At 49.5% G+C, this 57,671-nt stretch carries 46 protein-coding genes and 8 tRNA genes (1 of these 54 only partly in view); 28 read left to right on the forward strand and 26 right to left on the reverse strand.

The genetic code is table 11. The features are described from left to right. The 5 genes in view from JSQ97_RS02580 to JSQ97_RS02600 are tightly spaced (at most 19 nt apart) and all read right to left on the reverse strand, a layout consistent with a single transcriptional unit that may run on beyond the window. On the reverse strand, positions 1–1,178 hold the 5' portion of the coding sequence (locus JSQ97_RS02580; protein WP_205074619.1) for a peptidase domain-containing ABC transporter. The gene continues 1,006 nt to the left of window position 1, outside the view; only the first 1,178 of its 2,184 coding nucleotides appear in the window; it begins with the start codon at positions 1,176–1,178; its stop codon lies off the left edge, out of view. Positions 1,179–1,192: 14 nt separating this feature from the next. Beyond that, the gene (locus JSQ97_RS02585) at positions 1,193–2,578 is read right to left on the reverse strand and encodes a hypothetical protein (protein WP_205074620.1); all 1,386 of its coding nucleotides are present in this window, start codon (positions 2,576–2,578) and stop codon (positions 1,193–1,195) included. Continuing rightward, the gene (locus JSQ97_RS02590; RefSeq protein ID WP_205074621.1) at positions 2,572–3,726 is read right to left on the reverse strand and encodes a beta-barrel domain-containing protein; all 1,155 of its coding nucleotides are present in this window, start codon (positions 3,724–3,726) and stop codon (positions 2,572–2,574) included. Before JSQ97_RS02590 ends, JSQ97_RS02585 begins: the two co-directional genes overlap by 7 nt. A gap of 19 nt (positions 3,727–3,745) precedes the next feature. Further along, complete coding sequence (locus JSQ97_RS02595; protein WP_205074622.1) at positions 3,746–4,879, reverse strand: SUMF1/EgtB/PvdO family nonheme iron enzyme; 1,134 nt, start codon at positions 4,877–4,879, stop codon at positions 3,746–3,748. Positions 4,880–4,881: 2 nt separating this feature from the next. After that, complete coding sequence (locus tag JSQ97_RS02600) at positions 4,882–6,105, reverse strand: LysM peptidoglycan-binding domain-containing protein (protein WP_205074623.1); 1,224 nt, start codon at positions 6,103–6,105, stop codon at positions 4,882–4,884. Between the two features lie 508 nt (positions 6,106–6,613). On the opposite strand from JSQ97_RS02600, the gene JSQ97_RS02605 reads away from it, so the two are divergent. Further along, on the forward strand, positions 6,614–7,996 hold the full coding sequence (locus JSQ97_RS02605; protein WP_205074624.1) for an MATE family efflux transporter: 1,383 nt from the start codon (positions 6,614–6,616) through the stop codon (positions 7,994–7,996). Positions 7,997–8,050: 54 nt separating this feature from the next. Here the strand turns inward: JSQ97_RS02605 and JSQ97_RS02610 are convergent, their stop codons facing one another. From JSQ97_RS02610 to rpe, 8 genes are all read right to left on the reverse strand, one after another. Next, entirely contained in the window at positions 8,051–8,710 is a 660-nt protein-coding gene (locus JSQ97_RS02610; protein WP_205074625.1) for an HAD family hydrolase, read from the reverse strand. A gap of 48 nt (positions 8,711–8,758) precedes the next feature. Next, positions 8,759–11,422 carry a leucine--tRNA ligase gene (leuS, locus tag JSQ97_RS02615; protein WP_205074626.1) on the reverse strand — a complete coding sequence of 888 codons (2,664 nt, stop codon included), beginning with the start codon at positions 11,420–11,422 and terminating at the stop codon, positions 8,759–8,761. A 338-nt stretch (positions 11,423–11,760) separates the two neighbouring features. Next, the gene (gene folK / locus JSQ97_RS02620) at positions 11,761–12,279 is read right to left on the reverse strand and encodes a 2-amino-4-hydroxy-6-hydroxymethyldihydropteridine diphosphokinase (protein ID WP_370590021.1); all 519 of its coding nucleotides are present in this window, start codon (positions 12,277–12,279) and stop codon (positions 11,761–11,763) included. Between the two features lie 9 nt (positions 12,280–12,288). After that, positions 12,289–13,494, reverse strand: a complete 1,206-nt coding sequence (recA, locus tag JSQ97_RS02625; RefSeq protein WP_205074628.1) for a recombinase RecA — start codon at positions 13,492–13,494, stop codon at positions 12,289–12,291. Positions 13,495–13,662: 168 nt separating this feature from the next. Continuing rightward, positions 13,663–14,769, reverse strand: a complete 1,107-nt coding sequence (locus JSQ97_RS02630) for a tetratricopeptide repeat protein (protein ID WP_205074629.1) — start codon at positions 14,767–14,769, stop codon at positions 13,663–13,665. 2 nt (positions 14,770–14,771) lie between these two features. Beyond that, positions 14,772–15,860, reverse strand: coding sequence for a hypothetical protein (locus tag JSQ97_RS02635; RefSeq protein WP_205074630.1), 1,089 nt, complete (start codon positions 15,858–15,860; stop codon positions 14,772–14,774). Further along, positions 15,857–16,729: a tetratricopeptide repeat protein gene (locus JSQ97_RS02640; RefSeq protein WP_205074631.1), complete on the reverse strand. Its 873-nt coding sequence runs from the start codon at positions 16,727–16,729 to the stop codon at positions 15,857–15,859. The genes JSQ97_RS02635 and JSQ97_RS02640 overlap by 4 nt, the downstream gene beginning before the upstream one ends. Beyond that, on the reverse strand, positions 16,726–17,361 hold the full coding sequence (gene rpe / locus JSQ97_RS02645) for a ribulose-phosphate 3-epimerase (RefSeq protein ID WP_205074632.1): 636 nt from the start codon (positions 17,359–17,361) through the stop codon (positions 16,726–16,728). The genes JSQ97_RS02640 and rpe overlap by 4 nt, the downstream gene beginning before the upstream one ends. Before the next feature lie 194 nt (positions 17,362–17,555). On the opposite strand from rpe, the gene JSQ97_RS02650 reads away from it, so the two are divergent. The 13 genes from JSQ97_RS02650 (at position 17,556) to clpX (ending at position 26,860) form a co-directional block, all read left to right on the forward strand. After that, the gene (locus JSQ97_RS02650; RefSeq protein WP_205074633.1) at positions 17,556–18,299 is read left to right on the forward strand and encodes a YebC/PmpR family DNA-binding transcriptional regulator; all 744 of its coding nucleotides are present in this window, start codon (positions 17,556–17,558) and stop codon (positions 18,297–18,299) included. Between the two features lie 175 nt (positions 18,300–18,474). Further along, positions 18,475–19,659 carry an NADase-type glycan-binding domain-containing protein gene (locus JSQ97_RS02655; protein WP_205074634.1) on the forward strand — a complete coding sequence of 395 codons (1,185 nt, stop codon included), beginning with the start codon at positions 18,475–18,477 and terminating at the stop codon, positions 19,657–19,659. Between the two features lie 177 nt (positions 19,660–19,836). Beyond that, on the forward strand, positions 19,837–21,078 hold the full coding sequence (locus tag JSQ97_RS02660; RefSeq protein WP_205074635.1) for a hypothetical protein: 1,242 nt from the start codon (positions 19,837–19,839) through the stop codon (positions 21,076–21,078). Between the two features lie 96 nt (positions 21,079–21,174). After that, positions 21,175–22,344, forward strand: a complete 1,170-nt coding sequence (locus JSQ97_RS02665) for an ISAs1 family transposase (RefSeq protein WP_205074636.1) — start codon at positions 21,175–21,177, stop codon at positions 22,342–22,344. Positions 22,345–22,425: 81 nt separating this feature from the next. Then, positions 22,426–22,497, forward strand: a tRNA-His gene (locus JSQ97_RS02670). An 81-nt stretch (positions 22,498–22,578) separates the two neighbouring features. Further along, a tRNA-Arg gene (locus JSQ97_RS02675) sits at positions 22,579–22,652 on the forward strand. A 445-nt stretch (positions 22,653–23,097) separates the two neighbouring features. Then, positions 23,098–23,170 (forward strand) — tRNA-Lys (locus JSQ97_RS02680). Between the two features lie 36 nt (positions 23,171–23,206). Beyond that, positions 23,207–23,287, forward strand: a tRNA-Leu gene (locus JSQ97_RS02685). A 35-nt stretch (positions 23,288–23,322) separates the two neighbouring features. Continuing rightward, a tRNA-Gly gene (locus tag JSQ97_RS02690) sits at positions 23,323–23,394 on the forward strand. A 44-nt stretch (positions 23,395–23,438) separates the two neighbouring features. Continuing rightward, a tRNA-Gly gene (locus JSQ97_RS02695) sits at positions 23,439–23,510 on the forward strand. Positions 23,511–23,585: 75 nt separating this feature from the next. Next, positions 23,586–24,953, forward strand: a complete 1,368-nt coding sequence (gene tig, locus JSQ97_RS02700) for a trigger factor (protein ID WP_205074637.1) — start codon at positions 23,586–23,588, stop codon at positions 24,951–24,953. Between the two features lie 51 nt (positions 24,954–25,004). Continuing rightward, entirely contained in the window at positions 25,005–25,610 is a 606-nt protein-coding gene (gene clpP / locus JSQ97_RS02705) for an ATP-dependent Clp endopeptidase proteolytic subunit ClpP (protein WP_205074638.1), read from the forward strand. Then, complete coding sequence (gene clpX, locus JSQ97_RS02710; RefSeq protein WP_205074639.1) at positions 25,607–26,860, forward strand: ATP-dependent Clp protease ATP-binding subunit ClpX; 1,254 nt, start codon at positions 25,607–25,609, stop codon at positions 26,858–26,860. The genes clpP and clpX overlap by 4 nt, the downstream gene beginning before the upstream one ends. Before the next feature lie 65 nt (positions 26,861–26,925). On the opposite strand, the gene JSQ97_RS02715 is transcribed toward clpX, so the two are convergent. Then, positions 26,926–27,921, reverse strand: a complete 996-nt coding sequence (locus JSQ97_RS02715; RefSeq protein ID WP_205074640.1) for a leucine-rich repeat domain-containing protein — start codon at positions 27,919–27,921, stop codon at positions 26,926–26,928. Between the two features lie 1,116 nt (positions 27,922–29,037). On the opposite strand from JSQ97_RS02715, the gene JSQ97_RS02720 reads away from it, so the two are divergent. Beyond that, complete coding sequence (locus JSQ97_RS02720) at positions 29,038–29,892, forward strand: Rpn family recombination-promoting nuclease/putative transposase (RefSeq protein ID WP_205074641.1); 855 nt, start codon at positions 29,038–29,040, stop codon at positions 29,890–29,892. A gap of 133 nt (positions 29,893–30,025) precedes the next feature. On the opposite strand, the gene JSQ97_RS02725 is transcribed toward JSQ97_RS02720, so the two are convergent. After that, a complete protein-coding gene (locus JSQ97_RS02725) occupies positions 30,026–31,141 on the reverse strand; it encodes a glycosyltransferase family 4 protein (RefSeq protein ID WP_205074642.1) in 1,116 nt (371 codons plus the stop codon). A gap of 47 nt (positions 31,142–31,188) precedes the next feature. On the opposite strand from JSQ97_RS02725, the gene JSQ97_RS02730 reads away from it, so the two are divergent. The 7 genes from JSQ97_RS02730 (at position 31,189) to JSQ97_RS02760 (ending at position 41,064) form a co-directional block, all read left to right on the forward strand. Beyond that, complete coding sequence (locus tag JSQ97_RS02730; protein WP_205074643.1) at positions 31,189–32,319, forward strand: DEAD/DEAH box helicase; 1,131 nt, start codon at positions 31,189–31,191, stop codon at positions 32,317–32,319. Positions 32,320–32,380: 61 nt separating this feature from the next. Further along, a complete protein-coding gene (locus JSQ97_RS02735) occupies positions 32,381–35,392 on the forward strand; it encodes a chromosome segregation SMC family protein (RefSeq protein ID WP_205074644.1) in 3,012 nt (1,003 codons plus the stop codon). Beyond that, positions 35,376–35,744 carry a hypothetical protein gene (locus JSQ97_RS02740; protein ID WP_205074645.1) on the forward strand — a complete coding sequence of 123 codons (369 nt, stop codon included), beginning with the start codon at positions 35,376–35,378 and terminating at the stop codon, positions 35,742–35,744. Before JSQ97_RS02735 ends, JSQ97_RS02740 begins: the two co-directional genes overlap by 17 nt. Beyond that, entirely contained in the window at positions 35,741–37,726 is a 1,986-nt protein-coding gene (locus tag JSQ97_RS02745) for an outer membrane protein assembly factor BamD (RefSeq protein ID WP_205074646.1), read from the forward strand. Before JSQ97_RS02740 ends, JSQ97_RS02745 begins: the two co-directional genes overlap by 4 nt. Positions 37,727–37,807: 81 nt before the next feature. After that, positions 37,808–38,515: an SIMPL domain-containing protein gene (locus JSQ97_RS02750; RefSeq protein ID WP_205074647.1), complete on the forward strand. Its 708-nt coding sequence runs from the start codon at positions 37,808–37,810 to the stop codon at positions 38,513–38,515. A 77-nt stretch (positions 38,516–38,592) separates the two neighbouring features. Beyond that, a complete protein-coding gene (gene serS, locus JSQ97_RS02755) occupies positions 38,593–39,891 on the forward strand; it encodes a serine--tRNA ligase (protein WP_205074648.1) in 1,299 nt (432 codons plus the stop codon). Positions 39,892–39,894: 3 nt separating this feature from the next. Further along, entirely contained in the window at positions 39,895–41,064 is a 1,170-nt protein-coding gene (locus JSQ97_RS02760) for an AI-2E family transporter (protein ID WP_239446880.1), read from the forward strand. Here the strand turns inward: JSQ97_RS02760 and JSQ97_RS02765 are convergent. Next, positions 41,053–41,979, reverse strand: coding sequence for a hypothetical protein (locus JSQ97_RS02765; RefSeq protein ID WP_205074649.1), 927 nt, complete (start codon positions 41,977–41,979; stop codon positions 41,053–41,055). The two genes, JSQ97_RS02760 and JSQ97_RS02765, sit on opposite strands and share 12 nt — an antisense overlap. Beyond that, positions 41,969–42,649 (reverse strand): hypothetical protein, encoded by a 681-nt coding sequence (locus JSQ97_RS02770; protein WP_205074650.1) that lies wholly within the window; start codon positions 42,647–42,649, stop codon positions 41,969–41,971. The genes JSQ97_RS02765 and JSQ97_RS02770 overlap by 11 nt, the downstream gene beginning before the upstream one ends. Positions 42,650–42,835: 186 nt before the next feature. Here JSQ97_RS02770 and JSQ97_RS02775 point away from each other — a divergent pair, with 186 nt between their 5' ends. Next, positions 42,836–44,860, forward strand: a complete 2,025-nt coding sequence (locus tag JSQ97_RS02775) for an aconitate hydratase (protein WP_205074651.1) — start codon at positions 42,836–42,838, stop codon at positions 44,858–44,860. 58 nt (positions 44,861–44,918) lie between these two features. Then, the gene (locus tag JSQ97_RS02780) at positions 44,919–45,629 is read left to right on the forward strand and encodes a late competence development ComFB family protein (RefSeq protein ID WP_205074652.1); all 711 of its coding nucleotides are present in this window, start codon (positions 44,919–44,921) and stop codon (positions 45,627–45,629) included. A gap of 102 nt (positions 45,630–45,731) precedes the next feature. Here JSQ97_RS02780 and JSQ97_RS02785 read toward each other — a convergent pair whose 3' ends face one another. From JSQ97_RS02785 to nagA, 6 genes are all read right to left on the reverse strand, one after another. Continuing rightward, a complete protein-coding gene (locus JSQ97_RS02785; protein WP_239446881.1) occupies positions 45,732–46,415 on the reverse strand; it encodes an L-fuculose-phosphate aldolase in 684 nt (227 codons plus the stop codon). Continuing rightward, positions 46,415–47,467 carry an S-methyl-5-thioribose-1-phosphate isomerase gene (locus JSQ97_RS02790; protein WP_205074653.1) on the reverse strand — a complete coding sequence of 351 codons (1,053 nt, stop codon included), beginning with the start codon at positions 47,465–47,467 and terminating at the stop codon, positions 46,415–46,417. Before JSQ97_RS02790 ends, JSQ97_RS02785 begins: the two co-directional genes overlap by 1 nt. Continuing rightward, entirely contained in the window at positions 47,464–48,702 is a 1,239-nt protein-coding gene (mtnK, locus tag JSQ97_RS02795; protein ID WP_239446882.1) for an S-methyl-5-thioribose kinase, read from the reverse strand. The genes JSQ97_RS02790 and mtnK overlap by 4 nt, the downstream gene beginning before the upstream one ends. Before the next feature lie 32 nt (positions 48,703–48,734). After that, positions 48,735–48,808, reverse strand: a tRNA-Val gene (locus tag JSQ97_RS02800). 242 nt (positions 48,809–49,050) lie between these two features. Continuing rightward, positions 49,051–49,854 (reverse strand): glucosamine-6-phosphate deaminase, encoded by an 804-nt coding sequence (gene nagB / locus JSQ97_RS02805; RefSeq protein ID WP_205074654.1) that lies wholly within the window; start codon positions 49,852–49,854, stop codon positions 49,051–49,053. A 54-nt stretch (positions 49,855–49,908) separates the two neighbouring features. Then, positions 49,909–51,075 carry an N-acetylglucosamine-6-phosphate deacetylase gene (gene nagA, locus JSQ97_RS02810; protein WP_205074655.1) on the reverse strand — a complete coding sequence of 389 codons (1,167 nt, stop codon included), beginning with the start codon at positions 51,073–51,075 and terminating at the stop codon, positions 49,909–49,911. 320 nt (positions 51,076–51,395) lie between these two features. On the opposite strand from nagA, the gene JSQ97_RS02815 reads away from it, so the two are divergent. After that, complete coding sequence (locus JSQ97_RS02815) at positions 51,396–52,727, forward strand: bifunctional folylpolyglutamate synthase/dihydrofolate synthase (RefSeq protein ID WP_205074656.1); 1,332 nt, start codon at positions 51,396–51,398, stop codon at positions 52,725–52,727. On the opposite strand, the gene JSQ97_RS02820 is transcribed toward JSQ97_RS02815, so the two are convergent. Genes JSQ97_RS02820 through alr form a run of 3 tightly spaced genes read right to left on the reverse strand, consistent with a single transcriptional unit; the run spans position 52,724 to position 54,525 of the window. After that, positions 52,724–53,059: a BrnA antitoxin family protein gene (locus tag JSQ97_RS02820; RefSeq protein WP_205074657.1), complete on the reverse strand. Its 336-nt coding sequence runs from the start codon at positions 53,057–53,059 to the stop codon at positions 52,724–52,726. The genes JSQ97_RS02815 and JSQ97_RS02820 overlap by 4 nt on opposite strands. Further along, a complete protein-coding gene (locus JSQ97_RS02825) occupies positions 53,028–53,327 on the reverse strand; it encodes a BrnT family toxin (RefSeq protein WP_205074658.1) in 300 nt (99 codons plus the stop codon). The genes JSQ97_RS02820 and JSQ97_RS02825 overlap by 32 nt, the downstream gene beginning before the upstream one ends. Positions 53,328–53,382: 55 nt before the next feature. Next, positions 53,383–54,525 (reverse strand): alanine racemase, encoded by a 1,143-nt coding sequence (gene alr / locus JSQ97_RS02830; RefSeq protein WP_205074659.1) that lies wholly within the window; start codon positions 54,523–54,525, stop codon positions 53,383–53,385. A 250-nt stretch (positions 54,526–54,775) separates the two neighbouring features. Between alr and JSQ97_RS02835 the strand changes: the two genes are divergently transcribed. The 3 genes from JSQ97_RS02835 to JSQ97_RS02845 all read left to right on the forward strand — a co-directional run bounded on the left by JSQ97_RS02835 (position 54,776) and on the right by JSQ97_RS02845 (position 57,410). Further along, positions 54,776–55,744 carry a hypothetical protein gene (locus JSQ97_RS02835; protein ID WP_205074660.1) on the forward strand — a complete coding sequence of 323 codons (969 nt, stop codon included), beginning with the start codon at positions 54,776–54,778 and terminating at the stop codon, positions 55,742–55,744. 39 nt (positions 55,745–55,783) lie between these two features. Continuing rightward, on the forward strand, positions 55,784–57,199 hold the full coding sequence (gene thrC, locus JSQ97_RS02840; RefSeq protein ID WP_205074661.1) for a threonine synthase: 1,416 nt from the start codon (positions 55,784–55,786) through the stop codon (positions 57,197–57,199). Positions 57,200–57,337: 138 nt separating this feature from the next. Further along, positions 57,338–57,410: transfer RNA gene (locus tag JSQ97_RS02845), tRNA-Gly, on the forward strand. Positions 57,411–57,671 lie beyond the last annotated feature (261 nt).

Raw genomic sequence — 57,671 nt, forward strand, 5'->3', positions numbered from 1 at the left:
AAAGCGTTTTCGATATTTCCCATTGTTCCGAGCGTAAGCCCCTTTTTTATCGAATCGACGATTTTTATTTCGGTACGTTCAAAGGCGAGTTTTTCGCTCGAAAGCGCTTTAAGCGTTGCAATACCGTTGATATTTTCCACCATAACCGATTGCTTTTCCGCGTCGACGGCGGCTTTGATTTTAAGCATATTTTTATACGGGTTAAAAAACAGCCACGCCAAAATCGCCGATAAAATTACGGGTATAACCGCAGCGATAAGCAAACTGCCGCCGAATATAAATAAAAAGACACCGCCTATAAGCAGCATTAAAGAATCGAGTACCACAGACAGCGATGTAGACGATATCGCATAGCGGATCGTTGCCGTATCGTTAATACGCGACAGAATTTCTCCCGTTTTTCGGGAAGTAAAAAAATCCATGGGTAATTTTAATATATGCCTGAAATATTCAAACATCAACGCCGCGTCGATTTTGTTGCTCATATACAGCATGAGCTGATTTCTGGAAAACATCAAAAGCGCTTGAAATACGATAACAAGGGCATAACCGAGCGAAAAAAGCGTCAAGGTCATTTTTACACCCGTATACAGCACTTCATCGATTAAAAATCTGAAATAAAACGCCGTAGCTATTCCCAACAGGCTTAAAAGAATGCTTGCAACCAGAACTTCGACAAGTATTTTTTTATACCTCGTCAAAATTTTAACAAAGCGGGTAAGTTTGGTATCCGTATCTTTATTCTTTTCGAATTTTTCCATAGGCAGTATAATAAAGAATACGCCTGTCCATTCACCCCTAAAAGCATCCGCTTTGACAATCCTTAGCCCGCATGCGGGATCGCCTATATATACTTTATTATTTTTATATTTATATACAATAACATAATGGTCTAAATTGTCGCGCTTAACGTGCGCAATAAACGGGTACATCATATCCGTTGAAAGCGTTTTAGCGGGGCTTGCTCCGCCTTTACAGGAAAAGCCCAATTCTTCGGCTCCGCGGATAATTCCGAAACCCGACGTTCCGTCCCTATCGGTTCCGGCGAGCCGCCTGATTAGGGTAAGCGGAATTCTTTTACCGTAATATTTACATACGGAGGCCAAACATGCGGGAGCGCAATCGAACTCATCGTGCTGCAATATAACAGGGCAGCGTTCAAAAATCCCTGCAAACATAATCCCCCTCACGATCAATAGCCGTTTAACAAAGCTGCAATGCGACGAAAACGCACTTCTTTATATGTGTTATCGATAAGCTCGGCATTTAAAAGCTGATATTCGAAATTTATTTGATTGAGATGACCTTGCTCGAGCAAAGCCTGTGCCGTAACGATTTTATTATCCGCATCGATTTTATCCAACAGCGCCTTTTCCGATAATTTTTTTAATAACATAATATTCGTCTGATATTGTTTTTCTTTTATTTGCTGATTTTTAAATAGTTGTTCTTCGGTCAGATTATATATCCGGTATGTTGCAGACAGCGAATTATTTAAATAATATTCTTGGGATACGGGAGAAAGAGAAAGGCGCATACCGACGGTAAAGCTCCAATTCCAATGTCCGGTATTTTTCCAATATTCCAGAATCGAATCCTTAAAATCATTTGAAAACTCCCGCGCGGAAACGGGTTCCGCTTCCGCCGAAAATCGTAACTTCGGCAAAACATTGAGTTTGTTGTCGGCTTCCGTGTAAAGATTTCGTACAAGTTTCGCAGTTTCAAGCGTATAATCCAAACCGTTTTCAATTTGCGTTTCAGCCGTATATGTTTCCCAATATAAAAGCCAGGAATCCGTATCCTGCGGCATATCTTTTTCTTCCAGTCCGAACACATATAAATTTTGCACAATATTTGCGAAATTCTGTTCCATCTGTATCAAATTCAAATACGTTTCATAACGCTTTGTTTTTCGTTCAGCCAATTCGAAAGAAGAAAGCCTTCCCAAAAGCCATAACTGTTCATCGGCTTCAGCTTCCTGTTCCTGCAGCTTTTGACGGCGTTCTTCCAATGCAATACGTTCTTGCAGCAGAAGATAGCGGCTTACCGCAAGAACAGATTCGGCAATTATTCGTTTTTTTTCGATTTTTAATTGAATATCCGCTATCGTTTTATCCGTTTTCCACGCGAGATTTTGTCCTTTCCATACAAGCGAAAATAATTTCGGCGCGACGATATACAGAGGAAACGCCAAAGCAAACGAACTCGAAAATTCGTATCCGTTCCGGTCTGAGGTATTTTCATTATATGCAAAAAATTGAGAAGCCTGTCCTTGCGCGCTAATACCGCCGGGAATATCCTGCAAAAGCACAAAAGACGTCTTAACCGCATGGATTTGCGACGGCTGCGCCGTTTTTTCATACAAAGCGGCATTATACCCCAGATCCAAAGCGGGCTGCGGCAACCAGCGATATTTATACGGAATAAGCAGGATTTCGGTATTTTTATGTTCCAAAAGCGCGCTGCGGTACACGGGGCTGAAAGCAAGCACTTTATCGATAAAATTCGAATAATCTTCGCCGTATACGTAAAAAGCGCCCAGTAAAAGCAAATAGCATGCACTCAGCTTTTTTACCACACCATATCCAGCTTTTTCAGAATATACCATAAAATCGTTTGCTCTTTAAGAATAATGCGGCTTTCCACTTCCAAACCGCTTTTAATCGGATAGGAACGCTTTTTTTTATCTTCCAAAAACGATTTATCTATATTTACCGAAACGGTAAAATACAAAGCACCGCTATTGTCTGCGGAAGCATCGGGGTCCATCGCCGTTATCGTACCCACAGCTCCGCCGAATTCGTGAAACGGAAATGCGGGAAAACGCAGTTTTACTTTCATGCCTTTTTCAAGCTTTCCGCTCATTTTGGCGGGAATCTTCAATTCCGCTTTATACACATTGCCGTCATCGGGAACGATATTTAAAATTTTTTGATCGGCAAAAAGGTAATCGTTTTTGTTCAGCGAAGCCAGTTCCTGTACGGTACCCGCTATGGGCGCATAAACGGAAGTATTTTTAAGATTTTGCCGCACCTGTTCGATTTGACTTTTCAAATCTTCAAGTTCCACAATGCTTTGCACGTATTCGCCGCTTATGTCTTTTATAAAAGTCGAATTATGCGTTTCCAAATTCAGCTGCTGTATGTTTTTTTCGTATTCGAGTTCGCGCAATTTTACCGGCGTTATCGCCTCTTTCGGCATACGCAGCGCTTCCTGCCATGTTTTTTCGGCAAACGCATAGCGTTTTTCCAACAGTTCTCTTTGATACGCATATGCTTGAAAACGCGTGAGCGCAACCGTATTGCTTTTATCGATATCCGTAATTCCCATATAAAAACTTTTTTCTATCTGCTGCAATCCGTTTATTTTTATTATCAGTTTTTCAAGGTTCGTTTTTAACGCGGCTTCCTTTGCTTCCAAAACCTGCGAATTGATTTTTAAAAGCAGCGCATCTTTTTCCACCCGCTCGGCAGGCCGGTAGTACAATCCGGTAATTTCGCCCGAAACCGCATTTTTTACCTGCGAAATATTCGATACGGGACGTACAATACCTTTTGCGCGCACCGTTTCTTCCATTTTGCCGAATACGATCCAGCATATAACCGCAACGAACAGCGAAACGATAACCCATATCGTCAGCGACAGTTCTTTCGGCTCTCTGTACAGCAATATTTCCTGACTGTATTCGAGCCGATCCAATGTATACAGCGCTACAGGTTCTTTCATACAAAACTTTCCTGCCCGTTCACGGCTTTTGCACCGCTATATATCCTGCAAAGCACCAGCCTTCCTTCCCGTCCGGTAAACGTACCTTTACCCACGGCGCCGTGATTCCGTCTATCGTTTCCTTTTTCCCCTCTTCAAGTACCGTAAGCGGACTTCCCTTTGCTGCCAATACGACTTTTTCCGCCTGCAAATTCGGAGCCACGCGAATATTTAAGTTATCGGAGGCATAATATACCGAACCGACGCTGTAACGGCTGGCGGATGTCTTTTGTGCCGATTTGTCAATTCTGACTGCGATCCGAACAGGACGAACCCCTGTATAATATCTTTCCAATGGGTCGCTGCCGCCTTTTGCCGATAAAACAGCCATATAAGGAATCATATTTACCCCTACGTCTTTTTTATCGGGATAACTTACACAAGCACCACATGAAAGACGTGATTTATTTATTCCTTCCTCCCCTGCGGAATTCGGCTTTATATCCCAACACCATTCCCATGCGTTCCCGAATACATCGTATAAACCGACAGGGTTCGGCTCAAGTTTTCCCACCGGCTCGGTCGATGATGAATTTGTAGCAACCCATGCATACCGTTCTACCGGCTTCTTTTCCCACCACTTCGTTTTTATCCCTTCCAAACCGCCCAGTGCAAAATATATCCATTCGCTCTCTTCCGGAAGGCGATATCCGTCCGCTTTTTTATTCACAACAATCTCAGGCATTTTTACCGGCTCGGGATACGTATACGAGCTTTGTACCTGCATATCTCCTTTTAACGTATAAACTGGCGTATACCCCTCTTTTTTGCTTCGCCAGTTACAATATTCGAGCGCTTCAAAAAATGTCATACCCACCGCAGCCGATTCCGGATACGCCATAAGATTATAATAATTCAGCTGTACCGCCGTAATCTTATAGAATTCCTTTTTGCCCGTTTCATTTATAAACGCTTCCCACTCGCTGCGCGTCGTTTCATACTTTTGTACGTATAAATCGGGAACCGTTACTTCTTCGGAACCGATACCCAGCAGCTTTTTCCAATTGTACGTTCCGCCTTGCACGAATACGGTTTCGATCACAGGGAGACTTTCTTTCGCCGTACAGCAAAACACAACGGTTGTAAGCAGTAAAACTATAATATTTTTTCTCATCGTTAATCTCCCAATTTTAATTGCTGTAAAGGACGTATGACAGACAATGTATATTCCTGTATCCCCGCTCCGGGATCGTGCTCTTGCCACGGGCTATTTTGAACCAACTTAAAATGACAAGTTCTCTGTTTTTCATCACCGGTTTTATAATATTCCCCCATACCGAATTCATAGTTAGAACTTTTAAATCCTTCTTCATCCATTTTTACAAGTTGCCAGTCATTTTCTTTAGAATATACATAGTCATAATACATATCGGTTTTTGCTTCTTTCGCTATGGCCTTTGACATTTTGGGGAAATCGGGAACTTCGCCGTTCGATTTTATATAAACATCTTTAGCACCCTTCATAAAATTATCTACATCTTCATCGCTTAATCCTTTTTTCTCTCGATATACATTTATAATGTCGGTTGCATAACAAAGCGCATTCGGATAATTATATCTCTGTTCCAACTCCTTTTGTTTTATCATAGTATTGGAAAATAAAGTTTCTTTTTTTATTACTTCATTTGAAAGTTTTGGAACATTTTGTATTTGCGCTTCAACCGTCTCTTTTCTCCTACCCCAGCCCCTTCTTCTCCCTAAATAACTCTCGGCATTCGCCTTATTTACGTTTCCGAACGCATCCCGTATCCTGTCAAAAACGCCGGAAATCTTCGAACGGGCACCCTTATACATCGTACCCTGTATGCTCACTTTCTGCTGTATACCGGATAGCCCCTTATGTTCCGGCAGAGCCTGCCCTCCGATCGTCTTCCTTCCCGCCCCCTGCCGATAACCGCCTCCTCGTAAGAAACCGCTCCCCGTCGAAGTCCTTCCTTCTCGTGACGTCCTTTCTGCAGAACCCTTTTCTTTTCCTGTATTCGCTTCCGCAGACCCGGCTCCCGAAGATGTCTCCGTCGGTTTTTCAAAGACGATCTTATCACCCGGATGTATTACATCTATGTCTTTTATCCCGCTGTTCTTCGCTACTTCCTTTACTTTTTCCGCTATCTCTTCTTTGCTCGCTCCCGGATACCGCTCCCGCACGATACCGCTCAGCGTATCACCTTCCCGTACCGTATAATCCGTACTGCCGCTTTTCTTCTCTTCTTTACTTTTAGGTTCTCCGCCCTTCAGTCCGTTCCCCGACAATCCTCCGTTTTTCTTTCCTTCCGTACCCGTCGAGCCCGTATGTGTTTTACTTCCTTTACTCTTATCTTTATTCGTCTCTTTCGACTTCACTCCGCCGCCCGATGATCTATTTGAACCTCTCCCCGAAGAACCCTTCGACGAGCTTCCTCCCGAACCGGACGATCTTCCGCCCCCTGATCTACCCCCGCTCCTGTCTCGTTTTCCCCCGTTCACTTCAAGCAGTTCTTCAAAACTCAGCTCGTACGCTCCCCACTTCGCCAAATCTTCACTCGTCGGCATACTCTGCGCACCTATCCTTCCATTTCCCTTTAACATACTTCCCCCTCAACAATACCGGCCTTATCAAATTTAATGACCGCATTTTTATTGTTTCGATTTTACGTTCAGCAAAATACTACGCTGAATTCTTTTAGCACGGAAGATCGATCGGCGGGCGGGATGTATAACCTTTGAAGTCGTTCCAAAACAGGCGCTTTGTTAAGCCTATCCTATAAATCGATTTACCTTTTGTCAAGGGGCCGATTACGGGGCAAGGTCTGCATACGCTCTCTTTCGTACAAGCTGGACAAAGGCGTAAAAGCGCTGTACAGTAAAACGCATGACGCGCGACGGCAACAAGGGCACATCCGCTTTCATCCTCACAGGACCGGTATGGCGCTCGCTCCTTTCGTTTTTTTTCCCGATTCTGCTCGGCACTTTTTTTCAGCAGCTGTACAATACGGTCGATGCCGTTATCGTCGGGCAATTTCTCGGCAAAGCAGCCCTTGCCGCCGTAAGCGGAGGAAGCGGCGTCTACGTCAATCTCCTCGTAGGATTTTTTCTCGGAGTATCGAGCGGCGCAACGATCATAATCTCTCAATTTTACGGTGCCAAACGCGAGCACGAGCTGAGCCGAGCCGTACACACCGCTATGGCGATGTCGATATGGGCGGGCATCTTTATGTCCGTCGCCGGCGTTTTCGCTTCCGCTCCCGCGATGAAAGCGATATCTACACCGAGCGACATCTTTTCGCTTTCGGTAACATACCTCCGAATCTATTTTGCCGGTGCCCTTCCGATGTTCGTCTATAACGTCGGATCGGGCGTTTTGCGCGCGCTCGGCGACAGCAAAAGCCCCTTTATCATTCTCGTTGCGGGCTGTATCGCAAACATCTTCCTCGATCTGCTTTTTGTCGCGGTCTTCCGCTTAGGCGTCGCGGGGGCGGCGTGGGCGACCGTTATTTCGGAAGTCCTCTGTACGGTTTTGACACTCGTAAAACTCATGCGGGAACCGAACCGCTACGCCCGCCTCGTCATCGGAAAAATTCGTTTTACACCGCACCTCCTTTCACGCATGAGTGCAATAGGACTTCCGGCCGGCATGCAAGCTTCGCTCTATACCGTTTCAAATTTAATAATTCAATCGAATATCAATTCGTTCGGAACGGACGCCGCAGCTGCATGGGCGGCATACGGCAGGCTCGATTCCGTCTTTTGGATGACCGTAAGCTCCTTCGGCATTGCAATCACAACCTTTGCCGGTCAAAACTACGGCGCGCGCAAAATCGACCGCATGAAAAAGGCGACGATACAGGGGCTCGGTATGGCGGGAGGAGCCGCCCTCTTTTATACGCTGATCTTTTATCTTTTCGGACAATATTTCTTTTTGCTTTTTACGCACGATGAAGCGGTAATCGAGCAGGGAAAATCGCTGCTGCATTTTTTGCCGCTCTTTTTTATCGCCTACGTTCCGATCGAAATACTTTCCGGTACGATCCGCAGCACCGGCGAAACGTTCAAGCCTATGATCATAACGATGCTCGGCGTATGCGTGTTGCGCGTCGCATGGATTTTCACAGCCGTTCCGCTGCACAACACGCTTCTAACCGTCGTCGCCTGTTATCCGATCACGTGGACTGCGACCGCGATCGCTTTTTGTATCTATTACTGCAGAGGAACATGGCTTACGGGTCGAATGCCGAGTTCGAAAAATATCAGCTAACAGCGCTGTAGTTACGGCGAGAACTTCGTTCGGTTTCGCCTCGCGCGCATCTTGTCACGCACCGACGGCAGCCGAAAGCTCTTTTGCGTTATTGACGATTTTTTGCGCTCCGTGTTCGGCAAGGAATTCGCTTTCCTTAAAACCCCACGAAACGCTGATGCACGGGATACCCGCATTTTTTGCAGTTTCTATATCGACTTCGGAATCTCCGACGTACACGCAGTCTTTTTTTTCCGCTCCGATTTTTTTAATAATTTCAAACACCGAATCGGGCGCGGGCTTCGTTTTGATACCGTCTCTCGTTCCGACGGCGGCATCGAAGAGGTGCGGGAAATACGTTTCGACAAGGATCTGCACGGCTTCATCCGGCTTATTCGAAACGACGGCGGTCTTTACGCCCTTCGATCGAAGAATCGCGAGCAGTTCGGTAATACCGTCGTAAGGTTTTGTCGCATCGGCGCAGTGGACGTCATAGTACGATGTATAGAGCGCAAACACTTTATCGAAAAGGTCATCCTCCGTACCTTCGGGCACCGCGCGCCGAATCAATTTTACCGCACCGTTTCCGACAAAGCGCCGCACTTCTTCGCGCGTCCGCTTCGGAAGACCGTTCGCTTCGAGGGCGTAGTTTACGCTTGATGCCAAATCGTCGAGCGTGTCGAGGATCGTACCGTCCATATCGAAGATAACCGCTTTATAATACAACCCGCTCATCGTTTTACGCCCCTTATCGCCGTGTTCCGAAGTATACCCGCCGCCGAATCACTGTACGACGATATTGACGAGTTTATCCGGCACGACAATCATTTTAATAATTTTTTTGCCTTCGATGTGCTTTACAGCGCTTTCCTCTGCAAGCGCCGTCTTTTCAAGTTCGTCTTTCGGCGTACCGCTCGCCGCTTGAAAGGTTGCGCGAAGTTTTCCGTTTACCATAACGGCTATCGTTTTCGTATCGTCGGCACAATATTTTTCGTCGATCGCGGGCCACGCTTCGTATGCAACCGTCTCATCGTGACCGAGTTTTTGCCACAGATCTTCGCCCAAATGCGGCGCATAGCACGAAAGCATTTTGACAAAGCCTTCCCACATGAGTTTCGGCACGACGGAAAGCTTCGATACTTCGTTGATAAAAATCATCATCTGACTGATCGCCGTATTGAACGAAAGGCTTGCCGTATCGTCGCTCACTTTTTTTACCGTCTGCGCATAGGTTTTCCGCGCAGATGCAAGAGAAGCGTCGTCGAGTGTGCAGAAGATATTGATATCGCCGATTTCCTTTTCGCTCACGTTCCACACTTTTTCGAGAAAGCGGTTTATGCCGACGATGCCCTGCGTATTCCACGGCTTCGACATCGTCAGCGGCCCCATAAACATTTCGTACATGCGTACGCTGTCCGCGCCGTAGAGCTGTATCTCTTCGTCGGGATTTACGACGTTTTTCAGCGACTTGCTCATCTTTGCGACGACGCGTTCGAGTTTTTCACCCGTCGCTTTTTCGATATAGACGCCGTCTTTTTCTTCGACCATATCGGTCGGAACGAGGGTTTTATTTTTGCGCTCGTATGCAAACGACGTGATCATCCCCTGATTGACCAGGCGGCGGAAGGGTTCTTTCGTAGATACCGCTCCGATATCGTAGAGGACTTTGTGCCAAAAACGCGCGTACAAAAGGTGAAGCACCGCGTGCTCGGCACCTCCGACATAGAGATCGACCGGCATCCAGTATTTTTCTTTTTCGGGAGCGCAAAAACAATCGTCATTGTGCGGGTCGAGATAGCGCAGATAATACCAGCAGCTTCCCGCCCACTGCGGCATCGTATTCGTTTCGCGTTTCGCTTTTCCGCCGCACTTGGGACAAGTGCAGTTCACCCACTCGTCGATCCCCGCAAGCGGACTTTCCCCCGTACCCGTCGGCTGATAGGTTTTTACATCGGGCAGCACGAGGGGCAGATCCTTTTCGTCGACGGGAACGACACCGCAGATCGGACAGTGTACGAGCGGAATCGGCTCTCCCCAATAGCGCTGACGGCTGAAAATCCAATCGCGCAGTTTGTAATTTACCGCTTCTTTTCCGATGCCTTTTTCGGAAAGCCATGCTATCATGTCTTTGATCGTCTGTTTCGTAGCCGTTCCCGTAAAGGCTCCGCTGTTGATCGAATACCCGTCCGCACTCGTGCACGCATCGGCAACGTTGAAGATTTCGGGATGCGCTTCGACAAGTTTTCGATATGCCGCCTCGTCTTTTGTGGCGTTCAATAAAATCGCCTGTCCCGCTTTTTCGTCTCCGCCGCCGAGGGAAGCGACTTCTTCTTTCGATGCGACGACTTTTACGATCGGCAAATCGAATTTTTTTGCAAAGTCCCAGTCGCGCTCATCGTGCGCGGGAACGGCCATGATTGCACCGGTGCCGTACGAAATGAGTACGTAGTCCGAAATCCAAATCGGAATCTCGCATCCGTTTACGGGGTCGATCGCATAGCTTCCCGTAAACACGCCCGTTTTATCTTTTGCCAAATCGGTGCGCTCGAGGTCGGATTTTTTTGCGGCGCTTTCGACGTATGCGGAGACGGCTTCTTTTTGTTCGTCTGTCGTAAGCTTTGAAACGAGCGGGTGTTCGGGCGCGATAACCATGTACGTCGCTCCGAAAAGCGTATCCGCCCGCGTCGTGTAAACCGTGAGCTTATCTCCGCTCGCTTTGCCGTCTTTGCCTGCAACAGCGAAATCGACTTCTCCTCCCGTCGATCGTCCGATCCAATTTTCCTGCATGAGCTTGACGCTTTCAGGCCAATCGAGTTCGTTCAAATCTTCGAGCAATCTGTCGGCGTACGCGGTGATCTTTAAAACCCACTGGCGGATCGTTTTGCGCGTAACGGGAGAACCGCAGCGTTCGCATTTTCCTTCTTTGACTTCTTCGTTTGCGAGCCCCGTCTTGCAGCTCGGACACCAGTTTATCGGAGAATCCGTTTCATAAGCGAGACCGCGCTTGTACAGCTGTAAAAAAATCCACTGCGTCCATTTATAATAAGTTTCTTTACACGTGATGACGCACCTGTCCCAATCGTAGGAAAAACCGAGCGCTTTGATCTGCTGCGTAAAGTGTTCGATGTTCGCCATCGTCGAAGTTGCCGGATGAGTGCCCGTTTTGATCGCATAATTTTCGGCGGGCAAACCGAATGCGTCGTAGCCCATCGGATGCAAAACATTGTATCCGTTCATGCGGAGATAGCGGCAGTAGATATCGGTCGCCGTATAGCCTTCAGGGTGTCCGACGTGCAAGCCCGCGCCGCTCGGGTACGGAAACATATCGAGAACGTAGCGCCGCTTTTCTTTCGGCACCGATTCGTCTTCGGTCGTTTTGAAGGTTTTATGCTCTTCCCAATATTTTTGCCACTTCGGTTCAATCGTTTCAAAAGGATATTTTGACATAGGTACTCCAATCGTTTATGCGCACTGCAAGTTATTTTCGCATTTTTTCATTATACTTGCACGGAAAGGCAGTGGCAAGACGGAGCGCGAAGATTTCGAGCAGTGCGGAACTTGCAACGAGCGCGGAGCGCGAAGTTCCCCGCGCAGAAATTTCCGCGCGTCTCCCATAAAAGAAAAACGCGATGAGCGTTTTTCAACTCTCGACTTAAAAAAGCAAAATCGATTCTAAAAATCCGTCGCACCGTTTCCTCACGCTTCACACTTCATCGCGATTTCAAGACAAATCACCGCAGTTTTTGCAGCTTTGCGCCTCATTGCGTTTACGCGCCTCGGTTTTATCAATCGCTGCAGCGCTCTATACGCTGATCGGAAAGCTTTTCCAAATCCGCACCGTATTTTTTTATCAAAAGAGAAACCTCTCCCCTATCATCATCTCCGAGTGCACGGCGTTTTAATAGTTCGAGGAACGGGACAAGCACAAAGGCTCTCTCGCGCATTCTCGGATGCGGGATCGTAAGCGCTTCGTCGTCGATTTCCATATCGCCGAAAAGTTCGATATCGATGTCGAGGGAACGAGGTCCGAAGCGCACTTCTTTTTTACGGTTGCGCCCGTACTTCTCTTCAATCTTGTGAATTTCGGCAAGGAGATCATGCGGCGTAAGTCCTTCGCGGACGGCGCCGCAGACGACCATATTGTAAAAATCGCTTTGATCGGCGATGTAGAGCGCCTGTGTGCGGTACAGCGAAGAAACGGCAAACGTAACGAAAAGCGGGTGCAGTTCCGCACAAGCCGCCTTTACGATATCGATCGGCGGCATGGAGCGGTACGGCATATTCGAGCCGATACCGAGCGTCACTTCATGCAATCAAAAAAGCTCCTCTTCGTTTGCCGCAGGTTTTACCCCCGCCTTTACCCCGTCGCTTTTTTTCACATCGGCGGCAGGGCGAGCATCCGCTTTTTGTGCGGCGGGTTTTGCCGCATCGGATTTTATGTCGGCTTTTCCCGCATCGCCCTTTGCCGCGCCGTCTTTCATCTTGAGCGCTTGCCCCGGAAAGAGTTCGGTGCGCAATTTTTTTTCGATATTTGCGGCAAAGTCTTTATTCGTTTCGAGGAACTGCACCGCGTTTTCTTTTCCCTGTCCGATTTTATCTTCTCCCGCCGAATACCACGCGCCGCGTTTTTCAATGAGGCCGTGCTTTACCGCGGAATCGAGGAGGCTCGCCGAAGCGGATACGCCTTTTCCGAAATAGATGTCGAGCTCGACTTTGCGGAACGGGGGGGCGACTTTGTTTTTGACGACTTTTACGCGCACGCGGTTTCCCATCGCGTCTTCGTCGCCCTTCCCTTCGATCGATTCTATGCGGCGGATTTCGAGACGCACCGACGAATAAAATTTAAGCGCATTGCCGCCCGTCGTCGTTTCCGGATTTCCGAACATGACTCCGATCTTCATGCGGATCTGGTTTATAAACACGAGGATCGCATTCGACTTGCCGATGATCGCCGTGAGTTTTCTGAGCGCTTGGCTCATAAGGCGCGCCTGCAAACCCATGTGGCTGTCGCCCATTTCTCCTTCAATTTCGGCCTGCGGAGTTAAGGCCGCGACCGAATCGATAACTATGATATCGACCGCGCCCGAGCGTATCAAATCTTCTGCGATCTCAAGCGCCTGCTCTCCCGTATCCGGCTGCGATACCCAAAGGTCGTCGATATTGACGCCGAGGCTTTTCGCATACTGCGGATCGAGGGCGTGCTCCGCATCGATAAAAGCGGCGATGCCTCCGAGCTTTTGCGCTTCGGCGATCGCATGGAGGGCAAGCGTCGTCTTTCCCGAAGACTCAGGTCCATACATTTCGATGATGCGTCCGCGAGGATAACCTCCGATGCCGAGCGCTTCGTCGAGCAAAATCGAGCCGGAGGGGACTACGTCGAAACCCGCTGTGTCCGCCTTTGTACCAAGCTTCATCAGAGAACCCGCGCCGTATTGCTTTTCAATTTGGAGCCGAGCGGCTTCCAAAGCCTTTAATTTTTCCGACTTATCCGCCGGCTGGTTTACAGCTGCCGTTGCCATTACACACCTTCCTTTATCAATTTTTTCCGCACCGCTTTCGCACAAAACGGGGCGCCGCAAAACTCGGACAGGCTCCCGAAATCGACTCGATTTTTTTAGAGCTGCCCTCTATATATATATCGCCGAAACTTTGCCATTTTACGCGGAAATCACATAAAAAACTGCAGTTTACGGTGTTTCGAGAAACTCCTTTACGCTTTGATACACCGACCGCCCTTCAAGGCTCAGCTTTCCGTTTTCGAATACGATCTTTCCGAGCACTTTCACCGGAAGCGAGCTCGTAATTCCCGGATCGGATCGGAATTGCACCGGCACGATGCCGACAACTTTTTCCATCGTTTCGTAGCCGACAAGCAAATCGAAACGGTATGAAGTACCCTGCACGGCGGCATTTGAAACGCGCCCCGACCAGACGGCATAACAATCTTCGTAGAGCACGGGATTTTTCACCGCATCTTCATACGAGGGATTGTCGGCTATCGTGTCGAAAGTCGGAGGTGAAAGATAGCTCATCAAAACGCGCGCTTTTTGTTTGATCGAAAGCGATGCGTTCGAATGCAAGATCCGGTTGATTTCGATCTGCGCCGCATTGTCGCGATAGGCTTGAAAATACCGCTGAGAACGCGCATAGCTTTCGGTTATCTCTTTGTTCGACAGGATAAACGCATAAGCCGAAGATACCATATCCTTTTCCTGAGCGAATTTCGTTTCGTCGGAAGAAAGCGCAAGCGCCGATAAGTCCGCCCTCTCCCCCTCGGGAGCGTTTCGCGGAAATCGGATAATGAGCAGCATAAAAAGCGCTCCCAGCACGCAAGCCGCCGCAGGAACGGCGATTCCTAAAATCTTTCCGATATTCACACCGAGCGGCGGATAAAACCGTTCGATTTTTCCGCTGTCGATCCACCGGCAAATCGTATCGTAATCGCCCCGCGTTCGAATAAATTCGAGAGCCTTTTTTGCGGTTTTATTTTCGGGATCGCCGTCGAGCACTTCCAGATAATACTGCACCGCGCGGTCGGTATTGCCCCGCCGCAAAAAAAGAGCGGCTTGTCCCAAAAGCAAGCCGGTGTCGGTGAGCTTTATCTCCCGCGCTTTTTGATAGTACATCGATGCCGTTCCCGCGTCTCCCGCATAGAGACACGCGTGTGCGAGCAAAATATAGTAATCGAAATTACCTTCGTAAATTTCGCTTCGCCCTTCGAGGAGCTTTATCGCAGAAGGGAAATCTCTGCGAGAGAGCATTTTTGAAGCGACATCGAGAACATCGCGCGGCATATTTATCGCCGCCTCAGCTGCTCGAGGATCGCATCGAGTTCCGCGTTGAGTTCCGCGAGTTCATCCGCATCGGCATCGTAATCGCTCAATGCCTGTATTCTTTGCAAAAGAGAAGCGACGTACGCTTTGTCGAGCTTCCATTCGGGAACGGCGCTTTCATCGCCGACGTTCGCTTTCGCGTTTTCATTCGCTTTATCATCCACAGGAAGCGTTTTATCGAAAGAAGCGATATATGCGCCACCTTTCGGCACAGTCCCGTCGGAGGAAAGCGCGATATAAAAAACGACTTCCGCTTCCGCCCCTCTTTCGAGCGACGCTTTCGGCCAATTTACCGCGAGCGCGGAATTGTTGTACGACGTCACGCTGTCGAAAGAACGGACGGGAACAAAAACCGGAGACCACATCGGAAGGGAAAGCACGTCTTTATTGCCGAGCGTCGCCTCTTCGATCTTCGTCGTATCCGCTCCGTACAATAAAAACTGCACGGCCGCTTCCTGCCCCCGCGACAAAATCCAGCGGGATGCGCTCATATCGTGAAACTGCGTTTCCGCATTGATCGATTTTATATCCGCCGTAGAAAAATGTGTTTTCGTCTTTTCTCCGAGCACCGTATCGAATACGCCCTTGAGCGCAAAGGTGTTCGTTTTTTTTCCCGCGTTGACGACGGAAATGCGAACTTTTACAATATCGTCGAAAGAGCTTTCGGGAGACCTTGCAAACGAAAAATCGACCGTAACATCTGCAATTTTGTGCAGCTTATAGACGAGCGTTCCGCCGTCGGGATTTGCAGTCGCACCCGTCACAGCACCGCGGTGCGAACTTAAACGATATTCTTTTTTTCCGGCGAGGAGGGAAAAATACGTCGACGTAAACGCATCCGCTCCTGAAAAGACCGCAGTTTCGCTCCCGTCTTCTCCGAGCGCATAGAGCTGAAAGGTTCCCCGCTCCCCGCGAAGCACGAGTTTTGCGTTTCCCGAAGATACGGTCACGGTCTTCGCGTCCGCACCCTCTTTCGCAAAAAGATATCCGGACACCGATAAAACGAAACAGACGGCAAAGACGGCGCCGCGCAAAAAGACTCGCCCGTTCACTGTGCCTCCTCCTTCATGAGCGCTTCCGCTTCGCGCGCTTTCGCTTTGAGGCGCAGCACGCGCTCGTTCGCTTCGGCTTTTTGAGAAGCAAGTTTATTTTGCAGATCGGTAAGCTCCGCCTGCAGGCGTTTATTTTCCGCTGCGAGCGCTTCGTTTTTTTTCTGCAAATCGGCCGCCCTTTTTTCGCTCCCCGAAGAAGTGACGCTCACCGCATCGTACATGTGCAGCTGCTTTTCGTAATCTTCTTTTGCCGCCAAATACGCTTCTCCCGTTTTTTTCAGGAGATATAATAATTTTTCTTCACGCGTGCGCTGTGCGATCGCTTCAATGCGATGTTCGGCCGCCTGAGCTTTTGCATCGGAGGAAAATTCGCGTACGATGCGCTCGTACAGCGGAAGCGCTTCATCGTAATTGTAGCCGACATAAAAGGATTCGGCGATCCAAAACAAAGCCGACGCGTACATTTCGTGATCGGCATACTGATGACAAAAATCGCTCAAAAGCAAAACCGCTTTTTCATAGTCTCCGAGATAAAAAAACGCGCGCCCTTTTTGATATTGCACGTAGGATTCATACGGACCGCCCTGAAAAACCCGAAGGTAATAATCGCAATCGGCAAGCGCTTCGGCATACGCGCCGGTATACATTTCCGCCGCGATGAGCATATAGCGCGTTTCGCCCGTATCGTTTTCGGGATAGGCAGCCGCTTTACGGAGAGAAATCATCGCCGAATACCAATCGCCCGATTTGAATGCGTCGCAGCCCTGAGCGAGAGCGGCTTGCCCTTCACGGGATGCGGAAAAAACGGATGCCCCACAAAAAATGAGGACGGCAAGGGCGAGCGCAAAACGTTTTTCGGTACCGATCATATCGACTCCAAATCGAATTCGCCTTTAAAAAATGCGGAACCCGATACGAGAATATCGGCGCCCGCACCGATAACGAGAGGCGCCGTCGCTTTATTGACGCCTCCGTCGACGGAAATATCAAATGAAAGATTTTTCGCTTTTTTAATTGCCGAAAGCTCTTCGATTTTATCCGCACACGAGCGAATAAACGATTGTCCGCCGAAGCCGGGATTTACCGTCATGACGAGCACGAGGTCGACGAGGGGCAAAATTTCGGAAAGCGCGGAAACGGGCGTCGACGGTACGAAGGCGATGCCCGCTTTTTTGCCGAGCGATTTGATGCGCTCGATGAGCCGATGAACGTGTACCGTCCCCTCGATGTGAAAGGTGATCCAGTCGGCGCCGCAATCGGCAAATGAATCGACTTGAAGCTCGGGATGTTCGACCATGAGGTGTACGTCGAACGGCAACTTCGTATGTTTTCTCAAAGAAGCAATGACCGGCTGCCCGTACGAAATCTGCGGCACGAAGCTTCCGTCCATCACGTCGATGTGCACGGAACCGCTGTGTTTTTGTTCAATCAATGCGAGTGCCGCTTTCAAATTCGCAAAATCGGCGGAAAGCAGCGACGGAGAAAGCCTAATCGTACTCATTTTATCTATTATATCAGAATACGGGCAAACTGTCTATTATCGTGCGGATCATCTGCAAAGCCGCCGCCCCGTGCGGTTTACATATCCCGCTTTTCACAACCGCTTTTCATATCGTTGACAGTCATATTCGTTTCATGCTATAGTCACAAAACAATCATTATTCAGTAATTTTTTTCATAGGAGTTCGATAAACCATGTCAGGACACAGTAAATGGTCAACGATTAAACATGCAAAGGGGATCGCCGACGCGAAGCGCGGTCAAATGTTTACAAAATTTATTAAAGAAATTTCAATCGCTGCGCGCATGGGCGGCGGAGACCCGAACTCGAATCCCAGACTCCGCACCGCCATCTTAAAAGCGCGCGCATCGAGTATGCCGAAAGACAATATCGAACGCGCGATCAAAAAAGGTACCGGCGACACGGACGGAAAAACCTACGAAGAGCTCGTCTACGAAGGATACGGACCGGGCGGAGTTGCCGTCCTTGTCGAAACGCTTACCGACAATAAAAACCGCGCGGCGGCCGACGTGCGCAACATCTTCGACAAAAACGGCGGAAAGCTCGGAGTGACGGGTTCGGTTTCCCGTATGTTTGCGCGCAAAGGCACGATCGAATACGACGCCGAAAAAGTATCGGAAGATACGGTCATGGAAGTCGGTCTCGAAGCCGGCGCCGACGACATCGTAAACGACGGCGGTATCATCACCGTAACGACCGATCCTTCGACTTTTGACAGCGTACTTGAAGCGCTTCAGGAAAAAGGGCTAGAATCGCTTTCCGCGCAAGTGGGCATGGTCGCCGATACGAACGCGCAAGTCGATGCGGCAACGGCCGAAAAAGTGCAAAAGCTCATCGACAAGCTCGAAGAAAACGACGACGTACAAAACGTGTATACGAACGTCGAATACCCCGAAGATTTTGCGCCTGCAGAGTAACATCGATTCGATTTTTGCCGCTTGCTTTTTCATTGCGAGCGTATGTACGAACCTCTGAAAACCGTATCCGGTTTTCGGAGGTTTTTTTGTTAGGAAACGATTATGTTTTTGAAGCAGGAGATAGAGTTTGATAAAGTAGTTGCAGCACTTATTGTTCGGACTGAAGGAGTAAATGATGAAACAGCCATTATCGGTTGTTACAATTTTTTTATGTACATTTCAAATCATATTTGCACAAGCACCGGAACTGAAAAACATGATGCCGAACAGCTGGCAAAAATTAACACGGTTGAGTGCGCAGGAAGAAAAATCGTTTTTTGAAAAAGATGAAGTACGAGATGCAATTCTAAGTATTGATAATTATTTTTTCAGGAAAAAGAAAATAGAGAAAATGAACTACCAAGTCTTTACGGAGACAAATTGCGGCTTGCGGTTTTACAGATTTTTGATTAGCGTCAGCCCGTTAGAAACTATTTATAATGCAGAGTATAAAAATAAAACAATAAATAAAGAAGAATGCTTAAAGATGCAGGGGGAGGAGAACTGTATTTGGCAGATCTTATTTTTACAAAACAAGAAAAATGTTCTACAAAATATTTGTATCCGCTCATATTCGCAGTATTGGGTTTCTCAGGGAGAATGGGAAGGCTATCATTTTAATGATTTGATGATAAAACTTCTTAATAAAAACGAAATAGGTTTTTTTATAACAGAAGTTACAGTCGCTTTTACTGCAGACAGGCAAAAAATAAATGAAAACATTGTTCCCATAACGTATCATACTTGCAAAAATCAAATAGATGCATCATCTTCTACATGGTTTTCAAAATATAATATAAACGACGATATCACAAATGCTTGGAGCAAAGAAGGCATAAACATACAGGCTTCAAACTATCTGTTTGACCCGAAATGTCCGCTTAAATACAGTATACAAAATGCTTTTGACGGAAATCCTGCAACAAGCTATGTGGAAAATACCAAAGATGATTTGATGCAGATTACATTCGGCGGTTTTAAATCAAAGTTTTCAAAAGTTGTAAATATTGCAATTATAAACGGATATGCATTAAATGAAAAATATTATTTTGCCAATAACAGAATCTTAGAACTAAATGCCGATATTTATGAATTTAATGATACAAAAACAGAATTAATTCTCAGCAAGCCGATTTCATTAAAACTAAAAGACGGCATTGTACGATATCAGGTAGTAGCGTTTGATTATAATAATAGAGTCGGACCGGTTTCATTTAGTGCTGCAAAATTGTGCAAAGGAAATTCTTTTAATGACACTTGTTTGGCGGAGTTAAATCTCAGTGAATCTACAACCTATGTTTTTGGAGAGATAGATGAGTAATCAAGATTCTATATTTTATAAAAGAAATCTAGCCGTTCCTTTTTTTACGCAACGAGATAATACGTATCAAGCCGCCGCCTTCAGTGACGGCAGTTGACTTGATTCGTTTTCAAAATTCGCCGTTCATTGATGTATGATACGGTGCGTATATCGGAAAAATCTGCCGATATGATAGATATGGGTAAAGCTCTTCGCCTCTTGCCGCTTTTTGTTTTTTTCTCCGCTTTTCTTTTTCCGCAGACGGAACTCGACGCGCGTACGATCGCCGCTATGTACGGCTGGGACTACGTGAGCGTTCCCGAACGGGAGACGGTAAACTTTCCCGCATTGCTTGAAGGCATTTGGACGGGAGATGACCGCTACGTATTTTTCGTACCGGAGAATACTGCGGAAAAGGCGGCAGTGAAACCGACCGATATCGCCCTTATCTTAAAAACCTATTACGGCTGGTTTTACGACAGGGCGGCAGAACCAGAAGCCTTTGCATCTCAGTCCGAACGATTTTTGTGTACGGCGACGACAAAAGAAGCCGAGCGCCTTACGGTGACGGCAGAAGACCTTTTGAATCGTCCCCCGCGCTACGATACGAACGGAAATGCCGTGCCTTACGACAGCGGTGCGTGGGAGCTCGTCGTCAAATACAACGGCAAAAAGAAATACGAAACGCGCATCCCCGTCGCCGTCATCGGAAACGAACTCTATCTCGATTTCGTACTTCGCTTCGATTCGTCCGAGAGTCCCGCGTCCTCAGGCAGCGAGCTTACAGGCTATTGGCAGGGTGTGTGCAAGCGGGAGAGCATACGTCTTGCACCCTATCCGAGAGCGCCTGAAATACGCTCGTACTATGTAAGCGATGACGGCATGTACGTGCTCCGCTTTTGGGAGACGACGATGCCGTACACGAACGACCTCGCGTCCTTCGACGACACGGGGAAAACTTTTTCCGTCGCAAAGCATATCGTTTCGAGCGCGAGCATCTTTACCTGCGTAACGGGACGAAGTAATCGCATCAGAAATATCGTAAAGATGCCGCTCGATTTCGGCGATTACAAGCTCGATGAAACGGGGATGATATGCGTTTTCGGAAAACCGTATATGATGAAAGTGCTCGGTAAAGACAGCGCGCCCGGCTTGATGCAAATCGTCGCCGAAGCGAACTCGCGCCGAAAAGATCCGCCTCCGCCGCTTTTCCCTCCGAGCGATTTGAATTGGCATTGGGATCTCATCGCCCTTCTTGAAAAAGACAATACGATCGTGCGGGAAGTCCGCTTGAGACAGCGCGTATTTGCCGAAACGAAAGGCGAGGGCGGGAAAATCGATGCGCTTGCGGCATCCATGTACGGCACGCATTTGAAGCTGCAGGAAAACGCGCTGAAAATTTCCGATGAAGCGCGAAAAAAAATAAAAGCCGTGCGATGATAAAAGCTGCGGACTGTGTGCGGGGAACTTCGCGCCATGGAAATCAATTTTGCCCGACTACTGTTTAAAAAGTTGATAAAGTGCTAAAGTAAGAGCATGAGGTGGGAAACATTAGAAGATGCACTTGCAGTGCTGGAGACGGAACGGGAATACGACGGGTATTTTTGCAGCGTACAAGACGCGGTTATCATCGTGATTCTGGGAAGCCTGTGCGATTTGCAAAGCGTAAAGAAAATCCACGAGTGGGCAACGACCGAACATGTCAGAACATTTTTGGCAGAAACCTTCGGGATCAAACGGATACCGTGCTATTGGTGGCTGTTAAGTCTGCTTGCAATCATACGTCCGGAATCATTGAATGAGTGTATGAAACAATGGGTTGCTTCGGTTTTACCGGATCTTGCAGCAAAACTTGAGACGGAAGAGGAAGAACAAAGCAAGAAGAAAAAGAAGCAGCCGTTGACGATAGCCATAGACGGAAAAGCTATCCGCTCAACGGGAAAGATGAAAAAATACGACAATCCCTTGCATATCATCAGTGCACAGATAGGGGAATTGGGGCTGACACTCGCCCAAAGAACGGTCGAATCAAAAAGTAACGAGATTCCGGCTGTACCGGAATTGATAAAAGAGCTTGAAATCAAGGGCTGTATGGTAGTCGCAGACGCAATGAACTGTCAAATAGAGACTGCGGAGGCGATAATTGGGGCGGAAGCGGATTATTTGTTAAGTGCGAAGGGCAATCAAGAAGCACTTATGAACGATATCGCAGAGTATGTTCAGGATACGAGGCTGAGAGCGAAGATGGACAGCATCACGCGAACGGAAAAGGGACATGGGCGGAAGGAAAGTCGCAGTGCGTATACGAGTGATGATGTGGGCTGGCAACCGGGCGGCAGAACATGGCCGGCGCTTAAATGCATTGGAGCGATACATACGCGATTTGAGACGAGCAAAGGCGTGACGGAAGAATGGCATTATTATATTTCAAGTAAAGCGTTACGAGCGGAAGAGCTGCTCCATCATGCAAGAGAGGAATGGTCGGTAGAAACGATGCATTGGCTGTTGGATGTACATTTTGATGAGGACAGATGCAGAGTGCAGAGTAAGAACATACAGCAGGATCTCAATATGCTGCACAAATGTGCGCTTAACATAATTCGCATACATAAGCGTGAGACACAATCGAAGCTGCCGTTGAACGGCATTATGTTCCGCGCTCTTATGAATCCTCAGACGTTATTACCGCTTTTGGGCAAAACTTGATTTCCGTGCCTTCGCGCATCGCGCTCTTGACGTACCGTCAAAAAATTTGTTATAGTTTTCGGGCATTGCAAATGCGCTACGGTGCCTGTAGTTCAGTGGTAGAGCGCCAGATTGTGGATCTGGTTGTCGTGGGTTCAATCCCCACCAGGCACCCGCTTTTCTTAATTAATAAAACGGTTACCCGACGATGTGTCCGCGAGCCGGACGTTCGATGCGGCGCCAAATCCTGCAAAAGCGTTTATAGCTCAACTGGATAGAGCAACGGACTTCGAATCCGTAGGTTGCGTGTTCGAGTCACGCTAAACGCAATATTCCCTCATCCGCACCGTCTTCGCCGATTCCTGCCGTACTGCAAAAAACCTGCCGTGCTACAAAAAAATCGTCAGGGCTTACGCATGAAAAATGTATACACGGAAAAAAGCGTATAATATATAAAAAAGGCGGAACGCGAGGCAGCGGCAATGCCGCCGAGCCGCTCTGACCGATGGCAAGCAAAATTTCGAAGAAATTTTGCGCAGTCCGATTCCAATCACGGTCTGCCGCGGCACTTGCAACGAGCGCGAAGCGCGAAGTTCCCCGCGCAAACGGCAGGGCTGTTGCCGGGAGTGCAGCCGATTTTTTTACGGTAATGGTTATTTTTTGGGGAATATAGATTCTCATGCGTAAGCCCTAAAAAAATCGTACGACGTACTTGCCATTTTATTTTATTTTTGCTATAGTTACAACATTCAGCCACTGTCGTGGATTGAGTACGGGCCATTAGCTCAGCTGGTAGAGCAACAGACTCTTAATCTGTGGGTCGTCGGTTCGAAGCCGGCATGGCTCAAGCCTTGTGTGAGACGAGAAGGCACGCACTCTTTATGCGAGAGTGGTGAAACGGCAGACACGCCGGATTTAGGTTCCGGTGCCTTACGGCGTAAGGGTTCAAGTCCCTTCTCTCGCAATTCCGTTGCCTAAGGTGTTGCGACATACAGATTTGCGGGAATAGCTCAGTGGTAGAGCGCCACCTTGCCAAGGTGGATGTCGCGGGTCCAACTCCCGTTTCCCGCTCGAGTACCGAAGCTTACAGCGCCGGAAAACGCAAAGAATTATTTGCGGGAATAGCTCAGTGGTAGAGCGCCACCTTGCCAAGGTGGATGTCGCGGGTCCAACTCCCGTTTCCCGCTTGAAACCAAAAGCGATTCGGAGCAATCTGAATCGCTTTTTTTATTCGTACGGAGATCACTGGTAAGGAGCGAAGCGTGGAACTCAAAAAAGAATTCACCGACCTTGAAAAATCGGCGGTAAAACTCACCGTCACCGTTTCACAAAAAGACGTCGCGGCCGCATACGCGGAAACGCTCGGCAAATATCTAAAGCAGGCGCAGATTCCGGGCTTCAGAAAAGGCCACGTGCCGGCGAATATTCTCGAACGCAAATTCGGAGACGGCATCAAAGCCGATACGGTAAGCGATATAATCGACAAAGCGCTCAACGAAATCTTTGAAGACGATGCGGAAAAGGCAAACCGTCCGCTCCCCTACGCTCAGCCCGTCATGGAAAAAATGCCGGAACTCGACGCTGCCGAAGATTTAAGCTTTTCTCTCACCTACGACGTGTATCCCAAAGTCGACGTCAAAAACTTTTCGGGCATTACGATAAAAGAGCCGCAGGTCGTAATCGGCGACCAAGAGATCGATGAAGAGCTCAAAGCCGTACAGGAACGCAATGCTGTCGTCATCGACAAAAAAGACGACGAAAAAGTCGAAAAAGACAATATCGTTACGATCGATTATGCCGAACTCGACGAAAACGGAAACGAAATCGCAGGAACAAAGCGCGAAGACTTCGTTTTTACGGCGGGAACGGACGGTACGTTCTACCGCATCGATGACGATGTCATCGGCATGAAAAAAGGCGAAACGAAAACGATCACGAAAACCTACGCTAAAGACGACAAAAACGAAAGTTTGGCGGGTACGACGAAAAAGATAAGCGTAACGGTTACCGCAATCAAAATACGCAATCTTCCCGCGCTCGACGACGAACTTGCGCAGGATGTGAGCGAAAAATACAAAACGCTCGACGACTTAAAAAAAGATATCGTAAAAAATATGGAAAGCGCGAAGGAGCGGCGCATCGTGGAAATCAAAAACAACGATCTGCTTTCCCAGCTCGTCGAAAAAAATCCCTTCGATATCCCTTCTTCCATGCTCAATGCGGAACTCGAAAACCGCTGGTATTCGATGGCGCAGCAGTTTCAGACGACGCCGGAACAGCTTGACAAAATGTTTTCGTCGGCAAAACAGACAAAAGCCGACATACTCAAAGAATGGGCAGGCGCAAGCGAAAAGATGCTTAAAAGCAGAATCATCGTCGACAATCTGATCCGCGCGCGCAATATTTCCGTTACGCCCGAAGATGTCGAAGCGCGTTATAAAGAAATCGCCGATCGCGGCGGCATGAGCGTCGACGAAGTGAAAAAACACTATGAAGATGCAAAAGCGAAAGAATATCTCATCGACGACACAAAAGAGCAAAAGCTTTACGACGAACTGTATAAAGAAGTAAAAACGGTAAAGGGAGATACGATGTCGTTCGCCGATTTGTTTAAAGGGGAAAGCAACTGAACCCACGCCGCCTCGTTTTTTTAGTATATTGTAGTAATACAGGATGTGACTATGAATGAACGGATGAACACGCTCGTCCCCTCCGTCATCGAGCGGAGCGGAAACGTCGAGAGATCCTATGATATTTTTTCGCGGCTGCTCAAAGACAGAATCATCTTTATCGACGGGGAGATAAACGACGTTACGGCGGACTTGGTCGTCGCGCAGATTCTCTTTCTCGAATCGGAAAATCCCGATAAAGACATCAGCATATACATAAACAGTCCCGGAGGATCGGTTACCTCAGGTCTTGCGATCTACGATACGATGCAGTACGTCAAGTGCCAAATCCAAACGATCTGCATGGGACAGGCTGCAAGCATGGGTGCAATCCTCCTCGCAGGCGGCACTGCGGGAAAAAGGTTCGCCCTTCCCTCTTCGCGCGTTATGATCCACCAGCCGTGGGGCGGCGTGCAGGGACAGGAAAGCGACATTTCGATCCAGGCAAAAGAAATCGTGCGCTTGAAAAAATTGACAATCGATTATTTTGCGCACCACACGAAAAAGACGATCGAACAGGTCGCTTCCGATATGGAACGCGATTTTTATATGTCGGCCGAAGACGCGCTCGCATACGGCATCGTCGATCACATTATGCCGGGGAGAAAAAAACAATGAAACGATTCGGAAGCGACGCGCAGTTTTGTTCGTTTTGCGGAAAACCCGCAGACGCATCGCGTCATCTTGTAGGAGCGCCTTCAGGCAATATCCACATCTGCAATCAGTGCGTTGCCGTCTGTCAGAGCATGCTCGATCAGGAAGAAGGAGAAGTCGCGCCGATTACGATGAGCGATGTGCCGACTCCGAAAGAGTTCAAAGAATACCTCGATGAATATGTCGTCGGACAGGACGAAGCGAAAAAGACGCTTTCCGTCGCCGTGTACAACCACTATAAACGCATGTCGGTTCCGAAAAGTATGCGCAAAGACGACGACGTGCTCATCGAAAAATCGAACATACTGCTCATGGGGCCGACAGGAAGCGGAAAGACGCTGCTTGCAAAAACGCTCGCGCAAAAGCTGAAAGTACCCTTCGCCATCGCCGATGCGACGACGCTCACCGAAGCGGGCTATGTCGGAGAAGACGTCGAAAACGTGCTTTTAAAATTGATAAACGCCGCAAACGGCAATATCAAAGCTGCCGAGCGCGGTATCATCTTTATCGACGAAATCGACAAAATTTCGCGCAAAAGCGAAAATACGTCGATCACGCGCGACGTGTCGGGTGAAGGCGTACAGCAGGCGCTTTTGAAAATCATCGAAGGTACGCACGCGAGCGTTCCGCCGCAGGGAGGACGCAAGCACCCGAATCAGGAGATGATCGATATCGACACGACGAATATCCTCTTTATCTTGGGCGGAGCTTTCGTCGGCCTTGAAAAGATCATCGAACAGCGCACTGCGGAGCGCGCGATGGGCTTCGGCAGCAACGTCGGTATGATGAACGAAGAAGAGCGCATGAACCTGCTCAACCGCTGCACGCCCGACGACCTCGTCAAATTCGGCATCATCCCCGAACTGATCGGACGGATGCCTATCACCGTCGCGCTCAAAGAGCTCACGCGGGACGATTTGGTGCGCATCCTCACCGAACCGAAAAACGCGATCACAAAGCAGTTTCAGGCGTCTTTCGCCCTCGACAACGTCAAACTCGAATTCACCGAAGAAGCGATCGGGGAAATCGCCGACGAAGCCGTCCGCCAAAAAACCGGCGCGCGCGGACTTCGCAGCATCGTCGAAAAAATGCTGCAGGATATCATGTACGAACTTCCGTCGATCAAAGACCGCGAGCAAAAAAAGCTCGTCGTTTCGAAAGATATCGTACAAAACAAAACCCATCTCGACGTAGGATCTCTTTTGACAGCGTAAATGCGAAGCGCGGACGATTTTACAATATCGTCCGCAGCCCATTCGATCATTTGTACATCGGTGGATTAAAGCTTAACCGTATTCCCGCTTGCATCATATTTATACATCGTCCACTTCTTGGCTTTTGCGTTGTCGAAGGCTGCTTTCAGTTCCGAAGGAGCGCTAAAGTCTTTGAGATTGCCTTCGGGAACGCCGGTCTTTTCGGTATACAGATAACATAGTACGGAATATACGTAGGAAGCCGGGATCTGCGGTAAATCATTAAAGATTTTTATAAACGCTTGGGTATTAAGCCGGTTGCCGGTGCAGTCCAGACTTCTCAAAGCGATGCAACCCTGTACGTTAAGCTCGGTAAGCCGATTGACGCGGCACCGTAGCGTATCCAATTTGCTTAAGCCTTGTACGTTAAGGGATGTAAGCCGATTACCGTAGCAGAGAAGCTTTTTCAAAGCACTTAAGTCCTGCACGTTAAGTTCGGTAAGCCGATTGCCGCTGCACCACAGATCTTGCAAATCGTGTAAGCCCTGTACGTTAAGGGATGTAAGCTGATTATCGTAACAGTGCAGCTTTTTTAAAGCGGTGCAGCCTTGTACGTCAAGGGCGGTAAGCCGATTGCTGCTGCAGTCAAGCTCTTGCAAAGTACTTAAGCCCTGTACGTTAAGGGCAAGCAGTTTATTGGAATTGCCGTCGGCAGCGATGCCGCACTTAAGCTCGATGATGTTGCCTTTCAGGATGACGGTCGTACCCTTTGCGTGCAGTTTTGTTTCCCAATTATGAATTGTAAGCTTCGTTTCGGTACAGCCTTCCACCGTAACAGGGGAGTTATCGGCGGTTTTTACCGTAACAGTGATAGTGAGCTCATTAGGGCTTAAAATAAGCGAAGCACCGCCTGACACAAGGGGCGCTTGCGGAGCACTGCCCCCGGTACCACCTCCACTTCCGGAGCCTCCTCCGAAACTGCCGTCTGTCGTTTGCGAGCAGCCGGTAAAAAGCAAAGCGAATGCCAAAACTGCGGCTGTGGCGAGCGCCGCGGCTCCCTTTTTGTTACTTAGATGTTTCATAAATACCTCCTCATTTTAATAGGGAATTTGTAATGTGTAATTAAATTATCAATTACCGATTATCCATTGCCTTGATCCGTTCCAATCCGTAGAACTTCAAAAAATAAAAAAACGCACGGGGACGGTGCGCCCTTTGTGCGTTTTATTCGTTGAGAAAAATCGTGTGTGTTTGAATGTAAATTTATTCGGCTATAGTTCGCCCTCAGCTGCGAGGCTGCGAGGCTGCGAGGCTGCGAGGCTGCGAGGCTGCGAGGCTGCGAGGCTGCGAATTTTCCCCGATATGCCGTCTTATGTCAAGTGTTTTTGCAAAACTTTTGTGCGTTTTTTTGTGAGAACGTATACTGTTTTTATCGGTGCGTTTCTCTGCCATCACTGTTACAGTATAACCTGTTTTTATACGAATTTCAACGGAGATGTTGTGTATACTTTCGTACAAAAAATTACTTTACGGATTTTGTGTTTTAGGCACAGTTTACGCTACGCGAACGTACGGATTGATAAAGCGCTTTTTATCGAATTCTTCTTAAGCCGTATACAAAAGTAGACGGTTTTTCGGCACGGAAATCAATTTTCAATGTGTAATGGGTATTTTCTAATGAGTAATTGGTAATGTGTAATGGGTAATGAGTTTCATACGGAGACGAAAGGCGACATCGTGCCGTACATCGCGCGAAGTTCCCCGCGCAACTTGCAACGAGCGCGGAGCGCGAAGTTCCCCGCGCAGGAAACGATGTTCCCGTTAATTTTTACAAAAAACCGCATAATTTATCACTTTGCAGGCGATATATAGGTCGAAAGTCGAGTTTCGAAAGTATTTCTAAATAAAGCTATGCTTTCGGCGAGAACTTCGTTCGCTGCGCTCACTACCGAGTTTGCTCTGCAAACTCGGTAGTGAGCGCAGCGGTCGAGCTTTTAGGGTAGGCTTCCGCAAGCCTAACGCTCGAAACGGCACGCAGCCGGAACCTCGCCTCCGCATCATTTTATTCACTTTCGAAACTCGCCGTTCAGTTGGTGAACGAAACAGTTGGAAAATTTCGAGTTTTAGAAAACTCGAAATTAAACCATATAGTTCAGCGGCTTCCTTGCCGCACTATCCCAATAACCGAAGGTACAACTATGGAATATACTCATAAACCCGTCGACGAGCTCATCTTTACCGACGACTTTATGTTCGGCACGGTCATGAAAAACAAAAGAATTTGTAAAGGCGTATTGGAACGCTTATTACACATCAAAGTCGGTAAAATCGAATATCCCTCCCTGCAAAAAACGATAGCACCCTTTTACGAAAGCAAGGGCATACGTCTCGACGTCTATGTCTCAGAGCCCGAGCGCATCTTCGATATAGAAATACAAACGTCGATCCCGCCTTCTCTTCCCAAACGCACACGTTATTACCAAAGTCTTATGGATGTCGATAACCTCTTACGCGGACAAAGCTACGCGGAACTGAAAGAGAGCTATGTCATCTTTATCTGTACGCAGGATCCCTGCGGTAAAGGTTTACCTGTGTATACGTTTCGTAACGTATGCAGTGAAGACGGTACGCTTTTTCTTGATGACAAAAGCGTTAAGGTGTTTTATAATGTCGGTGCCTACGGTAAAGAAGATGAGCCTGAATTGAGCACTTTGTTGGAGTATCTTTGCAAGAGGCGGGCGACGAGCGGTTTTACGCAGCACATCGATGAGCTTGTCGAAAAAGCGAAACGGAACGAAAAGTTCAGGAGCGTATATATGTCGTTGAATATCAGAGAAGATGACTTACGCATGGCGGGTGAAAAGATTGGTTTTGAGCGGGGAATACGCAAAGGCAGAAGAGACGGACTCTTAGAAGGACGACGCGACGGTATTGCCGCAGGAGCTTATCAGGCAAAGCGGGAAACGGCAAAAATTTTATCAGGTATGCAACTGAGCATTGAAGTGATAGCGAAAGCGACCGGTCTTTCGGAAGCGGAGATCGAAAAACTGTAGTGTCATTTGCTTTTCAAAAAGCTCGACATCCGACCTTTTAGGTAAAAATTGATTTCCGTGGTTTTTCAGTGTTTACAAGGAATTACTTTCGAAACTTTCTTATACTGTATACAAAAGTATACGGCATGCTCTCTCACCGTATGATCTTTTTCATAACTTCGATCGTTTCCGTCACCGTCGTCTCCCAGCTGAAACGCTGTGCCCTTTGAAGGCCCGATGCGATCATCTTTTCGCGGAAAGCGGAATCCGTGACGAGTTTTTCCATAGCGGAGGCGACTTCTTCGATATCGTTCGGATCGAAATAGAGAGCTGCCTCCCCGCCCATTTCGGGAAGCGCACCCGCGTTCGAGCACGCGACGGGAATGCCGGTCGCCATCGCTTCGAGTATCGGAAGCCCCACTCCTTCGTTCACCGACGGAAAAAGGCACGCATCGGCTCCCGCGTATAAAAGCGGAAAGCTTTCGTGCGGAAAAAATCCCGTAAGAAAGATGTCCGACGCGGCGGGAGAAAGGGAGGCGGCTCTGTGCACTTCTTCGGACGAGGGTCCTTCGGCGCCCGCGATGACGAGGCGGTGCGGAGACTTCGTGCGCTCTTTAAAAAGCGCAAAGGCTTTTATAAGTTCGATGTGTTTTTTTTCAGGTCCGGAAAGACGCGATCCGTAGATAAAATACGGCCGCTTTATCGCAAAGGGCTTTATGGTTACCGTTTCGGCATCGATCTGCAGCTGCGGAAAAAAGAGCCTGTGGTCGATGCCGTTGTGGATGATTTCGATTTTCGCTTCGTCGATGCCGAGTCCTATCAAATCATTTCGTAAAAATTCGCTCGCAGCGACGATCTTTTGCACCTTTGCAAGTCCCCGCTTTATCTGCATACGCATCATACCGTCGCCCTTTTCTTTGAGCATGACGGAAACGATGGAATTGACGACGGCGACTCCCGGCGTTTTAAACGAAAGCGGCAGCACGCGCTCGATGGCGGGATAGAGCACGACATCGTACTTTGCGTTTTGTGCGAATTTTTTCAGGCGAAAAAAATGCCATAAACGCTCGGCGCCGAGACTGTCGGGAACGGAAAGCGCTTGAAACGGAATTTCGCGTACGGAATTATACGTGTACCGATCGATTTCGGAACCGAACAGTTCGAATTCGACATCGTCTGAAAGCGGGAGATTAGCCGCAAACGAATGGAGGTATGAGCCGATCCCGGAGCGCCCGTGATCGCAGCCGAATGTATCTATGCCTGCTTTCATGACAAAATATTATAGCAGCAATTCCGTTTTTGCGCTATAGTTTGCGTATGGACACGCAAAACGCATTTTCGCTCCTTTCTCCCGAAATACGCGCAAAACTGCAAGCGCTCTCGATCGTACAACCGACGCCCGTACAGCAAAAGACGATCCCCCTCATTGCAGAAGGGAAAAATCTTCTCTTTCAGTCGGAAACGGGTACCGGTAAAACCTTCGCTTATCTTTTACCGCTCATAGACGGCATGGAAAAGGACGAAAATAGCGGCGTAAAAATCCTCGTCGTCGCTCCGACGCTCGAACTTTCTTCCCAAATCAGAGACGCCGCCATGTCGATTTCAAGCAAAAAATGCGCGTTGCTCGCAGGAAGCGCGCCGATACGGCGGCAAACCGAGCTTTTAAAAGGGGATCCCGCAATCGCCGTCGGAAGCCCCGTGCGCCTTTTGGAGCTCGCGCGCTTAAAAAAATTAAAACTGAACGGATTGCGCGCAGCGGTGTTCGATGAAGTCGATCGGCTCGTCAAAAAAGAGATCAAAGACGACCTCGCTTCCCTCGTCTCGCTTTTTCCGAAAAACGTACAGCTTGTCGGATGTTCGGCGACGGTAACGAAAGCCGTAAGAGCGTTTTTTACCGAATGCGAATCGATTTCGCTGCCGGAAGAAGACGTGCTTCGAAAGCGTATTTCACACTGGGCGATTTACGCCGAAAGCCGCGATAAAATCGATACGCTGAAAAAGCTGATTGCCGCCCTCGACATACAAAAGATGCTTGTTTTTACGAGCCGCGGCGATCAAGTCGAAAACATCGCATCGAAATTGAAATATAAAAATATCGACTGCGAATCCCTCTACGCGAAAAAAGACAAGCAAAAGCGCAAGCATGCTCTCGACCGATTCAAAAGCGGAAGCTGCCGTATTTTGATCACGAGCGACGTCGCTTCCCGCGGACTCGATTTTCAAGGCGTTACGCACGTCGTTCAAATGGATTTAAACGACGACGACGATTTTTTCATCCACCGCGCAGGGCGCACGGGACGCGCGGGCAAAACGGGAATCAATATCGTCGTCGGGGACGAGTATGAAATGCGGCGCTACAGCGCACTCGAAAAGAGACTTAAAATCGTCGTCTATCCGAAAATGCTCTACCGCGGCGAAATCGTCGCGCCGGACGCCTTTTCCGAATAGTTGATTGAGGCTGCCATATCGTGTATAATGTAAAAACAGCTTTCACTTTGAGAGGGGACAGGTGTTTCTTAAAAGTCTCGACATTTTCGGCTTCAAATCCTTCGCCGACAGAACACATATCGATTTTTCGGACGGCATCACGGCTCTGCTCGGCCCGAACGGCTGCGGCAAAAGCAACGTCGTTGATTCGATAAAATGGGTTTTAGCCGAAAACCGCTCGAAAAATTTGCGCGCCGACAAGATGGAAGACATCATCTTCAACGGTACCGAACGCCGGCCTCCCCTCAACGTCGCCGAAGTGACGCTCACGATCATGAACGAAAACGGACTCATACCGTTCGAAGCGCCCGAAATCGCGATCAAGCGGCGGCTCTACCGTTCAGGTGAAAACGAATACTTTATCAATAACCGACAGGCAGGCCCGCGCGAAATACGCTCGCTTTTTATGGATACGGGCATCGGCAAAGCGGCCTATTCGGTCATGGAACAGGGAAAGATCGATCAAGTGCTTTCGTCGAAGCCCGAAGACCGGCGCTATCTCTTCGAAGAAGCGGCAGGCATAAGCCGGAGCAAAGCCGAGTGTGCGGAAGCCGAACGGGAACTTGAGCGCACGCGGAACAATCTTCAGCAAATCGAAATCGCGCTTTCGGAAGTCAAACGGAGATACGATACGCTCAAAGTGCAGTCCGAAAAAACGATCAAATACCGCGCGGTAAAAGACGAAATATTCAACGACGAACTCGATTTAACATTATTAAAATTAAAGAACTTCGTGCAGACGAAAGCGCAAAACGAAGAGCATCTCAAACAAGTCGAAAAAAAACGAGGCGATATCCGAAACGAAATCGAAGCGATCAGCAATACGCTTTCGGAAAACATGGACAAAGTAAAAGCCATGCAGGAAGAAGTGTATGCCAAGCAGGCGGATTTAATCGGCATTCAAAAGGAAAAAAGCGGCAAACAGGATCTGATACAGCAGTTCAACGTGCGCCTTTCCGAATCGAAAGAAAAACTCGAACAGCTCGAAGCGCACAAAAAAGCGATCGGAGTTCAGATCGATGCGCTGAACGATGAAATCGACGAAAAAAACGCGCAGCTTTACGAAAAGACAAAGCAGCTCGACGATATCAAAAAAAATATCGCATCATTCGGCAAACATATTTCCGACGCGGGAAGCCGCATCGACGGAAACGAAAAACTCGTCTCCGAATCGCAATCGCAAATCGAAGCGCTGCGTGAAGCACGCACGCTTTTGCAAAAAGATTTGACGGCGATCACCGAAGACATCGTCACAAAGCTCGACGCAAAATTAAAAGACGCGGGCTTTTCCGAAAATGCGATGAAAAACGCCAAAGAAACGCTCGACAACGTCATCGCCCGCTTGAAAATTTTTACGGCGGGACGCAAAAACATCTTTGCCGATTTTGCAGCCTCTCCATCGCGTTCCGCCGACGAATGCGTCAAAACGGTGAAGGAAGCATCCGACGCGTTTTTTGAAACGGGAAAGCTTGTCGCAGAACTTGAAAAAGCGCTCGACGATTATATGAAAGCCTCCCCCGCCTTTATTACCGAATTCCTCGCGCCCGAAGGGATCATGACAAAAAAGCGCGCCATCGATCAAAAGATTTCCGACAACCGTTCCCGCGTTGCCGGGATCAACGAACGCATAGCCGAACTGCATGCGGAAAATGAAAACCTTTCGAAAAAAATCGACGAATATAAAGAAACGCTCGGAAAGCTCAAAGTGAACGAAGCGCAGATGCACGAGCAGATCACGGCGGCCGAAGAGCAGGTATCGATGCTCCGCCGTACTTTGGTAAGCCAGCAAAAAACGCTTTCCGATACCGACGGAGAGATCGCTTCGGAAAACAAGCGCGCCGAAAATTTGAATGCGGAAATATCCGGCGCCGAAGAAGAGCTTTCGGAAATAGAAAAGCGCGGTCTCTCTCTCGCGGACGAGCTGAAAAAGCTCGACGATGCGATCGCCGCGTGCAATACGAGCGTGTCGGGAAAGCAGAACGCGCTCCGTCAAAAGCAGGAGGAACAAAATAAGCTGCAGGCGCAGTACGAGCGCATTTCGCTTTTGCTCGTTTCCTCCGACACGGAAATCAAAAACGTCAAACAGAATTTTCAGGATACGCATTCGCGCGATCTTATGGAATTCGAAGAGCGCATGTATAAAATCACAAAACCCGCCGCGGAAATTCGGGAAAAACTTTCCGACGCGAAAGAACGGCTGAAAGCGCTCGGACAGGTGAACTTGATGGCTGTCGAAGAATTCGCCGAAGAAAAAGAACGCTACGAGCGGCAGCAGACGAACTGCGAAGATACGAAAAAGAGCCTCGAAAATCTGCAGCGCGTTTCGGGAGAAATCAAATCGAAATCGTCCGAAATGTTTCTCGACACGTACAATAAAATCAAAAAGAATTTTCACAATATGTTCCGCCGCCTTTTTAACGGCGGAAGAGCCGAGCTTCGTCTCATCGATCCGGAAAACGTGCTCACGAGCGGCATCGACATCTACGCGCAGCCGCCGGGAAAAAAGCTCGAAAACATCGCTCTTCTTTCGGGCGGAGAAAAAACGATGACGGCCGTCGCGCTTTTGTTTGCGACTTACCAAGTGCGCCCTTCTCCGTTTTGTCTCCTCGACGAAATCGATGCGGCGCTCGACGACAAAAACGTTTCAAGCTTTGTGACGACGCTGCGCTCTTTTGCAAACGTGAGTCAATACATCGTCATCACGCATAACAAAAAAACGGTTATGGGAGCTACGACGATGCTCGGCATCACGATGGAAGAGTCCGGCGTTTCGAAAATACTTTCGCTCCGCCTCGACAAAGACATAAAGCTCGGCGCGGTCATTTCCGAAAGCAATGACGACTTTATCGAAGAAGACGTGCCGCCCGAAGAAGCGACCGTTCCGCCGAGGCCCGCAAAACGCATTCACAATCCCGACGGAACGATAACCGATCCCGACCGCGAGCGCGCAGTGAAAGAAGAAAAACGCCTCGAAAAAGAAGCGGCGCAAAAAGCGAAAGCCGCGGAGAAAAAAAGCGATGATCGGGAAAAGTGATTTTTTCGACGGTATCAAAGCTCTCTTTTACGGAAGGAAAAAATACGTCGCCTTCATTTCGGGTACGCTTATTTTGATGACGTGCATCGCGCTTGCAGTTTTTATCGCACAAAAATCGAAAAAGACGCGCAGAGCGCCCGTCGCCGAACGCACCTTTACGCCGACACAGGAACTCCTTGCTCCCGACGGTCCGCAGGAGCAAAAGGATTATATCGCCTCGCGCGAAGCAAAAGATGCGTGGAGCGATACCGATACGGATCGATGGTTTACGCCGCCTGAGGGCAAAGAGATGGAAGACCTGCGCCGTGCGAACGATAAAATCGTTTCGGATATATTGGGGGCCGCTCCGTGAAAAAAACGATCAAGCGAATGGCGGACGAACACGTCGGAAAGTTTCAAGGTTTTCGGAACTCGAAATTAATAATAGTAAAGCGCACCTCAAGTTTTGCACGCGAATCGATAAAAGCGTCGTTTACTGCTGCCGTCTGCCTGTCGATTTTTTTCGTATCCTGCGCGTCTCTTCCGAAAGACGAACGAGCAGGAGATAATCGAACGCAAACCGAAAGCGTCGCCTCTTCCCGCCAATCGGAACATCGTGACGGAATTTCGGAATCGGCGGAAAACGAAAATGCAGCAATACACGAAAACATCGGCGGCGCTTTGCAGAAGGATGAAAGCTCAAGCGCCGCCGGTACGAGTGAAAGCGTTCTCGCGGACGAAGCGAAAACGGACGGCGATTCGAACGAAGAGCGCGCCATGCCCGATACGGAAAAAGTGACAGATGCGGAAAGAATGCCGAAACAGGTCAAAACATCCGGCAAACTTGAAGATGCGTTTTCGAATGAGGAAAATCTTTCCGAGCGCATCCGAGGCGATCTTCCCGAAAAAAGCGAAGAGGCCATGCGCGGAAGTTCTGCCATAGACGAACCTGTCGTACGGGAAGGATTTTCGGAAAACGACGGTGCCGGTTTTACCGCGCGAAACGAAACGCATCCAAATCCGATTCAAAAAGACGCCGCACCGAAAGATGAAAGAGTCCCGACGGCGAACGCTGCAAAAGAAAATGCTGCGCAGATAGGTGCAAGCGCCGCGCAGACAAGTGCAAACGCGGCAGTCGGAAATACGAAACGAGCCGGTACGGACGCGGCACAAAAAAACACAAAGCCGACGAACGCTTCAGGCGAAACGACACGCTCGGCGCAAAATGTCCGCAGCGCGGAGGCAGCGCAAAAAACGAAGGGCGGTACAAGTGAGAAAACGATAAATCCCGCAAAAAGTGCGACCGATGATGCGCGGAGCACAAAAGACACAAATGTGGGCGCCGCCGATAAATCGGCAAGCAGTACGGACTCCTCGCGGGAACAGACGGATCCGCTCGACGGAATGGATGAAATCGACACGAAAATACTTCCGTCGCGATCGGTGCATATCGCAAAAAATCAATACCTCGATGTCGTCTATCCCGGAGGCGGATGGATCTATCTCGGAGAGACGGACGGCACGAAACTGCTTTCGTTTTTCGGAAAAAAACTCGGAGATGCCGACACGATTTTTACGCTCCGTGCAAAAAATGCCGGAAGAGCGATACTGCATTTTTACAAAAACGATATACTCACCGGAGACGCTATCGACGACCGGCTCGAAGTGATCGTCGAAGATAAAGTCGGAAGCGCAGCCGAACGCATCACCGCTCCTTCGTATGCGGACATCGTCCCGCCCCGTCCTGTCCGTTCGGAAAACGAAGCGGCGGAAGGAAGCACGGAAATCGCATCTTCTAAAGCTGCCGAAAACGGAACGAATCGCTTTTCCGAAACTGCAGGGGATGGTACGCAGCGTTTTTCGGAAACGACGGAAAGCCGCTCTCCGCTTTCCGGACGAACGGCAGATTCCGAATACGGAGCATCGGGCGAAAGTGAAAGCGGAGCTTCCGATACAACGCAGATGCAGCAAGCTTCGGCGGATGAAAACGATTCCGCATCTTCGCAAAGCGCACAAAAGCAAACAGGATCGGCTTCGGCAGCCGATCTCAGCGCGGACGACTACGCGCTCGACGAATCGGGTCTGCTTGAAAAAGCGAAAAGCGCATACGATGAAAAAAACTACGCGAGAACTCTCGCTCTTCTCGATCTGTTTTTTGTGCGTGCGACAAGCCGCATCGACGAAGGACTCTATCTCAAGGGACAAACGCTCGAAGCGAAATCCGCGCGGCAAAATATCAAAGGCGCGCTCGGCGCATACGATGAGCTTTTGCAAAACTGGCCGGAGAGTAAACAGTGGCAGTCCGCGCGCAAACGCAGCATTTATCTGAAACGTATGTACGTCGATATCCGATAGATGGAAACAACCGGCGGCTTTCGATTTTAATAAAATATCGATGGCGGCGATTGTTGATGATCATATCATACGGAGGAATATATGAAACGGTTTATTAAAATCACCATAGCGGCTATCGTGCTGTTTTCATCGCTGTCGTGTTCGCTCATAAAACACGAAGAAAAAAACGCGCGGACAATCACCGTGACCGGACGCGGCGTCGCGGAAGCGGAACCGGATAAAGCGTCCGTCGTCGTTTCGGTCGTAACGCAGGATTGGGTCGCGAAAACCGCTGCGGATCGGAACAGTGAAATCATGACACGCGTACGCGAAGCTCTTGTCGCTTCGGGAGTGAACGCAAACGATATAACGACGACGAACTACAGCATATATCGGCAGGAATCGTGGGATGGAGGGAGGCTGTCGATCGGGCGCTATCGTGTGCGGAACGAAATGAAGATCGTCGTGTACAACACCGCCATTGTAAGCGACGTCATCGATACGGCGATTTCCGCAGGAGCAAGCGAACTTACATCCCTCACGTTTACCGTTGCAGACGATACGGCTCTCGTTCGGGAAGCACGCATGCTCGCCGTAAGACAGGCACAGGAGACGGCAGCGCTTTTAGCGGGAGCAAGCGGCTGTAAAATCGGAGAAGCGATCACGATCATCGAAAAAAGCGATGCGGGCGACGTCAGTGCGGGGTACTACGACGCGCCGGCGGCGGTACGCGCTAAAATCGCAACACCGATATCGTCCGGAAAAATCGAAGTGAGTTCGACCGTCACGATCACGTACGCTTTGCAATAGCGCGCAGTAAAGTCGAAAAAACTGCAAAAAGCCGAAGTTCTTAGAAACTCCGATTATTAATTAACAAGGAATAAAATATGCTCGATTATAAATTTATCAAAGACAATCTCGAAGCGGTAAAACAAAATATCGTAAACCGCAATATGACGGCCGACGCCGATGAAGTCGTGCGCCTCTACGACGAGCGCACTGCCCTCGTTACGCGTCTGCAGCAGCTCCGGGAAAAGCGCAATGAAAACGCCGCGTTGATGAAAGGAAAGCTCGAAGAGGCAAAGCGCCGGGAGTTCATCGAAAAAGGAAAAGAGCTCAAAGATGCCATCGCGGATGCGGAAAAAACGTTGACGGAAACGGAAGCGAAGCTCGAAGAAGCGGCGCGGAAAATTCCGAATATGGCGCATCCGGCTTGCCCGATCGGAAAAGTCGATACGGAAAACCTCGAAGTAAAAAAAGTCGGCACGCCGCGCGTTTTTTCGTTCCCGCCCAAAGATCACGTGGCGCTCGGAGAATCGCTCGATATCATCGACTTCGAGCGGGGCACGAAAGTGTCGGGGCCGAAATTCTATTACCTCAAAAACGAAGCGGTCTTTCTCGAACAGGCGCTCATCATGTATGCGCTCGGCGTTTTGAGAAAGCACGGCTTTACGCCCTTCGTAACGCCCGACATCGCAAAGCAGGAAGTGCTTCAAGGCATCGGCTTCAATCCGCGCGGCAACGAATCGAACGTTTACTGCATCGAAGACGAAGGCACTTGCCTCGTCGCGACGGCGGAAATCACGCTCGGCGGTTATCACTCGGGCGAAATACTCGACAAATCGAAGCTGCCGCTTTTTTACTGCGGGCTTTCGCACTGTTTCAGACGCGAAGCGGGAGCGGCGGGACATTTCAGCAAAGGTTTGTACCGCGTTCACCAATTCGATAAAGTCGAAATGTTCGTGTACTGCCTGCCCGAAGAATCGGATGCGATACACGAAAAGCTGCGCATGATCGAAGAGGAAATCTTTACCGGACTCGGTATCCCCTTCCGCGTCGTCGATACGTGTACCGGAGATTTGGGAGCGCCCGCATACCGCAAATGGGATTTGGAAGCGTGGATGCCCGGCCGAGCGGACGAAGCGCATCCCGCAGGCGACTACGGAGAAGTGACGTCGACGTCGAACTGCACCGACTATCAGGCAAGGCGTCTCAACATCAAATACAAAGACGACGACGGCAAAAATAAATACGTTCACATGCTGAACGGAACGGCGATCGCGGCCGGGCGCGCGATGCTTTCGATCATCGAAAATTATCAAAACGAAGACGGATCCGTTACCGTTCCCGAAGTGCTGCGAGCGATATGCGGCTTCGATACGATAAGCGCAAAACGCGGAGCTTAAGCGATGACCGGCAGAGAACAAATTTCACGGCAGATCGCGTATTTATTGATCTTCATCGCGACGATTTTGCTTTTTGCCGTTTTGAAAATAACGGCGAGCGTCGTCATCCCCGTCATCCTCGCGATCATGTTTTCATTCGTACTCTTGCCGATCGTCCGCGGCATGAATAAAATTCACTTGCCGTGGATATTCAACATCGTCGTCGTCACGATTTTATTTGTCGTCGCCATCGCAGTCCTCGGTACTCTCGTATTCGCAAGCCTTCGTACGATCCTTTCCGAATATTCGAAATACGAATCGAAATTTCTTTCGATCTATAAATTTTTTGCAAATAAATTCAATTTGGGTTTCGATGCGGATAAAAGTTTTTTTTACAATCTGCAGAGCGCGCTCGGAGAACAGTTCAATATCGGTGTTATGATGCGCCGCATGCTGTTTTCGCTTTCGGCGAATATGGTGTCCATCGTCCGCAACATACTCGTCATCGTATTGATGTTTATCTTTTTGCTCGTCGAAATGCACGTCACGGGCGAAAAGCTCAGAGAAGCTTTTGAAGGACGAATGAAAAACCGACTTTTCGAAATCGTCAAGCGGACGATGACGCAAGTCGTGCGCTTCATTTCGATAAAATTTTTCATCTCGCTTGCGACGGGAGTGCTCGTCTATGCGTCGGCAAAAGTCGTCGATCTCGACTTCGCGATCGTATGGGGATTTTTTGCGTTCGTGCTGAACTTTATCCCGAACTTCGGTTCGATCGTTTCGGTCGCGGCGACATCCGTATTTGCGTTATTGCAGTTTTTTCCGCATCCCGCTCCCGTCATCTTTATCGTTGCGGGAACAACGACGGTCAATATGGTGCTCGGCAATTTCGTTGAACCGCGTATCGAAGGACACAACCTCGGCATTTCCCCCTTCGTCATCCTCGTCATGCTCTCTCTGTGGGGCTGGATGTGGGGCTTTGTCGGCATGATCCTCGCCGTCCCGCTCACCGTCATCATAAAGATCATCTGCGAAAACATACCGCTTTTGCACCCCGTTGCGATTTTGCTCGGGAACAAACCGCAGGACACACGGCTCGAATTTACCGTATACGATTCGGAAAACGGACAAAAGGAAGACGGCGAAAAGAAAACAGAGGAAGGCGATACGGCATCAAGCCGGTCACAGGTATAAATTTTTCGTCGCTTTTTCGTATATGAATCTCAAGTCTTCTTCCTGCAGCGACGTGTAGACGCAATCCGCGCACGTGCGACCTCCCGCTTCCGCACTGTATACTTTCGCAGGCGCGCAGGTAGCAAAGACATCGCGGCTTGCGACGGGGCCTTCGTGCAGTGAAAACGACAATTTGAGCGCGTATTCGGCACCGCGCGAAAGCTGAAAATTTTCATCAACGCTTCCGAAAACGATGCGCTCGTGGTCGACGTACAGGATATCGAGCGGTTTTACGCTTCCCGAAAAAGATTCGATTTTCGTGCGCCGTTCCGTGAGGTAGCGGCATATCGGAATGAGCTGCAGGCCGTTGCCCGCGTTTTTTTCCTTTTTTGCTTGGGCGACAAATCGTTCGAGATAAGCCTTTGCCGTCTTTTGCTGTTCGAGCGCGATCGAAGCCCACACCGGACGCGCGAAAAGTTCGTAGCCTTCGCAGGGCACGCAGTCGAAATTGACGGTCGCCTTATTGCTGCACGAATAATAGACCGTCGCGGAAAAATCGTAATCGTGCTTCGCTTCCGTATCTTTGATACGGCAAATCGCTTCGGGAACGACAAAGGCGAGTCCCGATTTTACCGAGCGCATTTCCGTAATAAAAAAAAGGCCGACACGGTTGAAATAAAATTCGATGCGAACGCGTTTTCCCGCAAAGCCGATCACCGACTGCGGCGGATTTTTTAATAAAATTATGCCGCTGCCGCCCGAAGCGAGCTGTTCGGCTTTGAGCGCGACGGGAAACACTGCCGACGAAAGCGGGTGTATCGCGTCTCCTGCCGCACCGTCTTTTTCCATCGGCGTTACGGTGACGGGAACGTTTCCGTCGATCAGGTATTGGAGTACGAGCTCGCGCTCTATGCCGGTTAAATTATTATTTTCCATTGACCCGCTCCCATTTCCGTATTTCGATATTACTGATCGTATAGGTTTCCCCGTCTTTTTCAAAATACAGCAGCACATCGATAAAGCCGCCTGAAAATCCGAAGCGCACGGGAACTTCCGCTCCCGCTTCGTCGATAAAAGGCGAACCGTAAAGCGATGAAGTAAAAAGCGGCGTTTGCGCGTCGGGAAAATCGAGAGCGAAATGCGTTTTCCATCCGCTTTTCAAATCGGAAAGAAAAAAGACGTATGAAAACAAATTTTCAGGAGCAAACGACGCGTCCGCACTCTCGTTGCGGGAAAGAGCTGAAACGAAAGCGTCGAGCGCGCTTTTCAGTTCGCTCGACATGAGAGTCGTATCGAGACTTGCAAATCCTTGTATGCAAGGATACACCGTTTCGGAGGACGAAAGAGAAGCGATCAGCGATTCGGGGCTGAGTTTTACCGAAGACGAAAGCACTTCGTTTGTTTCGATCGTCCGCACAAGGCGCTCTTTTTCAACTTCGCGCGTCCACAACGCATCCTCATCTTTTACGGCCGCTTTTGCGCGGAGCGTTTCGCCCGTATCGGAAGCGATGACGGCTTGATTGTCCGAACACGATGCGGCAAAAAAAACCGCAACGAGAACACCGATCGTCAATATTCGCACCGCACGCTTCATATCGATAAGCATAGCACAATTTTACGAAAAAATCCAAGCAAGTTTGAAGCGTAGTCGAACGTGCGCATATGAGGACAGGCACATGCGGCACACATAAAGCGGACACATCGGTAGATCGATGTGTCCGTACATCGGCGCGTTGAACAGAAGTATAAAATCTGCTAAAATATATTCCGTGTAAAATATCGAGGTAACGCTATGTCCCTAACGCTCACGGAAAAATTATTACAGGCGCACATCATTCCCGAAGCATGTCCCGATACGCGCTTTGTTCCGGGAGAGCCGATACGGAGAGGAGACGATATCGCGATCCGTATCGATCAAACGCTGACGCAGGATGCAACGGGAACGATGACCTATCTCCAATTCGAAACGATCGGCGTTCCCCGCGTCAAAACGGAACTCTCCGTTTCCTATGTCGACCACAATACGCTGCAAACCGATTTTAAAAATATGGACGATCACCGCTACCTGCAGAGCATCGCCGAAAAATACGGTCTCTATTTTTCACGACCGGGAAACGGCATCTGTCATCAGGTACACCTCGAGCGTTTCGGAAAGCCGGGTAAAACGCTGCTCGGCAGCGACAGTCACACGCCGACCGGCGGCGGTATCGGCATGATCGCGATCGGAGCGGGCGGACTCGACGTCGCCGTCGCAATGGGGGGCGGAGCCTTTCACTTGGCGATGCCGAAAATCTTCGGCGTACAGCTCACCGGATGCCTTCGAAAAGGCGTCAGCGCAAAAGACATCATCCTTGAAGTGCTGAGGCGGGAAACGGTAAAGGGAGGAGTCGGCGCGGTTTACGAATACTTCGGGTCAGGCGTCGAAACGCTAACCGTCCCGCAGCGAGCGACGATTACGAATATGGGTGCGGAACTCGGCGCAACCTGTTCCGTTTTCCCGTCGGACGCAAAGACGAAAACCTTTCTCGCATCGATGGGAAGGGCAAAAGATTGGACGAAACAGGAAGCCGACGTCGGCGCCGAATACGATAAAATCATCCAAATCGATTTGACGAAACTGTCGGCACTCGCTGCCCGGCCGCATTCTCCCGACGCCGTCACTGCGGTAAAAAATCTTTCGGGCAAACCGGTAACGCAGGTCGTCATCGGCTCGTGCACGAACAGCTCCCTCGACGATTTGGAAACGGTCGCAGCAATCGTCAAAGGCAAACACATCGCTCCGGGAGTCGAAGCCGGCATAGCGCCGGGAAGCCGGGCAACGCTCATGATGGCGGAAAAAGCGGGCATTCTCGGCACGCTCATCGAAGCGGGCTTCCGTATCCTCGAAAGCGCGTGCGGTCCGTGCATCGGCATGGGCTTTGCGCCGAACAGCGAGGGAGTATCGCTTCGCACGTTCAACCGCAATTTTAAAGGCAGAAGCGGAACGGCCGATGCAAAGGTCTACCTCGTCTCACCCGAAACAGCCGCCGCATCCGCGGTTACGGGCGTATTCACCGAAGCGGAAACGCTTTCATATACCGACCGTGCCTACGTGCGATCGAAGCGAGGGAGTCTTCTCGACGGAAACGACGCGCGGCTCGATGCAAAAATTATTAAAAAGGCGGCAAAGGATGAGGGTATGCTCATTCCCCCGCTTCCTCAGGAACAAGCGGAAAAAGTCGAAGTGCTCCGCGGGCCGAATATAAAAAAATGTCCGCCCTGCCCTCCGTGCGCATCCTCTCTCAAATTGCCGGTACTGCTGAAAGCCCGGGACAATATTTCGACCGACGATATCATGCCTGCCGGAACGAAAGTGCTTCCGTTCCGTTCGAATATCCCCGAGATAAGCAAATTCACTTTTTCGCGCATCGATGAAACTTTTTACGAGCGTGCCGAACGGATGCGTTTTTCCGGCTGCGTTATCGTTGCAGGTGAAAATTACGGACAGGGCTCTTCCCGCGAACACGCAGCCCTCGGCCCGATGTACTTGGGCGTACGCGCGGTCATCGTAAAAAGCTTTGCGCGGATCCATAAAGCGAACCTCATAAACTACGGTATCATTCCGATGGAATTTGCAAATCCCGCCGATTATGATATAATCAAACAGGGAGATACGCTTGAAATCGGAAATATCGCCGAAGCGCTGAAAACGGGATCTCCGTTCGAGATAGCCGTAAACGGGAAAAAAATCAACGGCACAAACGATTTAAGCAAGCGTAGCCGCGCGATCCTGCTTGCGGGAGGACTCGCATCCTATACCCGCAAGGGCGGAAATTAAATTAATATTAACAAAATGAAATACGGTTTTTGAAATGCGGGAGTTTTGCGGGAGGAATATGAAAGTTCACAACGTAATGGAAGAATTGGTAACGTCACGTGTCGCTCTCATGTATGAACGGCTCAACGAAACGAGGCCTTCATGGCTTACCTGCGACTGCGAAGATTGCCGGATCGATGCCGTAAGCTATGTGCTGAACCGCATTCCGCCGCGCTACGTCGTTTCCGGACGCGGTATCGTACATACGATGAACATCCCGATGCCGCAGATAAAAGCCGATATCGACGCGCTCACTATGGAAGCCATACGCGTCATCAATTCCGTAAAACGTCCGTATCACAAAGACCTTGCGCCGAGCGTACATTCGGAAGAATCGCAGATTTCCTTCAACTTCCCGATTTTTTCGGGGAACGTTTTCGACGGTGCGTCCTTCGAACCGCTCATCGACTGTACGATCACGCTTAAATGCGACGAGCACAACGCCGATATGATCGATAAAACGTGGTCAAATCCGTGTAAAACATACGCGGCGACGAACGGCTCATATTCCTTCTGGGTGAAACCTTGCAAAGCCGACAAAGTCGGCGAAAGCAAATACTTTACGTTTACGGTGGAAGTGAGTGCAAACGGTTATGCGCCTGCAAGTCATGCGTTCAGCATTCCTCTCGTAAGCGAAGCCGAGCAGCGAAACGAAGCCTGCACTTCTTACTCTCTGAAAATACAGGATCTGTTTTTATTTCGAAGCGACGTAAAAAATCCGATGGAGTGATCGGGAAACGCCGATAAGGGTAAAAGAACCCGTACCGAGCGTTCCCGCGTCTGTTTTGTCCGGTTCCGTTCGAAAGTTTTCGTTTCGGACAGAGCCTTGAACCTATCTGTTTTTTACCTGTCCGTAGCCTTTGAATTTTTCGATCACCCGCCCCATTTCGTCATCCGGCAGCACGAAAGGCTTTCCCGCGCACATCGCCCGGTACTGCACTTCGGCGCAAAATTCCATGCCGCGCGCCAAACCGAATGCCGAAGGCAAATCTTTTCCGACGGCAAGCATACCGTGATTTGCCAAAAGGACCGCATCGCTTTTTCCGATCGCTTCTTTTGCCGCTTCCGCCAATTCGATCGTGCCGAAAGTTCGATACGGAGCGCACGGAACTTCCGAAGTACCCGCATCCGCGACGACATAATGAACTGCGCGGATCGGCTCATGAAGACACGCAAGTACGGTGCAGTACATCGAATGCGTGTGTACGACCGCCCTCGCTTCGGCTTTCGCCTCGTACATCGCCGCATGAAGCGCCCATTCGCTCGACGGCTTTTTGTTTCCTTCGACGATTTTTCCGTCGAGATCGACTACAACGATATCGCTTTCTTTCGTATCGAAATACGGAATACCCGACGGACTGATGATCATGAGTTTTTTTCCAGGATCGAAAATGCTTATATTCCCGCTCGTCCCCGATGTGAGACGCTCCGTAATCAAACGCTTTCCATAATCGACGATCGCTTTGCGTTCTTCGTCATACATATCTGTCATACCTCCGTCGTCTGCCTTTTTCATCAATAATACTCATCCGTTTTCGTATCGAAATAGTCGTTCAGCGTATAGGGCGTAAAGACGCCTTTATCGGTTACGACGCCGCTTATCAAATGCGGAGGCGTGATGTCGAACGAAGGGTAGATCCCTTTGACGCCCGGAAGCGTATTCACCCTTCCGCCCGAACTCAGCACGAGGGACGGGTCTCTCTCTTCGATGACGATATCGCGCATCGTCATTTTATCCGCGTCCGGTATGCCCGTCACAAAATACGGAATGCCGAAGTGCTTTGCCAAAATCGAGATTTGAAACGTGCCGATTTTATTTGCAATGTGACCGTCGCGAGCGATGGTGTCTGCCGCCGACGTAAAGACGTCGATGCCTTTTTTTTGCATCGCGTAGGCGACCATATTATCCGTTATGACCGTCGTATCGAAACCCATTTCATAACAGCAGCTCGACGTAAGGCGCGCACCCTGCAGGTAGGGCCGCGTTTCCGCACAGTAGAGTTTCAACTCATTACCGTTTTTTTTCGCCGCACGCAGCATCATACCGACGATCGTTTCGCCGAAGCACTGCGTAAGTACCGTTCCGCCTTTCGGAAAAAGAGAAGCGAGGTATTCGCCGACTTTTTCCATCGTGCCGTAGCGGCGCTCAAGCGAATCGATTGTCCGCTCGAAGATCGCCTCACACACGTTTTTTCCGCCCGCAAGAGCGCTTTCGGCCGCTTTGAGGCAGCCCTCCGTGACGATGCTCATCCTGTTTGCCGTCGTCGGTCTTGCATGCGATATGTCGTGTGCCGCTTGTCGTAAAAACTCGAGCTGAGAAGCGGCGCTTTTGTCTTTTACTTCGTAAGCCGCGAGCGCCATACCCATACCTGCCGCCGTATAGGGACCTGCGCTTTGCGTAACCATATCGGCGATCGCCTGTGCGACTTCCCGATATGAAACGCATTCGACGAAATTTATTTCCGTAGGATAGATGCGTCTGTCCAATATGCGCACTTTTCCGTTTTCGTACCACGCGACGTTTTCGTATCTCAGCAAAAAGGGCAAATCGAAATCACACCGCTTCATAGTTCACCCCGCTTTACGCAGCCGAAAATATCGTTTGCCGCCTGCACGAGGTCGCTTCCCGATTTCATATCGTCCGGCCGCTTTATAAAGGTTTTCCCGAGCAGGATGAGGCTCCTCTCAAGCGGTACTTTCAGCGCGATATCCGTCACGGAAGTCACTTCCGACACTTTCGCATCCCCGACGACTCGCCTGATGATTTCCGTTCCCGCATAGCCTGCCGAATCGGCAAGTACGCTTTCCGTATACGCTTTTTTAAAGCGCTCGTTTTTATACAGAGGGAATTCGACAAGCTCATCGTATTTTTTTTCAAACTTCGTTTTAAACGAATCGAAAACGTCCGCAATCGTCTTTTGCAGCCACGATAAAAATTCCGCATTATCAGGCTTCGTCCAATACGCGTTCGCATACGCGAAAAAGAAATTTCCGATGACGTTTCCGACATCGTAGCCCATGGGACCGTAAAACGCGAATTCCGGATCGATTACTTTTATGCCGTCTTCATTTACGAAGATGGAACCGGAATGCAAATCTCCGTGAACGAGCGCCTGCGCGTGATTCATAAAATCGTCCCGAAGGCACGCGACGCATGCGTGCAGCGCTTTGTCTTTGTACAGCACTTTTTCGACAAAGCTTGCATTTTCCGGTATAATGACGTTCCGCTTTTTGTAATCCCAATACGGTTCGGTAAATACCAAATCTTCCGAAATATCGCAGAGTTCGGGATTCGTAAAAAGCTTGACGCGCTCTTTTTTTTCAGCCCTTCCGATAACCAAATCCGTCGTCGGAAGCAGCGTATCCGCAAGAAAGGTCGAAAGCTCATCGCTCAATGCCGGAAAAATTTTCCCCGCACCGAGCTCTTTGCGCAAATTCTTATACGCCGAAATATCTTCCATGGACAGTGCGAACATCGCTTCGTCGTAGTGATAGATTTCGGGCACAAAGTCGGGCGCGAGCGATTTTTCGATTTTCAAAATCTCCGCTTCGATTTTGTTCCGATGCATATCGAGCGGACGGCCGGATGAGCGGAGCAGCGTGTCCGCCTGTTTTATGACGAGGGACTTGCCGCTCGTTTTGCCGAACACTTTGAACACATAGTTGATATTGCCGTCGCCGATCTCCGTACAGCCGAGCTCTTCGTCCGCATCAAAATAGTCGAGCACCTCTCGCGCATATTCGACAGCCGTCCGTACGTCGAGTAAAAAATGTTTTGCGTATTTTTTTTTATCTGACATCATTGAAACGTGTACGCCGACGTACGGAGTATGTTTGGACGATGAGGGATTCGGACCCCCGACACCCTGGGTGTAAACCAGGTACTCTAACCGGCTGAGCTAATCGTCCGCGTATTTTTCGAGTATAAAGAAATGTGCACTTGCTGTCAACGGTAAAATCAGCCACTGACAGCCGTACAAAATCAGCGGCATCTCGTCAATGAACTGCGTCCCGTACAATCAACCGTTGTCGATAGTATCCGAGTCAAGTCGCTGCAAAGATGCATATCGGCAAGGAGAGCGCACGTGATTCTTTCGACATCGTAAGCGAAAATCCGAAGCGTTCCAAAAACGGCGCAACGCGCAAATCCGTCACAGCGCCTTCTCTTCGATATGCGATTCGATTTCGGTAAAATAGCGCACCGTCTTTACTTTCAGCTCTTCGCCCGCCTCATCGTCGCAGACGATCACGGCGTCTTTGTGCAGCTGAAGCGCCGTTACCGCCCATTGGTGAGAAATCGCCCCTTCGACGCCCTGCGCGACCGCTAAAGCTTTTACCCGTCCCGTCGCCATGATGACGACTTCATCCGCATCGCAGATGGTCCCGACACCGACGCTCAGCGCCTGAGTCGGAACTTTCGAAAGATCGCCGCCGAAAAACCGAGCGTTCGCATCGACCGTTTCTTTCGTCAGCGTAGCCGCGTGCGTGCGCGATGCGAGGGAAGAACCCGGCTCGTTGAACGCGATGTGTCCGTCGCTTCCGATGCCGCCGAAAAAGAGACGTATACCGCCGGCAGCTTCGATCGCTTTTTCATAAGCGGCGCATTCGGCTTCTTTGTCCTGTGCCGTCCCGTTCAATATGTGAATATTTTTTTTATCGATATCGATGTGATTAAAAAAATTGTCGAACATAAAATAATGATAGCTTTGCGGATGCTTGTCGTCGAGACCGACGTATTCGTCCATATTGAACGTGACGACGTTTTTAAATGAAACCTTTCCCGCCTTGTATAGTTCGATAAGCGCCCGATAGGTTCCGATAGGCGTACTCCCCGTCGGAAGCCCGAGCACAAAGGGATTCGATTCGCTCGGATTATAATCGACAATGCGCCGCGCAATGTGCTGCGCAACCCAAGCCGAACACGCATCGTAATCTTTTTTGATGATAACACGCATACAACCTCCCGTAAAAACGATAGTATTATTTATTAATTATTTATCGTCAACAAGTTAAAACGTATTCTTTATCGTGCGCCCCTGCACCATCACAAAGCGCAACACAAAATCCTTATCGAAGACGATGACGTCGCTGTCGTAACCGGGGACGAGCATACCTTTTTTTTGATACTTCATAATACGCGCGGGATTCGCCGATGCGCATTTTACCGCATCGCTCAACGGAAAGCCGAACGATACGAGATTCTTCAACCCGCGTATCATCGTAAGGGCGGAACCGGCGATGACGTCGTCCGATTTCCGATGAAAGCAGCCGTCTTTGAAAACGACTTCTTCGCCGTTCGCCGTAAGATGCTCGCCTCTCTCTTCGGTAGGAGTGAGCGCATCGGTGACGAGCACGATTTGATCGCTCGTCTTGTCTTTTTGTAAAAGTTTAAAGAGATCCGGATGTACGTGCACGCCGTCGGCGATGATTTCGCATGTCATTTCCGGATGGATAAGCACCGCTCCGACCGCACCGGGGTTCCGGTGATGCATTTGACTCATTGCGTTGAAAAAATGCGTCGCATGAAAAATACCCGCCTGCATACCTTCGACCATATTGCTGTAAGCGGCATCGGTATGTCCCGCCTGCAGCACGATCCCCTTGTCGATACACATAAGCGCGAGGCGTCGCATATCTTTCAATTCCGGGGCGACGGTCATATTGACGATATGCCCTTCGGAGGCTTCCCAAAGCCGCTCCATCAAATCGAGGTCGACGCTCCTTACCGTTTCGGGACGCTGTACGCCGAGTTTATACGGCGAAATAAAGGGGCCTTCGAGATGGATCCCCATAATCCTCGCGCCTCTTTCCTTTCCCATAGCGCGCACGATCGCTTTGATCGAGGAAATCATAGTCGCTTCGTCGGAAGGATACATCGTCGGATTGAAAGCGGTGACGCCGTAGTCTGCGAGGTCGTCCGACATACGGAGCATACATTCGGTCGTACAATCGTCCGTACCGTGCCCTTTAAATCCGTGTATATGCGTGTCGATCAAACCAGGTGCGACGTACATACCTTGCGCATCGATAAGGGCGACGTCTTTATCGAATGTCTTTTGACGAAAACGGTTTTCGGAAAATATATCGGCGATCTTCCCGCCGTCGATCAAAACGGCGCAGTCGCCCATCTGCGAAATGCCGTTCAGCACCGTCGCATTGTGTATGCATAATTTCATAGTAAAATAACAATAGCACAAATCTCGCGTTTTGCAAACCGCGAGATCGAGACATTTCGGACGATTTCACTCCGGACGTTTCGCGACTGGCTGTCGAAAAAGTAACGTTTAAAAGCGCCGCTGAAATGGCGCGGCACTTTTAACTGCAAGTTTGCAGAGCAAACCGTTTTCTTTTGAAAACTCGCCCATATACGTGTGCGCTTTTGCGCACTAACGCGGCATTTTCGGAAGTTGACACTTCCTGCAATGCCACGTGTATAGGAACCGACTTTTGAGACAGCCCCTGTGCTCTCCTGCAAATCCGTGTTATACTCGCCGTCATGGAACATGCTCCTTCGATGCGCAGCTTTGAAAGATGGCTCGATTCATTTATCAATTTCGAAAAGCTTCCGCAAAAAAATATGTTTTGGCTCGACACGATGCGTTTTTTTTGCGAACGGCTCGGACATCCCGAAGCCTCATCCCCGTGCTTTCACATAGCCGGTTCAAAGGGCAAAGGCTCCGTTTCAAAGATGATCGCATGCATTTTGCAGGAAGCAGGCTTTTCCGTCGGCATCTACACTTCTCCGCACGTGAGCGATTTCCGAGAACGCATCGCGACACCCGGCGGCTTTTTCGAGGACGCGGTCTACAGTGACGCTGCAGCGGAATTGATGCATGCAGTGCAGTCGGCACAAAGCGAAAAAAAAATACCGCGCACCCTTACATGGTTCGAACTTGTGACGCTCTACGCGTTTTTGTGCTTTCGCCGAGCGCGCACCGATTGGAACGTATTCGAAGTCGGATTGGGCGGAAGGCTCGATGCGACAAACGTCGTCACGCCGAAACTCTGCTGTATCACGCCGATCGAACTCGAGCACACCGAATACCTCGGCGATACGCTTGAAAAAATCGCCTCCGAAAAAGCGGGCATCATAAAACCTTTCGTTCCCGTCATCGTTTCGCATCAGACGACACATTCTGTCTACCGGATATTTCAAAAAACCGTCCAAAAAGCTGATACGTCGTGCACTTTTGTGGACGATATGATACGATTTCGAGAAATTTCGTATACAAATGATTGCCGTATGAACCTGTGTTTCGAAAGCCCTCTGTTTTCCCGTCCCGTGCAAACGACACTGCGTATGCTCGGCTCGGTGCAGGCACAAAATGCGGCTCAAGCCGCCCTCGCGGTAAAAACGGCACTGCCCGCAATCGATGAGGCCATTATCGAAAAGGGACTCGCAAAGGCAAGCCTCCCCGCCCGCTTTGAAATCATACCCTGCCGCAATGCCGTCGTCGTCTTTGACGGAGCGCATACGGTCTTGAGTATGCAAAATACGCTTGACGCCCTCACTTCCCTCTTCCCGTCCCGCCCCCGTCATCTGCTTTTTGCCCTTGCCGCCGACAAAAATGCCGAAGCGATCGCCCGCCTTTTTCGCGGCACATTTCATTCGATCACGTTGACAAAACCGGGATTTACAAAACACGGCGACATAGAACGCGCAGAGGCCGCCTGTAAAAGCGCGCACCTTTCGTTCACTTGTGAAATCGATTTTGAAAAAGCGGTACAAAGCGCATTCGAAAAAGCCGAAGCCGCTTCCGCCGTCCTGCTCGTTTCAGGTTCTTTTTACCTTGCCGCCGATGCGAAGCGCATTATGAATTTTTGTTAATGTTCCGCGCTTCTTTGTAAAAACGCATGAGCACGCAAAACATCATTCATCTTTGTTTGGTATCCCCTGCCCTGCGATTTGTACCATTCGAGAACATCGGTATCGATCTGCAAATGAATTTCCGTTTTTTTCGCTTCGCACCATTCGGGATGAACTTCATACCATGGACGAAATTTTGCGAGTTCCTCTTTGGTCTGTTGCGGGCAATCAGGATCGTCTTCTGCAGTACCGGCACGAACCTGCGCTGCTGCGCGGCGGATAACATTCTTTTCCTCTTCGGTAAGCGGATTTTTTTTCACTTCATCGAGTGTCATAGTTATTAAAGTATTCATCGATTTCCTCCTTTTCCGCAGGACGCGCAGAAATAATTCTGACTCTATTTTCATCCACTTCCGTATAAACAACAAAAAGAATATCATCAACCATACCGATTACATTCCATCGCTCTTCATCGAATGTTGAATGCTGTGAATCATATTTTTCAATACGTTTGTTGTCGGAAAAAACTTTAACCGCTATTCGGAATGAGATCCCGTTATGTTTTTCAATGTTGTGCTTTTCTTTATCCGGATCCCACTCAAATGATAACACCTTCCGCATCCCCCGCCGCTATCAGTATACACCATAATCGTGTACGCAAACAAGATTTTCCGCGCTACACTTCGACGCGCGGCACGCGCTTTGCGATGCCCGTCAAAATCTCATACGAAATCGTGCCGGAAGCCTTTGCAATGTCCGCCGCCGTCTGCAGCGCACCGGAATTTTCAGGGCCGAATATGACGGCTTTATCCCAACGGCGGACGCCGCCTGAGCCGACATCGACCATACACTGATCCATGCAGATGCGCCCGACGACGGGATAGTTTTTTCCGTTTATCGCGACGCACAGACCGGGAGACAAGCTCCGCGGCAAGCCGTCCGCATAGCCGATCGGAAGCGTTGCGAGGACGGTATCGCATTCGGCCGTCCACGTGCGGTTATACGAAACCGCCTCCCCTTTTTTTATCGATTTAATCGCAACGACTTCGCTTTCAAGAGCCATCACGGGTTCGAGCGTACACGGCTTTCCCCGCTCGGCACAGTAAGCGCCGTCGATGCTCCCGTCAAAATAGCCGTACATAACGATCCCCGGTCTCACCATATCGAGCTGCATTTCCGGCCGGTCGATCAGCGCCGCAGACGCCGCACAGTGTCTGATGCCGGGGTCTATACCTTCATCTTCGATCGATTTGACGGCGCACATAAAATGCGAAAATTGATCGTCCGTATACCGCCTCGCCGCCTCATCCGTTTCATCCGCCGAAGAAAAATGCGTACACACCCCTCCGAGTGCAAGGCGGGGCAAGTTTACGATGCGCTTTGCAAAACGTGAAGCTTCATCGACGGAGCATCCTATGCGGCGCATGCCGGTATCGACTGCAAGATGTACGGGAAATTTTCCGGCAGCATATTTTCCGGCAGCGACGTTGAAAAGTTCGGCATAGGCTTCGTCGCACACGAGGGGGGTAAGCTTATACGAAACGGCGTCTTTCATCTCGTCGGGCGCACATAAACTCAAAAGCAAAATCGGAGAGGCGATGCCGCTTTCACGAAGCTCGATCCCTTCGTCTACGGTCGCAACCGCGCAAAACGATGCGCCTGAAGCGAGCGCCGTCTTTGCGGCAAAAACCGCGCCCGAGCCGTAACCGTTCGCTTTCACCGCCACGCAGATTTTCACATCGTTTTTAATAAAGGATTTAACGACGGAAAGATTGTGTATCAAATTGTTTTTATAAACGACCGCCCTCGTACTTCTCATAGTACGCCTATTTTAGATAGACGGCGCATTTTGAGCAACAGGGCAAGCGGGAAATTTGACAATCCGAAATCCTTGAGATTTTTTCAAAAAGACGATATACTGTATAGATGAATGACGACTTTTGAAATTACAGGCTTATAATCGGCGATATCCCGCCCGCCTTGCCGCGGTCGAGTTCTTTGAGCGAAATTCCGTTTTCAAACGTATTGTGCATTCGATTTTTAAATTAATAATTTCGACAAGGGTTCCTATGGTTGTTTTAATAAAAAGATACCGTTCGATCGTTCCGGCGGTATTGCTTTTTTCGGCTTTTTTATCCGGTGCGCATGCATCGAAAAGAGGCGCAAAATCCGCACTTCCCCTACCGGCCGCGGAAGGCGCACTTGAAGCGCCGAGTCCTGCCGATATCGAACAAAACGAATTTTTGACGAGAATTTCCGGCATCGCTTTGAACATCGTTTCTTTTCCGAAGCAAACGGTAAAGCACGTCCCTTTTACGTCGGCGTATACGCTCCTCGTAAAAGACGCTGAAGAAAAAGAGGTTTCCGGCATGCCGATCACGGTTTCATACCCCGCATCGCGCACGGACGATTCGATCGTCTACGACGAAATCGTTTTAACGACGGACGAAAACGGACGCATCGAATTTATGCCCGAAGTTCCGACTTCGTCGTTCAACGCGGTCGTAACCTTTTATCCGACACCCGTCAATTCGAATCCCGAAACCGTCAAAGCCGCCCGTGCCGCGAGCGTTACGGCACCTTACAAAGTCCGAACCGATTTGGCAAAAAAAAGCGGCATCCTCTACGTATTCGATTTCGATGAAAACGGACGCGCACTTACCAATTCGCGCTACATCCTGAGAGACTTTATCAATTCCGGCGTCCGATCGGGAAACTCTCCCATCCCTTCCCCAAATTATCTGAATCAAAGCATCGCATCTCTTTACAAAGCGACGCGCGCCATCGTCGGAAATTCGGCCGGTTTTATGGTATCGGGTTCGGTAAAATTCGCCGCTCCTTCGGAACGCAAAGATGACGGCACCTATGCGTGCACACTCGTCGCCGACATTGTATGCATCGATATGCAAAACGGAGCAGTGTTATATAAAACGCGGCAGACGGCATCGGAAACGGGGACATCGCAGTATCTCGCCGTCGAAGCGTGCCGCAAAAAAATCGCTTCGCAAACGGTGCAGGCGATACTCTACGGAATGTAACGATAAAATCGATATTATTAATTTTCGGAAGGATATGATATGAAGTACACCGACACGCGAGAGGCAAGCGTAAAAACCGATTTTCGAACCGCCGTAATGAGCGGCATGGATCCCGTAACCGGCGGTCTCTATATGCCCGAATCGTTTCCGCACATCGATCGGACCTTTATCAATAAAACGCCCGCTCCGTGTTTCCGCGATATCGCATTCAATATGGCAAAACCCTACGTCGAAGGCGAAATCCCGGACGACGAACTCAAAGGTATCATCGAAGACGCATATCCGTTTTCGCCGAAACTCGTTCCCCTCGATTCGATCACCTATGTGCTGGAACTCTTTCACGGACCGACATGCGCGTTTAAAGATTTCGGCGCACGTTTTATGGCGCGCGTCATGTCGTTTTTTAATAAAACCGAAAAGGGTACGCTCCACATCCTCGTCGCAACTTCGGGCGACACGGGAAGCGCCGTCGGAAGCGCATTCCACAACGTGGCGGGTCTCGACGTGACGATCCTCTACCCCGAAGGAAAAGTGAGCGCCCTGCAGGAAAAACAGCTTTCGACCTTTACCGGAAACGTACGAGCGCTCAAAGTGCGCGGTACTTTCGACGATTGCCAAAAACTCGTCAAAACCGCCTTTACCGATGCCGAATTGCGAAAAACTTTTCGCCTCTCTTCCGCAAATTCGATAAACATCGCGCGCCTTTTGCCGCAGAGCTTTTATTATATGTACGCTTCTCTCGCTTCTCGCGACAGAGCAAAACTCGACAGCAAAATCGACGACCCTGCCGTCATCATGTCCGTTCCGTCCGGCAATTTCGGAAATCTCACATCGGGTCTCATCGCACGCGAAATGGGAGCGCCGATCACCGGTTTCATCGCCGCAACGAATACGAATCACACCGTTCCCGACTGGATCGCCACCGGAGAATACCGCGCGCGAGCGTCCGTCGAAACATACGCAAACGCGATGGATGTCGGCGCTCCGAGCAACTACGAGCGCATAGCCGCAATGTATTCGCTTGAACAAGTGCGGCATCTCTTTGCATCGTACTGGCTCGACAACGACGGCATTATGAACGCCGTCCGATCGTGTCACGCAAAAACGGGGTACATCACCGATCCGCACGGAGCGATAGCGTGGAAAGCGTGGGACGACATCAGAAGCGGCTCCATGCAAAATCTCATGGGCGGCATCAAAGGCTCAAGCGAAAAGCCCGGTCTCACGCCGAACATCCCCGATTGGGCGCGCTTCGTCACGGAAAAAAAGAGCGTCGGCATCATCCTTGAAACGGCCGATCCCGCAAAGTTCAGCGAAACCGTCGCCGAAGCTTGCGGAAGAGAGCCGCCCATGCCCGATAGGCTCATGCAAGTGATGCAGCTCCCCGACAACGCCGTCCCGATGGAAAACGATTACGAAGCGTTCAAATCGTGGCTCACGTCGAATCTGGCGTAAGTCGCAAGGCTTTGCAGCGTGTGCCTGCCTCCAAGTGCGTGAGGAACGGCGGGGCGCCACAGTACAGCAAACTCCCCGATACAAACTCACCGCACCGTTGACACGCTCCGCCGTTTTCGATATAGTGGTATCACTTTTGCGGTAGTCGTATAACGGCTCATTACCCCAGCCTTCCAAGCTGGAGACGAGGGTTCGACTCCCTTCTACCGCTGAAGAAAAGAGTTTGCGAGTTGCAGACTCTTTTTTATTTTAAATATGATTCCTGCTTTTCAGATAAGGGAGTCGAAGCGAACGAGCGCCGAGCAAAGCGAGGAAGAGGCGGCAAGGATGCCGCCGGAAGCGAGTAAGCCGGCCTGCAGGGAGCGCACAGGATGTACGCGACCGAAAGGCGACTCCCTTCTACCGCTGAAAAAAAGAGTTTGCAAGTTGCAGACTCTTTTTTATTTTAAATATGATTCCTGCTTTTCAGATA

The sequence above is a fragment of the Treponema sp. Marseille-Q4523 genome (assembly GCF_016901105.1).
Lineage (GTDB): Bacteria > Spirochaetota > Spirochaetia > Treponematales > Treponemataceae > Treponema_D.

Coding starts and splice junctions, on each gene's coding strand:
- JSQ97_RS02590 (WP_205074621.1), bottom strand. CDS start 3,726: ATGAAAGAACCTGTAGCGCTGTATACATTGGATCGGCTCGAATACAGT.
- JSQ97_RS02595 (WP_205074622.1), bottom strand. CDS start 4,879: ATGAGAAAAAATATTATAGTTTTACTGCTTACAACCGTTGTGTTTTGC.
- JSQ97_RS02605 (WP_205074624.1), top strand. CDS start 6,614: ATGACGCGCGACGGCAACAAGGGCACATCCGCTTTCATCCTCACAGGA.
- JSQ97_RS02610 (WP_205074625.1), bottom strand. CDS start 8,710: ATGAGCGGGTTGTATTATAAAGCGGTTATCTTCGATATGGACGGTACG.
- leuS (WP_205074626.1), bottom strand. CDS start 11,422: ATGTCAAAATATCCTTTTGAAACGATTGAACCGAAGTGGCAAAAATAT.
- recA (WP_205074628.1), bottom strand. CDS start 13,494: ATGGCAACGGCAGCTGTAAACCAGCCGGCGGATAAGTCGGAAAAATTA.
- JSQ97_RS02630 (WP_205074629.1), bottom strand. CDS start 14,769: ATGCCGCGCGATGTTCTCGATGTCGCTTCAAAAATGCTCTCTCGCAGA.
- JSQ97_RS02640 (WP_205074631.1), bottom strand. CDS start 16,729: ATGATCGGTACCGAAAAACGTTTTGCGCTCGCCCTTGCCGTCCTCATT.
- rpe (WP_205074632.1), bottom strand. CDS start 17,361: ATGAGTACGATTAGGCTTTCTCCGTCGCTGCTTTCCGCCGATTTTGCG.
- JSQ97_RS02650 (WP_205074633.1), top strand. CDS start 17,556: ATGTCAGGACACAGTAAATGGTCAACGATTAAACATGCAAAGGGGATC.
- JSQ97_RS02655 (WP_205074634.1), top strand. CDS start 18,475: ATGAAACAGCCATTATCGGTTGTTACAATTTTTTTATGTACATTTCAA.
- JSQ97_RS02660 (WP_205074635.1), top strand. CDS start 19,837: ATGGGTAAAGCTCTTCGCCTCTTGCCGCTTTTTGTTTTTTTCTCCGCT.
- JSQ97_RS02665 (WP_205074636.1), top strand. CDS start 21,175: ATGAGGTGGGAAACATTAGAAGATGCACTTGCAGTGCTGGAGACGGAA.
- clpP (WP_205074638.1), top strand. CDS start 25,005: ATGAATGAACGGATGAACACGCTCGTCCCCTCCGTCATCGAGCGGAGC.
- clpX (WP_205074639.1), top strand. CDS start 25,607: ATGAAACGATTCGGAAGCGACGCGCAGTTTTGTTCGTTTTGCGGAAAA.
- JSQ97_RS02715 (WP_205074640.1), bottom strand. CDS start 27,921: ATGAAACATCTAAGTAACAAAAAGGGAGCCGCGGCGCTCGCCACAGCC.
- JSQ97_RS02720 (WP_205074641.1), top strand. CDS start 29,038: ATGGAATATACTCATAAACCCGTCGACGAGCTCATCTTTACCGACGAC.
- JSQ97_RS02725 (WP_205074642.1), bottom strand. CDS start 31,141: ATGAAAGCAGGCATAGATACATTCGGCTGCGATCACGGGCGCTCCGGG.
- JSQ97_RS02730 (WP_205074643.1), top strand. CDS start 31,189: ATGGACACGCAAAACGCATTTTCGCTCCTTTCTCCCGAAATACGCGCA.
- JSQ97_RS02740 (WP_205074645.1), top strand. CDS start 35,376: ATGATCGGGAAAAGTGATTTTTTCGACGGTATCAAAGCTCTCTTTTAC.
- JSQ97_RS02750 (WP_205074647.1), top strand. CDS start 37,808: ATGAAACGGTTTATTAAAATCACCATAGCGGCTATCGTGCTGTTTTCA.
- serS (WP_205074648.1), top strand. CDS start 38,593: ATGCTCGATTATAAATTTATCAAAGACAATCTCGAAGCGGTAAAACAA.
- JSQ97_RS02760 (WP_239446880.1), top strand. CDS start 39,895: ATGACCGGCAGAGAACAAATTTCACGGCAGATCGCGTATTTATTGATC.
- JSQ97_RS02765 (WP_205074649.1), bottom strand. CDS start 41,979: ATGGAAAATAATAATTTAACCGGCATAGAGCGCGAGCTCGTACTCCAA.
- JSQ97_RS02770 (WP_205074650.1), bottom strand. CDS start 42,649: ATGCTTATCGATATGAAGCGTGCGGTGCGAATATTGACGATCGGTGTT.
- JSQ97_RS02775 (WP_205074651.1), top strand. CDS start 42,836: ATGTCCCTAACGCTCACGGAAAAATTATTACAGGCGCACATCATTCCC.
- JSQ97_RS02780 (WP_205074652.1), top strand. CDS start 44,919: ATGAAAGTTCACAACGTAATGGAAGAATTGGTAACGTCACGTGTCGCT.
- JSQ97_RS02785 (WP_239446881.1), bottom strand. CDS start 46,415: ATGAAAAAGGCAGACGACGGAGGTATGACAGATATGTATGACGAAGAA.
- JSQ97_RS02790 (WP_205074653.1), bottom strand. CDS start 47,467: ATGAAGCGGTGTGATTTCGATTTGCCCTTTTTGCTGAGATACGAAAAC.
- mtnK (WP_239446882.1), bottom strand. CDS start 48,702: ATGATGTCAGATAAAAAAAAATACGCAAAACATTTTTTACTCGACGTA.
- nagB (WP_205074654.1), bottom strand. CDS start 49,854: ATGCGTGTTATCATCAAAAAAGATTACGATGCGTGTTCGGCTTGGGTT.
- nagA (WP_205074655.1), bottom strand. CDS start 51,075: ATGAAATTATGCATACACAATGCGACGGTGCTGAACGGCATTTCGCAG.
- JSQ97_RS02815 (WP_205074656.1), top strand. CDS start 51,396: ATGGAACATGCTCCTTCGATGCGCAGCTTTGAAAGATGGCTCGATTCA.
- JSQ97_RS02820 (WP_205074657.1), bottom strand. CDS start 53,059: ATGAATACTTTAATAACTATGACACTCGATGAAGTGAAAAAAAATCCG.
- JSQ97_RS02825 (WP_205074658.1), bottom strand. CDS start 53,327: ATGCGGAAGGTGTTATCATTTGAGTGGGATCCGGATAAAGAAAAGCAC.
- alr (WP_205074659.1), bottom strand. CDS start 54,525: ATGAGAAGTACGAGGGCGGTCGTTTATAAAAACAATTTGATACACAAT.
- JSQ97_RS02835 (WP_205074660.1), top strand. CDS start 54,776: ATGGTTGTTTTAATAAAAAGATACCGTTCGATCGTTCCGGCGGTATTG.
- thrC (WP_205074661.1), top strand. CDS start 55,784: ATGAAGTACACCGACACGCGAGAGGCAAGCGTAAAAACCGATTTTCGA.